Origin of the sequence: Sphingopyxis flava (assembly GCF_900168005.1) — a bacterium.
Taxonomy (GTDB): Bacteria; Pseudomonadota; Alphaproteobacteria; order Sphingomonadales; family Sphingomonadaceae; genus Sphingopyxis; species Sphingopyxis flava.
In genome coordinates this window covers 1-57035 of record NZ_FUYP01000009.1, presented here as the reverse complement: position 1 = coordinate 57035, position 57035 = coordinate 1, and the positions used below count along the sequence as shown (strand labels likewise).

Here is a 57035-nt window from a genome sequence, read left to right as displayed (position 1 = left end):
TGCGATTTTGAGGAGCCGTGCCTTTTTCGGTAGGGATTGCGGCCTCCAACGGCGGCGGCGCCGGCGACCGCACGACCATGCACATGCTGGTTGCACCATGTCCTCGAGGACGGGCTGCTGATCGCTAGCCGATCCGGTAAGGCACGACATCGCGGCGGTCGGGGTCGACCAGTATCGGCCGATCGCTTGGCGGAAAGGCGCGCTGGTCGCAGTCATCGCGCGGACAGATGCGGCACGAAGGGCCGATGCGCGCCGCGGCGTGCGGGGCATCGACATCGACACCGTCGGCGTAGACGAACTCGGCAGCATATTGGGCCTCGCACCCCAGTGCGACCGCGTAGCGGCGAGGACTGCGGGCGTAGCTGCCCGAGGGCTTCACAAGCCCCTTTGCCATCGACACATAGCGTAGTCCGTCGGGGGTTTCGGCAAGCTGAAACAGGATGCGGTCGGGGATCGCGGCGGCCTCGTGAACGATCCACAAGGGGCAGGCGCCGCCAAAGCGCGCAAACTGGAGGCGCGTTGCGCTGTGCCGCTTGGTGATATTGCCCGCCATGTCGACGCGGCAGAAGAACATGGGAATGCCGCGCGCACCCGGCCGCTGGAGCGTCGAGAGCCGGTGGCACGCCTGCTCGAAGCTGACCCCATATTCGAGCCGCAGCCGATCGATGTCGTGGCGCACGGCGCGCGCGCTCGAGCGGAAAGGGGTGTAGGGCATGAGCACCGCGCCCGCCGCATAATTTGCAAGGCCGACGTGAAGAAGCTGACGCGCCGCAGCCGTGCGCAGCGGGGAGGCCTCGACGACGGCGGCAATTTCGCCGGCGAGGGCAAGGGCGGCGAGCTGGTGCGCGAGCTGGAAGCGGCGGCTTTCGGCTGGCTGCGAAGGATCGATCACCAGGTGGCGCATCGTCGCGTCGAAATCGCGCAGGCTTTGTGTCTGCTGGTAGACGATCGAGATGCCGAGCGCATCGCGCAGTTGCCGTTCGATGGCCTCGATCGGGGGAGAGGGGGCGCCGCGCAGCCCCGTTGCCAACGTCTCGGCCGCGCGGTCGATGGAATCGACATAATTGCCCGCGTCGTGAAACCAGTCGCGAACCTCCTCCCACGGCAGGCGGCTGCCCTCTGCCGTACCGCCGGTCAGCGCCTCGTCGATGATCTGGAGCCTCTGCCCGGCGCGGCGATACGCCGCATGGAGCGCGACAAACTGGTCGGCGAGTTGCGGCTGCTGGAGCGCGGCACGCTCGAGTTGCTCGGGTGCCATCGGAGCGGCAGCAAAGAGCGGGTCGGCGGCGGCTTCGCGAAGGGCCGCGGCGCGGCGGTCGCCAGCCTCGGCGGCAATTTCCTCCCATTCAAGCGGGAAAAGTCGTTGCAGGCGATCGAGCAGGCCAGGCGTGAGCGGACGGTCGTCGTGCTCGATCTGGCTGAGATAGGAGGCCGAGATACCTAGCTGGGCGGCAAAGTCGGCCTGGCGAATGGCGCGGGCCGCACGCAGATCGCGAAGCTGGCGTCCAGCGTAAAGGCGGGTTGGATGCATCGGTGCAAATTAGTTTGCAAAGTTCGACTTTGCAACTTTGCTAATTCGCATTTGCCCTCGAACGCCGAAGCAGGCATGGGCGGGGCTTCATTTTCGTGGAGAGCCTCATGTCCGCCAATATCGCCGAAATGGAACGTCGCCGCGCGGCAGCTGCGCTGGGGGGCGGACAGAAGCGCATCGACGCCCAGCACGCCAAGGGCAAGCTCACCGCACGCGAGCGGCTGGACGTTCTGCTCGACGAGGGGTCGTTCGAGGAGCTCGACACCTATGTCGAGCATGACTGCATCGATTTCGGGATGCAGGAACAGAAAATACCTGGCGACGGCGTCGTCACCGGATCGGGCACGATCAACGGCCGGCTTGTCTATGTCTTCAGCCAGGATTTCACGGTCTTTGGCGGCTCCTTGTCGAAACGGCACGCGGAGAAGATCTGCAAGGTGATGGAAAAGGCGATGCTCGTCGGTGCGCCGGTCATCGGGCTCAATGACAGCGGCGGCGCGCGCATTCAGGAGGGCGTGGCCTCGCTCGGCGGTTATGCCGACGTCTTTCAGAAGAATGTTCTCGCCTCAGGTGTGGTCCCGCAGATCAGCCTTATCATGGGACCGTGCGCCGGCGGCGCGGTTTACAGCCCCGCAATGACCGACTTCATCTTCATGGTGAAGGACTCAAGCTATATGTTCGTGACCGGCCCCGATGTCGTGAAAACGGTGACGAACGAAGTCGTCACGCAGGAAGAGCTCGGCGGCGCGATCACCCATACGACAAAGAGCTCGGTTGCCGATCTTGCATTCGAGAATGATATCGAGGCGTTGCTCAGCGTCCGGGACTTCTTCGACTATCTGCCTGAAAATAATCGCAGCGGCGTACCCGTGCGCCCGACGAGCGATCCTTATGACCGCGCCGAGGAAAGCCTCGACACGCTGATCCCGCCCAATGCGAACCAGCCCTATGATATGCACGAGCTGATCCGCAAAACGGTCGACGAGGGTGATTTTTTCGAGGTTCAGCCAGCGCATGCGGCGAACATCATCTGCGGTTTCGGGCGCATCGAGGGGCGCACGATCGGCATCGTCGCGAATCAGCCGATGGTGCTTGCCGGCGTGCTCGACATCAATTCGTCGAAAAAGGCTGCGCGCTTCGTGCGTTTCTGCGACGCCTTCGAGATTCCGATCATCACCTTCGTCGACGTCCCGGGCTTCCTGCCCGGCACCGCGCAGGAATATAACGGCATCATCAAGCATGGCGCGAAGCTCCTCTTTGCCTATGCCGAGGCGACCGTCCCCAAGATTACGGTCATCACGCGCAAAGCCTATGGCGGCGCTTATGACGTCATGGCGTCCAAGCATCTTCGCGGCGATCTGAACTATGCCTGGCCCACCGCCGAGATCGCGGTGATGGGCGCGAAGGGGGCGGTCGAGATCATCTTTCGCGCCGATATCGGCGATCCTGAAAAGATCGCGCAGCGCACGAAGGAATATGAGGACCGCTTCGCCAATCCCTTCGTGGCAGCCTCGCGCGGCTATATCGACGAGGTTATTCACCCGCACAATACGCGCAAGCGGATCGCGCTGGGGCTGCGCAAATTGCGCAACAAGCAGCTCGAGAACCCGTGGAAGAAGCATGACAATATTCCGCTTTGAGCGCTCGGCGTCCGCGCGAAGCTTTCGGGCTTCGCCAATGGAATCTTCACCGTGTCGGCCGGGCCGCCGGCCCAGCATTGTGACGATGGCGGCCGACACGCAGCATCAATGGGATTTTGAGACATGAAACTAGGCCGCCTCAATCATATCGGCGTTGCAACGCCGTCCATCGCCGACAGCATAGTCTTCTACCGCGACGTGATGGGTGCGACGAAGATCCATGAGCCCTTCGACCTCCCCGACCAGGGGGTGAAGGTGTGCTTCGTCGATACACCGAGCGCCGATGGGGCGCTGAGCGGTACGCAGATCGAACTGATCGAACCGCTGCCGGGAAACACCTCGATTGCCGGCTTTCTTGAAAAGAACCCCGCGGGCGGGCAGCATCATATGTGCTACGAAGTCCCGGACATTCATGCCGCGAAATCATGGTTTGAGCGGCTCGGCAAGCGCGTGCTTGGCGAGCCCCGGATCGGGGCGCACGGGACGCTGATTTTCTTTGTCCACCCGCGCGACATGGGCGGGGTGCTGACCGAGATTATGGAGACGCCGAAGGGCGATCATTGATCTTCCTGTCATCGTCACCCGGGCCTCAGTCGGGGCCACCGCTATGCCTCGAGGGAAAGCGACGTGCAGGATCAAGTCCGCCGACGACGAAAAAAGAGTAGAGATGCGCAATATGACCGACAAACCCACACTCGACCAATGGGCCGAAGCTGCCGCCAAGGAAGTGAAGGGCAAGGACCTCACCTGGCATACCCCGGAGGGGATTGCGGTCAAGCCGCTCTATACCGCCGAAGATGTGAAGACCGACCCCGGGCTTCCGGGTTTTGCGCCGTTCACCCGCGGCGTGCGCGCGTCGATGTATACGGGGCGGCCGTGGACGATCCGGCAATATGCCGGCTTTTCGACCGCGGAGGAATCGAATGCCTTCTATCGCCGGAACCTTGCGGCGGGGCAGAAGGGGCTGAGCGTCGCTTTCGACCTTGCGACCCATCGCGGTTACGACAGCGACCATCCGCGCGTCGTCGGTGATGTCGGCAAGGCGGGCGTCGCGATCGACACGGTCGAGGACATGAAGATCCTCTTCGACGGCATTCCGCTCGACCAGATGTCCGTCAGCATGACGATGAACGGCGCGGTGATCCCGGTTCTCGCCTTCTTCATCGTCGCAGGCGAGGAGCAGGGGGTCGAGCGCAAGCTGCTCGACGGGACCATTCAGAACGATATTCTGAAGGAGTTCATGGTCCGCAACACCTACATCTATCCCCCCGAACCCTCGATGCGGATCATTTCGGACATCTTCGGTTACACCAGCCGCGAGATGCCGAAGTTCAACAGCATCTCGATTTCCGGCTACCATATGCAGGAGGCCGGCGCGACGCAGGTGCAGGAGCTCGCCTTCACCATTGCCGACGGTATCGAATATGTAAAATATGGGGTCGCAAGCGGCCTCGACATCGACAAGTTTGCGGGCCGACTGTCCTTCTTTTTCGCGATCGGCATGAATTTCTTCATGGAGGCAGCAAAGCTGCGGGCAGCGCGGGTTCTGTGGCACCGCGCGATGACCAAGCTCGGCGCGCAGTCTGAACGCTCGAAGATGCTGCGCACCCATTGCCAGACCAGCGGCGTGTCGCTGACCGAGCAGGATCCCTACAACAATGTCGTGCGCACGACGATCGAGGCCATGGCAGCGATGCTCGGCGGGACGCAGAGCCTTCACACCAACGCGCTCGACGAGGCCATCGCGCTTCCCACCGATTTCTCGGCGCGCATCGCGCGCAACACGCAGATCATCATCCAGGAGGAGACCGGCATGTGCAATGTCGTCGATCCGCTGGGTGGATCCTATTATGTCGAGGCGCTGACGCAGGAACTGGTCGATGCAGCGCAGGCGATCATCGACCGGGTCGAGGCCGAGGGCGGCATGGCAAAGGCGGTTGCGGCGGGCTGGCCCAAGGCGATGATCGAGGAAGCGGCCGCCGCGCGCCAGGCGCGCGTCGATCGCGGCGACGATGTGATCGTCGGCGTCAACAAATATCGGCTGAAAGACGAGGATCTGCTCGAAACGCTGGAGGTCGACAACACGAAGGTCCGTGAGGCGCAGGTGGCGCGGATCAACCAGGTCAAGGCGAGCCGCGACGAGGCAGCGTGCCAGGCGGCGCTCGATGCGCTTCGAAAAGCGGCGGCTGCGCCGCAATCGATCGAGACCAACTTGCTGGCGCACGCGGTCGAGGCAGCGCGCGCGCGCGCGACGCTCGGCGAGATTTCCTCGGCAATGGAAGAGGCTTTCGATCGCTACGCGACGGTGCCGACGCCGGTAAAGGGCGTCTATTCCGCGCCATATAAGGAAGACAGCCGCTGGAAGCAGGTCGTCGACGGGGTGAAAGCGGTCGAGCGCCGGCTGGGCCGCGCGCCCAAGCTCTTGATTGCCAAGATGGGGCAGGATGGGCACGACCGCGGCGCCAATGTCATCGCGTCTGCCTTTGGTGACATGGGATTCGACGTGATTTCGGGCCCGCTCTTTCAAACGCCCGAGGAAACGGTGGTGCTCGCGCTCGAGAGCGGGGTCGATGCGGTCGGCGCCTCGAGCCTTGCCGCAGGACACAAGACGCTGATCCCCGAGCTCATCAAGGGGCTGAAAGAGGCGGGGCGCGCTGATATCAAGGTGATCGCCGGCGGCGTCATTCCGCCGCAGGATTACGACTATCTTCGCGACGCCGGCGTACAGGGGATATATGGTCCTGGATCAAATGTGGTCGAATGCGCTGCTGACGTGCTGCGCCTGCTCGGCCATAATATGCCGCCGCTGGAGGATGCCGCATGACCGGACACAAGCCCGAAACGTTGACCGTTCACGCCGGGACCCAAGCCGATCCGACGACCAAGGCGCGGATCACGCCGATCTATCAGACATCCTCCTATGTCTTTGACAGTCCCGAGCATGCCGCGCGCCTTTTCAACCTCGAAGAATTCGGGAACATCTACTCACGGATCATGAACCCGACCAACGGGGCGCTCGAGGGCAAGATCGCAGCGCTCGAAGGCGGGCCAGCGGCGCTCGCCGTCGCATCGGGTCACGCAGCGCAGTTCCTGGCGTTCCATACGCTGATGGAGCCAGGCTGCGAAATCGTCGCGGCGCGCAAGCTCTATGGGGGCTCGCAGAATCAGCTCGGTCAGAGCTTTCGAAAAATGGCGTGGACGACGCAGTTTGTTGACGCCGACGATGCAGGACAAGTGGCCGCCGCGATCAACGAGAACACGCGCGCCGTGTTCATCGAGAGCCTCGCAAACCCCGGGGGCGTCGTGCAGGATATCGAGGCGATCGCCAAGGTCGCGCATGATGCCGGCGTGCCGTTGATCGTCGACAATACGATGGCGACCCCGGTCTTGTGCCGTCCGATCGATTATGGCGCCGACATCGTCGTTCATTCCACCACCAAGTTTCTGAACGGCCATGGCAATGCGATCGGCGGCGTGATCGTCGATGCGGGGTCGTTCGACTGGGCAAAGGACGGGAAATATCCGGCGCTCAGTGAGCCCAACGCCTCCTATCACGGCCTCCGGTTCACCGAGGCATTCGGCAATCTGGCGTTCATCCTTGCCGCGCGCACGCTCGGGCTTCGGGATCTTGGCCCGGCGCTCGCGCCTATGAACGCCTTTCTCGCGCTCACTGGCATGGAGACGCTCGCGCTCCGCATGGAGCGGCACTGCAGCAACGCGCTCGCGCTCGCCAAATGGCTTGAGGCGCATCCGGCGGTGAGCTGGGTCTCCTATGCAGGGCTCGGCGACAGCCCGTACCACGAGCTGGCGAACAAATATCTGGGCGGCAGGGGCGGCGCTGTCTTCACCTTCGGTCTCAAGGGCGGCTATGATGCCGGCGTCAAACTCGTCTCGTCGGTCAAGCTGTTCAGCCATCTGGCGAACCTTGGCGACACGCGATCGCTGATCATCCACCCCGCTTCGACAACGCACAGCCAATTGTCGGCCGAAGAACTGGTGCAGTCGGGCGCGGGGCCCGAGGTCGTGCGCGTCTCGGTGGGGATCGAACATATCGACGACATCATCGCCGATCTCTCCCAGGCGCTCGGGGCCCTCGCATGATCCGCGTTTTCGGCAGTCTTTCTCTTGCCGCGCTGGCCGCTTCCCATCCTGCGAGTGCAGCGCACGAGAAAGGCCGCGAAAGCGCGTTTCGCCCGGGCGTTTCGGTCGAGCTTCTTCATCGCCAGCCGATCGGGGACGTCTATTTCACCGATTGGTTTGCGCGCCTTGAAAGCGCGCAAGGGGCGTGGCGCGACGTCTATTTCGAGACGAGCGACAAGTTCGTGAACAAGGGCATCATCCGCCTGAACTGCGAGGAAGCGGAAGCCGACATCGACATCGCCCTCTACGGCAGCGGCGACTATGGTGCCGCCGCCGACCTGCGCGAGGTGAGGGTTCCCTATGCCGATCGCCGCGCCTGGGCCGATGGCGGCTATGTGGCGCTCGCTGGCGAGACTCCGCCGTTCAAATTCTATCGCGCTGCGCTCGCGCGCTATTGCGCCTCTTGAAAAGGGTCGAAATCCATGAACCTTTCCCGAACCGGCCAAACGGACGATCTGCCGCGGACTGACTGGACGCGCGAGGAAATCGCCGAACTTTTCGATCTGCCCTTCGATGAGCTGATGTGGGAGGCGCAAAGCGTGCACCGCCGGCACCATGCGCGCGGGCAGGTGCAGCTTTGCACCCTGCTTTCGATCAAGACGGGCGGCTGCGCAGAGGATTGCGGCTATTGCTCGCAGTCGGCGCACGCCGAAACGGGGCTGAAGGCCACCAAGCTGATGGACGTGCGCCAGGTTCTGCAGGCGGCTGCCGAGGCGAAGGATGCAGGTTCGCAGCGCTTCTGCATGGGGGCCGCGTGGCGCAACCCCAAGGACCGCGACATGCCCGCGATCGTCGAAATGATCGAAGGCGTGCGTGCGATGGGTATGGAAACCTGCATGACGCTCGGGATGCTCACGAAGGAGCAGGCGCAGACGCTTGGCATGGCGGGTCTTGATTATTACAATCACAATGTCGACACGAGCCCTGAAAACTACAGCAACATCATCACGACGCGGACCTTTCAGGACCGGCTCGATACGCTCGAAGAGGTCCGTGCGGCAGGAATCAATGTCTGCTCGGGCGGTATTGTCGGGATGGGGGAGAGCAGGGCGGACCGCGTGGGTTTCATCCACGCGCTGGCGACCTTGCCGCGCCACCCCGAAAGCGTGCCGGTAAACGCGCTCGTGCCCGTGAAAGGCACGGTACTGGGGGACATGCTGGCCGATACGCCGCTCGCCGAGATTGACGACATTGAGTTTGTCCGCACCGTCGCGGTCGCGCGCATTACCATGCCCAGGTCGATGGTTCGCCTGTCGGCCGGGCGCGAGAGCATGTCGGAGGCGACGCAGGCGCTCTGCTTCATGGCAGGAGCGAACAGCATCTTTACTGGCGACAAGCTGCTCACCACGGGCAACCGCGGCGACAGCGCCGATGCGGCGCTCTTCGCAAAGCTCGGGATCGTGCCGATGGAGGCCGATGAGCCGATGCGGATGGAGGCGGCCGAGTGATCCTTTCGACCCTGTTGGCCCTCGCCCCGGCGGTGCAGGAGCCCGCGATCGACTGCGACAATGCCGGGACGCAGTTCGAGCTCAATGCCTGTGCCTACAAGGATTATGAGCGCGCCGATGCGGCGATGAACGCCCAGTGGAAGATCACCGCGGCGCGGATGAAAGGTCTCGATGCCAAGTTCGATCCCGCGCAGGACGATCGCCCCGGCTATTTCGACACATTGCTCGCCGCGCAGCGCGCGTGGCTCGATTATCGTGACAAGCATTGCACGAGCGCGGGCTATTCGATGCGCGGCGGGTCGGCCGAACCGATGGTGGTCGGCGGCTGCCAGGCCGAGCTCACCGACGCCCGAACCCAACAGCTCAAAGCCCTGATCGAGGAATATTGAGGTCCATGTTCAAGAAAATACTGATCGCCAATCGCGGCGAAATCGCCTGCCGTGTCATCAAGACCGCGCGCCGCATGGGCATTCAAACCGTTGCGGTCTATTCGGATGCCGATGCGCGTGCACCCTTCGTGCGCATGGCGGACGAGGCGGTGCATATCGGACCCTCGCCCGCGTCCGAATCCTATCTGATCGCGGACAAGATCATCGAAGCGTGCAAGGCGACAGGGGCCGAAGCCGTCCATCCAGGCTATGGCTTCCTGTCCGAGCGGACAAGCTTCGCCGAGGCGCTTGCGAAGGAAAATATCGCCTTCATTGGCCCGCCGGTGAACGCGATTGCGGCCATGGGCGACAAGATCGAATCGAAGAAGCTTGCGAAAGAAGCCGGCGTCAATGTCGTCCCCGGCTTCGTCGGCGAGATCCGTGATACCGAGCATGCCGTCGAGATTTCGAACGAGATCGGCTATCCGGTGATGATGAAGGCGTCGGCGGGCGGTGGCGGCAAGGGCATGCGCCTTGCCTATGACGAGAAGGACGTCCGCGAGGGCTTCGAGAGCGTCAAGCGCGAGGGGCTCAACAGCTTTGGCGATGACCGGGTCTTCATCGAGAAGTTTATTCTGAATCCGCGTCACATCGAGATCCAGATCCTCGGCGACCAGCACGGTAACATCCTTTACCTCAACGAGCGCGAATGCTCGATCCAGCGCCGGCATCAGAAGGTCGTCGAAGAGGCGCCGTCGCCCTTCGTTACCGAAAAAATGCGCAAAGCCATGGGCGAGCAGTGCGTGGCGCTTGCAAGGGCGGTCGGCTATTACAGCGCAGGCACCGTTGAACTCATCGTGTCGGGCGCGGACCCCACGGGTGAGAGCTTCTACTTCCTCGAAATGAACACGCGCCTGCAGGTCGAACATCCGGTGACCGAAGCGATCACCGGCATCGACCTTGTCGAGCAGATGATCCGCGTTGCCGCGGGCGAGAAGCTCGCCATGACGCAGGATGACATCAAGATTGACGGCTGGTCGATCGAGAACCGTGTCTATGCCGAAGACCCCTATCGCGGTTTCCTGCCATCGACGGGACGGCTTACACGCTATCGTCCGCCCGTTCCGGGCTGGAGCGACGATGGCACCGCGAACGGCCGCCGCGGGATCGATGGCGTGCGCGTCGACGACGGCGTCTACGACGGCGGCGAGGTATCGATATTCTATGACCCGATGATCGCCAAGCTGATCACCTGGGGCAAGACGCGCGACGAGGCGGCGGACCTCCAGGTCGCAGCGCTCGACCGCTTCGAACTTGAAGGGCTCGGCCACAATATCGATTTCGTATCGGCCATCATGCAGCATCCGCGCTTCCGCTCGGGCGAGCTGACGACGGGCTTTATCGCCGAGGAATATCCCGAGGGGTTCACCGGTGCGCCGACCGACGAGAGGGTGACGCGCGCGCTCGCGGCGATTGCGGGTTTCATGGCAAGTGCCGAGGCCGACCGGGCGCGGCGGACCGACGGTCAGCTCGGTGAGCGGCTCGATCCGCCTGCGAAGTGGCATGTGACGATTGCGGGCGCGAGCCACAAGGTCAAGATCGGCCGAAAGCACATCAAGGTCGATGGTGACAAGATTGATATCGCTCTTGAATATACGCCAGGCGATAGGCTTGTCGTGGCCGAGATCGACGCGAACGAACTCGCGGTGAAGGTCGCCAGGACGCGCAGCGGCTGGCGCATGACCACGCGCGGGCACATTCACGATGTGCGCGTGCTTCCCTGGCATGTCGCGCCGCTTGCCTCGCACATGATCGAGAAGATCCCCCCTGACCTTTCGAAGTTCCTCATCTGCCCGATGCCCGGCTTGCTCGTCGCGCTGCACGTGGGCGAGGGCGACGCCGTTGAGGCGGGTCAGCCGCTCGCGACGGTCGAGGCAATGAAGATGGAGAATATCCTTCGCGCAGAGAAGGCGGGCACGGTGAAGAGCGTCAATGCGGAGCAGGGCGACAGCCTCGCGGTGGACGCCGTCATCCTGGAAATGGAGTAGCCCCGAGGAATAGCGGACGCTCGGTCAACTCCCGAGCGTCCGTGCGAGCGCAACCCACTCGGCGACGCTCACCGTCTCGGCGCGCCGTGTCGGATCGATGCCGATCGTCTCCAAGGCCTCGACCGCGCCTGGCACGCCCTTGAGGCTCTGTCGCAGCATCTTGCGGCGCTGACCGAAGCCCTTTTCGGTGAGGCGCGACAGGAGCGCGGGGTCCACGCTCGGCGGCTGCTCGGCGGGCACGACATGGACGATCGCCGACATGACCTTGGGGGGTGGGGTGAAAGCCGAGCGGTGGACCCTCATCGCGATGCGGGCCGACGAGCGCCACTGGGCAAGAACGCTGAGTCGCCCGTAGGCGGACGTGCCCACCGCGGCAACAATTCGCTCGGCAACCTCCTGCTGGAACATCAGCGTGAGCGAGCGCCACTGCGGCGGCCACGCCCGAGGTTCAAGCCAGCGGGTGAAGAGCGCGGTCCCCACATTATAGGGAAGATTGGCAACGATATGATAGGGCCGGCCCGCCAGCGCCTCGGGGTCGTGCGCCATCGCATCGCCCGCGATCACGCGCAGCCGGCCCTCGAACGCGTCGCTGAGCTCGCCCAGCAGCGGCAGGCAGCGATCATCGCGCTCGACCGCGATCACCTCGGCCCCCGCGCGGAGGAGCGCGCGGGTCAGTCCGCCGGGCCCGGGCCCGACCTCGAACACGAGCTCCCCGTCCAGATTGCCGGGAAGAGCCGCGATGCGATCGAGCAATTGCTCGTCGAACAGGAAATTCTGCCCAAGCGCCTTGCTCGCGGAGAGGCCGTGCGCGCGCACCGCTTCGCGCAGCGGCGGGAGCGGGCGCGCCGGAGCTACCGTCACTTGGCAGGCGCGCCGCTGCGTTCGCGCGCTTCGGCCATCCGCGACGCCATCGCAATCGCCGCGATCGTCGGGCCGGGGTCTGCCGTAGCCGTTCCCGCGATGTTGAACGCGGTCCCGTGATCAGGAGAGGTGCGGACAATCGGCAGGCCGAGGGTCAGATTAACCCCGTCGTGGAAATGCAGCGCCTTGAAGGGGGCCAGCGCCTGGTCGTGATAGGCGCAAAGCAGCGCATCATATTGCGTCCGGATCGTGGGTGCGAACAGCGCGTCGGCGGCAAGCGGGCCTTCGACGCTCAGGCCTTCCTCAGCGAGCTGCGCGACGGCAGGTGCGATGATCCGCAATTCTTCGTCGCCGAGTTGCCCGCACTCGCCGGCATGCGGATTGAGCCCCGCGACACCGATGCGTGGGCGCTCGATTCCAAAATCGCGGTGCAACCCGCGTGCGACGATGCGCGCCTTGGCGATGATCAGATCGCTTGTCAGTCTCTCGGGGACCTGCTCGAGCGGAATGTGCACGGTGAGCGGTACGACCCGAAGCGCGGGTCCCGCCAGCATCATCACCGCGTTGGTCGCGGTAACGCCGCAGCGTTCGGCAATGAATTCGGTCTGGCCGGGGTGCGTATAGCCGATGCCGTGGAGGGCATGTTTGGATACCGGTCCCGTGACGAGCGCTGCGCAGGCGCCGTTGCGGGTCAGGCCGATGCCCGTTTCAAGCGCGTGAAGCGCGCAGGCTGCACCCGCTGGCGTGGGCACGCCCGGCGTCAGCGCGCCGCTGTCCTCAAGGTGCCAGACCGGCAGCGCGTCAGCAAAGATGCGCGCTGCTTCGTCGATGCCGCCCACACGCGCGATCGGACCGTCCCACACGGCCTCGATCGCGGCAGCATCGCCGATTGTAACGAACGGGGGCAGCTTATGCTCGCGGCGGGCGCGCCAGGCGCGCGCCGTGACTTCGGGTCCCACGCCGGCGGGGTCACCCATGGTGACCGCGATCGGGCGCGGGCTGGCATAGTCGCTCATCAGCTATATTCGATCACGGCATCCCGGCGCAGGTCGCGCAAATAGCGCTGCGCGCGCCTGTTGACCTTTTCATCGAGCAGGCGTTGCTCGATTTGCTCGGCGCTCGGTGCGCCTGCGGTTTGCGGCATGTCGCGTCCGCACAGAACCAGAACGCTGATTCCGTCGGACGCCGATCCGAACGGCTGGGTCGTTTGACCGATCTGGAGGTCCATCAGCGTCTGCTGCAACTGGGGCGGCAACTGACGCATCGACAGATTGTCGCGCGAGACGATTGACGCACCCAGGCTCTGCGCCACGGTGTCAGCCGCGCCGCAGCCCGAGATCGCGCTTGTCGCTTCGGTGAACTTGCTGGCCAGTGCGGTTGCCTGCGCTTCGCTGGTCCCGGGAGGGAAGTCGAGCGAGATTTGCTTGAGGCTGAGGAGCGCGTCGCGCGGATCGGCCGTCAAGACCTGACGCCGGTCGACGAGCAGCATGATCGACATACCCCCCGGTACCTCGATTGGCCCAACGAGCTGGCCTGGCTGCATCTGCGCCGCCGCCTCGGCCATCGAGTCAGGCAGCTGGCCTGCGCGCACCCAGCCAAGGTCGCCGCCAACCACCGCAGTCGAGGCATCGGAGAACTGGCGGGCGTAGGCTGCGAACGAGCCGCCTGCCTGAAGAGCCGCCATGATCTTGCGGGCATTTTCGGCAACTTCGGCGGCGTTTACCGAGGTCGCCTCGAGATAGATTTCGCCAAGATGGAACTCGTCTTGGCCCTTCGCAGCTTCAAGCCGCTTGAGCACGGCGTCGACCTCTTCGGTCGAAACATTGGTCGTCGATTGAATATTACGCGACAGCAGACGGTCCCAAGCGAATTCTCCGCGGATCTGCTGCTTGACAGCGGCGGCCGATGATCCCTTGGACTTGAGATATTCGGTGAACTGCTCGGGCGTTTGCTTGAAGCGCGCAGCAAGCGAGGCGAACTGCTGATTGATCAGATTCTCGTCGATCGTGATTTCGGCCTGACGCGCGGCTTGTATCTGCAATTTTTCGTCGATCAGATTGCTGAAGACCTGCTGGCGCAGCCGCTGCTCTTCCTCCGCACTCAGCGTCAGATTGGCGTTCGCGATGCGGATCAGCGCCATGCGCTCTTCGATGTCGGTCGACGTGATAATCTCGCCGTTCACGGTCGCCGAAGGACGATAGACATTGGCCTTCGCATCGCCATAGAGCTTTACATTACCCGGGATGTCGAGGCTGGTCGTCGGCACTTCGCTGTCGGCGACGGTCTGCGCAACGACCGGAGTGATCCCGGCGGCCGCCGCGGCAAGCAAGCCGATCATGGTCGAAATTTTGGTCATCTTCACCCTATTCGAGATTTGTTGGCACGCTCCGTATCAGCGGAGACGCCCGGTGGTCCAGCGCAATCGCTTTTACCGGCCGCTTTGCCGCGCGAATAGCGCCGAGACGCTGAACGCAGGCTGAGCGGAAGCGCGCTGCCGGCGGTGACTGCAAGACCACCTGTCAGAAGCCAAGGTTGCGAAAGGCGATGCGGAAGGAGAAGCTGTTTCCGCGCCGCGCGTCGCCCGTGTCGATATAGTCGCGCCGCCAGGTGAGCGCGATCGACAGGCAATCATCGTCATACGCAACCCCGAGGCGGTGGCGAATCGGCTCAAATCCGTCCGACGTGCTCGCCGGATCATCATTTCTGCCGGTAAGGTCGATAATCGCCGATCCGAAGACCGACCAGTTGCGCGCCACCGCGACGCGCCCCCCTGCACGCACTTCCTCGCGGTCCTGCAGGTCTTCGGCGAGGCTGGTGATGTCGCGGTTGAGCCGCGAATAGCCGAGGACAGCGTAGGTGGACCGGCCGCCGATCGTGGCATCGAATTCGTTGCGGCGCACCGCGAGATCGTCCTTGTCGAGGCGGAAACGGTGGGTGAGGCGCAGGAAATCCTTGTAGGCGATCGTGGTGCGTCCGACGATATCGGAGGTGCGGTCCGTAAGACCGGTGCCGTCGGGGAACAAGGTCGGCTTGTTCGTCAGGCGGTAGCTCTGCCCGACGACCGAATTGATGTTGAAGCCCGGGCGGCTGTAGTTCCATTCCACGCCATAGGTGACGCGTGCGCCATCCTCGAAGCGGTCGTAGCCGTTGAAGCGGTTGATCGCGAAGAGATTGCTGTCCTCAAGGTCGAAGGCGCGCGAATCCTCGTTGGGGATCTCGATATTGTCGATCGGCGGCGTCGCGACGAACTGGACGCGCGGAGTCAGCGTCTGGGTTCCGCCGAGAAATTCGCCGATGAAGGGCCAGCGCATGTCGGCGGCGAGAGCGGCGATGCCGCGCGCCTGCCAACCCGACCGCCCGCGATAGCCAGGGATGGCGGTAAGAAGATTCTCGTCGCTATGATAGACGTCCCCGCGAACGAGGGCGGTCAGCGTGACCTCCTGGCCGAGCGGCGTCAGCCGCCGCAGGTCCCAGCGCGCGCCTGCAAAGGCGCGCTGCGTATCCTGGCCGGCGGTGCGCCCGATCGCGACGGTGTTGAGCTGGAGCTCGAATTGCCCTCCCAGCCACGGATCATCGAGCCGCTGGCGAAAATCGATGATCGGCAGCGCGATCGGTTGCTGCCCCTGCTCGTCGTTGAAGCGCAGCGTCTGCGTTGCCCATCCGGCGATCGACAAATAGCTTTGACCGCCGATCCTTTCGACCTCGAAGGTCGATCGCAGCCGATCGTCGCGGCTGATATCATAGCGGCGCATGAAGGTGCGGTCGGTTGCGATCCGCCCCGAGTAGCTGACGCTCCACCGCGGATCGATCTGGAATTTGCCCGCGCTTTCCAGATAGCCGCGAAACTCGTTGGTCGAGGTCGTCGGCGTGCCCACGAGCGGTACGACCGAGCTGTATGTTGCGAAGCCGTTGATCCTGAAGGAGCCGAAATCGGTAAGGGCGCGAAATTCGCCCTCAAGCATCGGGGCTGCGTCGGTGTAAAGATGCGGGGTCAGCGTCAGGTCGCGGTTCGGCGCGAGGCGGAGATAATAAGGCACCGCGATTTCGAAGCCGTTGGTTCGATCGAGGCGTACATTGGGGACGAGGATGCCGCTTCCAGCCTCGCTGTTTGCAGGATGGCTAAGACCCGGTAACGGAATCAGCGGCAGCCCGAAGATCTCAACCCGCGCGCCCTTGTATTTTACCTTGTTCTTCGCGCGGTCATACAGGACGCGCACCGCGCGGATCTGCCAGCTTGGCTTCTTGGGACAGCCATTTTCATCTTCGACGGGGCAGGGGGTGTAGGCGGCGTTTTCCAGCTCGATATTGCCATTGTCGAAGCGTGTGCCGCGGATCGCGGCAAGGCGCGCCCCATTATCGAGGACGACGAGCAGATTCTCGACCACCCCGTCGCGCAGCGTATCGGTCAGCTCGATCCGGTCACCATAGGCCGTATCGCCCTCAGGATTGCGGATCGCAACATCGCCCTCCGCGACAACCTCGCCAGTCTTGCGGTTCCACGTGACCTTGTCCGCGCGCATCGAAATGGCCTCGCGGTTCATCTCGACATTGCCCTCGGCAACGACGATCTCGGTTTCGCTGTCGTAATTCAGATTGTCGGCAGCAAAGCCAATCTGATTCTCACCCTCGACCTTCGGAGCGTCCACGGGGACCGGCGAGATGTCGGGGGTTTGAAGATCAGGCTCGGCAGAGCGCGGGATCTCGGGGAGCGTCGGGACGGCGGGCGGCGCGATCAAATCCGGGGCCGCCGCCTCAGAACCCTGCTGCGCGAGCGCCGGATTCGCGATCAGGGCCACGCCGCTGGCGGTGGTCAGCCACAGATATCGTGCGCCCGTCGCCTGCCGGAACAAAGCCCATGTCATTAGAATTGGTTGTCCCTCTTCGCGTCCGTCCCCGGGTGAACCGGCAGCTTTGTTTTTGCAACTCGCAAGCGAAACCCCTATCGGTCCGGCACGTTGCAATCAATCATCGCATAAGAGAGTTAAGGCATGGACATTCAGTTTGTCGCGCAAATCGACGCATCCGCCGACACGGTCGCCATTCCGGTACGCAAGGGAGGCGTTGACGCGCTTGCCGGAGAGAATGCGGCGCTGCTCGGCGCAGCGGCGGCGCAGGCGCGTTTCGAGGGCGCGGCAGGGACAGTGGCCGAAACGGCATTCATCGACAATGGTCGGCCCCGGCGGCTGCTGCTAGTCGGCATTGGGGAAGGCAGCCTTCATGATCTCGAACGCGGCGGCGCGGCGCTGGTCGCACGCCTCCAGACGAGTGGTGCGAGCCAGGTTGCGGTTGATTTTGCCGGTGCCGGCGCCGATGACGATGATGTGCTTGCCTTTGCGATGGGTGCACGCCTTCGCAACTGGCGTCTCGATACCTATCGCACGCGGCTTGCCGACACGGCGAAGCCCAGCCTCAAATCGTTAGTTATCGCGTCGGCGTCGGGCGATGTTTCGAACCGCTGGGCCGCCTTTGAAGCTGTTGCCGACGGCGTCGCGTTGACCCAGACGCTTGTCGCCGAGCCGCCGAACCTTCTCTATCCCGAAACCTTCGTCGAGCGCTGCCAACATCTTGCTGACCTTGGCGTCGAACTTGAAATTCTCGACGAGCGCCAGATGAAGGCGCTCGGCATGGGGGCGCTGCTCGGCGTTGCTCAGGGGTCTGTGCGCCCGCCGCGGCTGCTCGCGATGCGCTGGAATGGCGGCATGGAGGGCGAGGCCCCCGTGGTCTTCATCGGCAAGGGCGTCACCTTCGACACCGGCGGTATCAGCCTGAAGCCTGGGCCGGGCATGGACATGATGAAGTGGGACATGGGCGGTGCGGGCGCCGTCGCGGGCGCGATCAAGGCGCTTGCGGGGCGCAAGGCAAAGGCAAATGTCATCGGCGTCGTTGGCCTCGTTGAAAATATGCCGGACGGTAATGCGATGCGCCCAGGCGACATCGTCTCGACAATGTCCGGCCAGACGGTCGAGGTTCTCAACACCGACGCCGAGGGCCGACTGGTGCTTTGCGATTGTATCGCCTGGGCGCAGAAGACGTACTCGCCAAAGGTCATCGTCGACCTTGCAACGCTGACGGGCGCGATGGTGATCTCGCTCGGCCACGAATATGCAGGCATGTTCGCGAATGATGACGATCTGGCGGCCAAGCTGCTCAGCGCGGGCGAGGCGAGCGCGAACAGGCTGTGGCGCTTTCCGCTATCTCCCGCTTATGACAAGCTGATCGACAGCAACATCGCGGACATGAAGAATATTGGACCGCGCGAAGGCGGATCGATCACCGCCGCGCAGTTCCTGAAGCGCTTCGTCGACGATGGCGTTCTGTGGGCCCACCTCGATATCGCGGGCATGGCGTGGCATGACAAGGACGGGCCGACCTATGCCAAGGGCGCGACCGGCTATGGTGTGCGCCTCCTCGATCGTTTCATCGCCGACAATTACGAGGGCTGAGGCACGGAAAATGGGGCAGGGGATGGCGCGCGTTGACTTCTACCGGCTGACCCGCGATCCTGCCGAACGGGTGCTCCCGGCAGTCGCCGCACGCATTCTCGCGGAGGAGGCGCGACTTCTCGTCGTCGCCGAGTCGGCGATGCAGAGACAGGCGATCGACGAGGCGCTCTGGTCGCTGCAACCGGCAAGCTTCCTGCCGCATGGCGCTGCGGGCACCCCGGACGAGGCGATCGAGCCGATCCTGATCGCGGGAACGCTCTTGTCGCCGGCTCCAAACGGGGCTCGCCACGTCGCGCTGGCCGACGGCACCTGGCGCGAGGAGGCTCTGGCGTTTGACCGCGCCTTCCTCTTCTTCGATAACAGCCGCCTTGATAACGCGCGTGCAACCTGGCGGACGCTGAGCGCGGCCAAGTTGGCGGAGATCCATTTCTGGAAACAAGACGACCGCGGCCGCTGGTCAGAAGGACCCTGAGATCATCATTGTGACCGCGGTCACCGACAAGCGGACATGACATCGCGCAAAAGCCAGTCATTCCCAAAAAGCAGGAGTTTGACCATGACGACCCGCCCAACCTCGGCCTTCCTCAACACCTTTGTCGCAGCAGCTGCACTGCTCGTTGCTGGTTGCGGCTCCAAGTCGGAAAAAGAGGTTGCGAGCGGCACCTATACCGACCCGGAAACCGGGGAGACGGCAGAGTATAAGGTGACGAGCGACGATGGCGAGGCGGGCAACGTCACAATCAAGACGGCCGATGGTGAGGTGAGTTTCGGGGGCGGCGCTGCGCATGCCAAGCTTCCCGCCGGTATCGCGCCATATCCTGGCGCCAGGATGACCGGGGGGTTATCCTCGTCCGGCAAAGATGGGAACGCCGGAATGGCCAGTTTCGAGGTAAAGGGCAAAGCAGCGGACGTGATCGCTCATTTTCGCAAGCAGGTCGAGGCGCAGGGAATGAAAGTCACCTCGGAGATCACCGCCGACCAGACGATGATGTTTGCAGCGCAAAAGGCCGACGACGACAAGTCGGGCATGCAGTTCACCGCGACGCAGGAGGGGGACCAGGTGAGAGGCAGCGTCACCTATGGACACCGCCGCTGATCGCTGCATCCAGCCTTCGCTCCCCGCTTGCGGTGCGGCCAAAGCGCGGCTAGAGGGCCGCGCATCATAAAATATACCTACGCAGGAGCTTTCCCATGGCGGTCACCCGCACCTTTTCGATCATCAAGCCCGACGCGACGCGCCGCAACCTGACGGGCGCAGTTACCAAGATGCTGGAGGACGCGGGCTTGCGCGTGGTCGCCTCCAAGCGCATCCGCATGACCCGCGAGCAGGCCGAGGGTTTCTACGCGGTTCACAAGGATCGCCCCTTTTTCGGCGAGCTGGTCGAATTCATGACGTCAGGTCCGGTCGTGGTTCAGGTCCTTGAGGGCGAAAATGCCATGCAGCGCAACCGCGACGTCATGGGCGCCACCAACCCCAAAGATGCGGCACCGGGCACGATCCGCAAGGAGCTTGCAGAGAGCATCGAGGCGAACAGCGTCCACGGCAGCGACAGCGAAGAGAATGCCGCGATCGAGATCGCCTATTTCTTCAAGCCCGAAGAAATCGTCGGCTGAACGCGATCGTCGCCGCGGGTTGCGGCGGAATCAAAAGCGCAAGGGCCGCTGGAATGATCCGGCGGCCTTTTCGCTGGGCATCACAGCACGGGACTCAGCATCGCGCGGGAGATTCTGCAACGGACGGGCGGCAATCCCCATTCCGGCGATCCGATCGCCGGAATGGGCTCGCAGTCGGCCAGATCGGCGGTCTGCCGCGCCCGAATTTCGCCCGTGAAGTCTGCGCGGGCGAACATCATATTATTTTCGAAATTGAGCTCGAAGCTGGGTCGGTCGAGGCTCGCTGATCCAATCAGCGCAACCGCGCCATCGACGGCGATCGTCTTTGCATGAACCGGCCGGTACGGCAAACCGCCGCGTAGCTAAAACTCCTCTGCAGCCCCCATCAGGCCTGCAAGCTTCCTTGGCGCGACCGCGAGCCAGCTCTTGCGCAGCCAGTCCGCGAGCGCGTCCCAATCATTGTCACCGCCGTCGAGGCGGATGCCTACCCAGCCGTCGCCGAAATAGGCGGGCCGGAAATAACGGTTGGCGTCGATTTCGATGAGCTGCGCCTGCTCATCGGCGCCGCTGATCTTGACGAGGAGCGCGGTGCGGCCATCGCCGTGGTGATCATGCGTGAAGTAAGCGAATTTCTTGCCCTTGACGATGCCGAAGCAGGGCATGCCGTGCGAGGTCACCTCGTCGGCCTCGGGGAGCGCCAGAGCGAGGTCGCGCACGCGTTCCAATAGATGGACAGGATCGCGCTCGCGCATCACGAAGGCCGCGAGTGTCGGCGGATAGAGCTGGTGCTCCGCGATCAGCACGCGCGCGGCGAGGCTCTCGGCCGTGTCGTCAGGCAGGATCGCGACGCGCGTCTGCGCGAGCACCGGCCCGTCGTCGAGCGTCGGGGTCACGATGTGGACGCTGCAGCCGGCGAATTTGTCACCAGCGTCGATCGCCTTCTGGTGGGTGTCGAGCCCCTTGTAGAGAGGCAGGAGACTGGGATGAATATTGAGCATCCGCCCCTGCCACGCCGCGACGAAGCTTTCGGACAGAATACGCATATAACCCGCGAGCGCGACATATTCGGCCCCCGCTTCGCGCAGCCGCGCGTCGACCAGCGCGTCGAAGGCGCCGCGCTTCATCCCCTTGTGCGGCAGGCTCCAGGTCGCGATGCCCTCCGCGGCTGCGAGCCGCAGCCCGGGCGCATCGGGATTGTTGCTCGCGACCAGCACGATCTCGTAAGGGCACGCCTTAGACTTTGCGGCGTAGAGCAGGGCCGCCATATTCGTGCCCGTGCCCGAGATCAGGACGGCGACCTTGGCCTTTATCACAGCGCGGTCCTGTCCTTGAGATCGTGCCAAGCTTGTCGACGCACTATTCTCTCTCCATCTTCAATGGAAGGGCGACCCTTCAACACCCGCCGCGAATGGAAAAGGGGATCAGCCGGTATGCGCCGCGCTCCATGCGCCCATCGCGCTCCAGGTCCCTGCGGCGCCCGACACCGTGCAGCCCTTTTCGCCTTCTGCGATATGCCCGATCCGATGAACCGTCTCGCCAGCGTCCTCAAGATAGGTCGCGACGGCCTCGGCATCGGCTTCGGAAACCACCACCGCCATGCCGATCCCGCAGTTGAAAGTGCGGGCCATTTCTTCGGGCTCGATATTTCCCTGCGCCTGCAGGAACGCCATCAGCCGGGGCTGCTCCCAGGCGCTGGCGTCGATATGCGCGTGCAGCGTCTTTGGGAGCACCCGCGGGATATTCTCCAGCAGTCCACCGCCGGTAATGTGTGCAAGCGCGTGAATCTGACCTTGCTTCACCAGCGGCAGCAGGCTCTTCACGTAAATGCGCGTCGGCGCCATCAAGGCGTCGATCAGAAGGATATTCTGGTCGAAGAGGGCGGGGCGATCGAGCTTCCACCCCTTGTCGGCCGCGAGCCGGCGAACGAGCGAGAAACCGTTGGAATGAACGCCGGATGAGGCGAGGCCGAGAATGACGTCGCCCTCGGCCACCTTGTGTGCGGTCAGCACTTCATGGCGCTCGACCGCGCCGACGCAGAAGCCTGCAAGGTCATAATCGCCTTCGCCATACATACCCGGCATCTCGGCGGTTTCGCCGCCGATCAGCGCGCAACCGGCCTGCTGGCAGCCCTCCGCGATGCTCGCAACCACCGCGATCGCGACATCGTTCTCGAGCTTGCCGGTGGCATAATAGTCGAGAAAGAACAAAGGCTCTGCACCCTGAACGACGAGGTCGTTCACGCACATGGCGACGAGGTCGATGCCGACGCCATCATGACGCCCCGAATCGATCGCAAGCTTGAGCTTCGTACCGACGCCGTCATTGGCCGCGACGAGCAAAGGATCGGTGAAGCCGGCCGCTCTCAGGTCGAAGAACCCGCCGAACCCGCCAAGGTCGGCATCGGCGCCCGGACGGCGCGTGGCTCGGGCCAGCGGCGCGATCGCACGGACCAGCGCATTGCCGGTCTCGATTGATACCCCGGCTTTCGCATATGTGTAGGAGGCGGGCTCGCCGTCGCGTTCGTTGTGCTTGGAATCCATGGCACGCGCGACTAACGGTTCCGGCGGATAAATGCCATGATTTCCTTGTCGGGGCCCACGCTTTTGGGCAGAGCATGAAAGACGTGATGATTTCGGCCCTTTCCCTTCGGTTCGCTCGTCCCATCGATCCAGCGGCGCCTTCCCGCGATTGGCGCTGGCTCGCCTTTTTCGGCCTTCTCCTTGCGATTCTGGCCGCGGGTGTCGTTGAAGGTCAGATTGCGCGCGGCGACCGCGGCATCACCCCGATCAACAGCAGCGGTGACTTTCTGACCAGCGGAATCAAGGTCGATGTGACGGGGACCGATGCCGATGACGCTCGCGAAAAGGGATGGCGTGAGGCGCAGCGCAAGGGCTGGGCGCAGCTTTATCGCAAGACGAACGGAAGCGACGGCCCTCAGCTCAGCGATTCGGTGCTCGACGGCATTGTCACCGCAATTGTGGTCGAAAGCGAGCAAATTGGTCCCCGGCGTTACGTCGCCACGCTGGGCGTCCAGTTCGACCGCGTGCGCGCGGGGCAAATCCTGGGCGTCAGCGGCCGCACCTTGCGCTCGCCCCCGCTGCTCGTGATTCCCGTCTATTCGATCGACGGCATTCCGCAGGTGTTCGAACAGCGCAGCGAGTGGCAGCGCGCCTGGGCGGAATATAACACCGGTCAAAGCGCGGTCGATTATGTGCGCACCGCAGGTACGGGTGCCGATACGCTTCTTCTCAATGCGGGACAGACGGGCCGCCGCGGTCGCGTCTGGTGGCGCGTAATCCTTGACCAATATGGCGCCGCCGACGTGCTGATGCCAACCGCGCGGATCGAGTACAGCTATCCAGGCGGGCCGATTACCGGACATTTTGCTGCGCGCTTCGGTCCCAACAACCGACTGATCGAGACCTTCGCCATGACCGGGCCGAGCGTGAAGGCGCTGCCCGACATGATGGAAAAGGCTGTCGCGCGCATGGACCGTATCTACACCGAGGCGCTCGCCGCAGGTATTCTCCAGACCGACCGCTATCTCGTCCTTGAAAAGCCGGTCGAGAAGGAGGACTTGCCCGCCGAAGCATTGCCCACGGAGGATTCAGCGCTTCCCGGCGAGATCGACGCGAGCGTGCCGACGACAGTGCCCGTCGGCGCTGCGAGCTTCAACGTCCAATATGCATCCCCCGACGTCGAATCGGTGTCGGCGACCGAGCGTAATGTCGCTGCCATCGCAGGGGTTCAGTCGGCGTCGACAATCAGTCTCGCGCTCGGCGGAACATCTGTCATGCGGGTGGCCTTCCGGGGCGATATCGCGGCCCTCAAGGCGGCGCTCGAAGCGCGCGGCTACACGGTGCAGCAAGGCGGCAATACGCTGCGGATCAGCCGCTGATGGCGCGGGCATCGGGGCAATTTGCGCTGCCGCTCGACTGGAGCGCAGGCGGGGCGAACGACGGCCCGCTGATCGTCGGCACCAGCAACGCCGATGCGATACGCTATCTGCATCACGTCTCGACCTGGCCCGTGCGAACCGCGGTGCTCACCGGGCCGCGCGGGTCCGGACGCAGCCTGATCGGACGGATTTTCGCGCGCGAAACCGGCGGGCGCGTGATCGATGGGCCGACAAGCGTCTCGGAAGAAGCAATGTTCCATGCCTGGAACGCTGCCCAGGCAAGCGGGGTGCCGCTCCTCATCATCGCCGATGCGCCGCCGACCGAATGGGAGATCGCGCTCCCCGACCTTGCCTCGCGACTACGGGCGGTGCCGGTGCTGACGATCGGCGAGCCCGACGACTGTCTTGCCCGTGACCTGATCGAGGCACTTTTCGCGCAGCGGGGCATGGCGATTGCGCCCGAGGTTTCGTCCTATATCGTACCGCGCATGGAGCGCAGCTATGCGATGATCCACCGCATCGTCGCGGCGCTCGATGCCGCCTCACTCGAACAGGGGCGGCGCGTGGGCGTTCGTCTTGCACGTGAAACATTGCTGTCCCAGGGGCTGATCGAACCCGATCTTCTCGAGCGGCAGGATAAGATTCAATGCCCGTAGCCGGGAGCCCTCTACGGGCCGACAATGACGCCGACGCGTCGCCGCCCGACTTTGGCCCCGACCGCTTCTTCAACCGCGAGCTCTCTTGGCTCGCTTTCAACCGGCGGGTTATGGAGGAGGCGCGCAATCCCGCGCACCCGCTGCTCGAGCGCCTTCGCTTCCTGTCGATCTCGGGGAGCAATCTCGACGAATTCTTCATGGTGCGCGTCGCAGGGCTAAAGGGGCAGCAACTTCAGGGAATCGACGATCCGTCTGCCGACGGCCGTTCGCCGGTGCAGCAGCTTGCCGAGATCGAGGCCGAGGTGAACCGGCTTGTCGATCAGCAGCAGTCCGAATGGCAGCGCCTCGATCGCCTGCTCGCCGAGCAGGGCGTGACCGTCCACGGCGCCGGGTCGGACTCCGCTGCGCTACGCGAAGCGCTTCACCAGTTTTTCGTCGACCAGATTTTTCCCATCCTGACGCCGCAGGTGCTCGATCCTGCGCACCCCTTTCCCTTCATCCCCAATCGCGGGCTCGGACTGATTTTCGATCTTGAGCGCAAGGCAACTGGCGACACCGTGCGCGAGCTCGTCATGATCCCCGCCTCGCTGCCGCGCTTTGTTCCTGTGCCGGGCGGTGGGACGGCGTTCGTGCCGATCGAATATCTCATTGAGATTTTCGCCGACCTTCTCTTTCCTGGTTTTTCCGTCCGTTCGCGCGGGGTGTTTCGCGTCATCCGCGACAGCGATATCGAGATCGAGGAAGAGGCTGAGGATCTCGTGCGCCTGTTCCGCACCGCGATCCGTCGGCGGCGCCGGGGCCGGGTGATCCTGCTGGAGCTTGGCGCCGACATTTCCGACGAGCTTGCCGCAGTGCTCGGCGAGGATATCCAGGGGCATGAAGCGATTGTTGCCAGGATCGCAGGCTTCGTAGGATTGGCGGCGCTGTCGGCGATTGTCGACATCGACCGCCCCGACCTCAAATTTCCCGCCTATTCGCCGCGTTTTCCGGAGCGTATTCGCGAGCATGGCGGCGATTGCTTCGCGGCAATCCGTTCGAAGGACATCGTCGTCCACCACCCTTATGAGAGTTTCGACGTCGTTCTCTCCTTTCTCCGGCAGGCAGCCGCCGATCCCGACGTCGTTGCCATCAAGCAGACCCTATACCGCGCAGGTAATCAGTCGCCGGTGATCCGCGCGCTGATCGAGGCGGCGGAAGCGGGCAAGTCGGTGACCGCGGTAGTCGAACTCAAGGCGCGCTTCGATGAGGAGCAGAACCTGCTCTGGGCCAATCAGCTCGAACGCGCCGGAGTGCAGGTCGTATATGGCTTCATCGAGTGGAAAACGCACGCCAAGATCTCGATGGTCGTGCGCCGGGAAGGGCAGGGCTATCGGACCTATTGCCACTTCGGTACGGGCAATTACCACCCCGTGACCGCGCGCATCTATACCGATCTCAGCTTTTTCACCGCCGACCCACGCGCCGGCCGCGATGCGGCGCAGCTCTTCAACTATATCACCGGCTATGTCGAGCCGGACCAGCTCGAGATGATTACCATGTCGCCGCTCAACATGCGGTATAATCTATCTAATCTGATTGACGATGAGATTCGTGCGGCTCGTTCTGGCCGACCGTCGGGACTATGGGCGAAGATGAACAGCCTGGTGGATCCCGACATCATCGACAAACTCTATGAGGCAAGCGCAGCGGGTGTTCCCATCGAACTTGTTGTTCGCGGTATCTGCTGCCTGCGCCCTGGCGTGCCCGGCCTTTCGGAGACCATCCGCGTCAAGTCGGTCGTCGGGCGCTTTCTCGAGCATAGCCGCATCTGGGCTTTTGCGAATGGGGCGGCCTTGCCCCATAGCGGCGCGAAACTCTATATCTCGAGCGCCGACTGGATGCCGCGCAACTTCGACCGCCGCGTTGAATATATGATCCCGATCGAAAATCCGACCGTTCATGACCAGATTCTCGACCAGGTGCTCGTCGCCAATCTGATCGACAATGAACAAAGCTGGATACTGGATCCGGACGGCAGCTATCAGCGCATCAGTCCTGGCGATATGCCATTCAATCTACATCATTATTTTATGACCAATCCATCCTTGTCGGGTCGCGGGACCGCGCTTCACAAGCGTCATGACGTCCCGACGCTTGCCTTTCATGTCCCTGAAGATTGACCCCTTGCGGCACCGCGCTCCCGACCTTGCCATCCACCGCTCGGCTGTCATCGATATCGGCTCGAACTCGCTTCGCCTCGTCGTCTATGAGGGTCCCCCTCGCGCGCCCGCGGTGATCTTCAACGAAAAGGTGCCGGCTGGACTTGGCCGCGGTCTGCCGGTCGACGGACGGATCGCGCCTGAAGACGCGGAGCGCGGCCTCACGGCGCTACGCCGTTATGCCCTGCTCGCGCAGCATATGGGCGTTGAGGAGGTTCAGTGCGTCGCGACCGCGGCAGTGCGCGACGCGACGAACGGCTCCGACTTCGTTGCGGGCGCCGCAGAGGCAGGGCTGACGATCCGGTTGCTGTCGGGGGAAGAGGAGGCATTTGCGGCAGGCTCGGGCGTCCTCTCGGCTATCCCCGACGCGCACGGTATTGCGGTCGATCTGGGCGGCGGGAGCCTCGAACTTGCCGAAGTGGGGGAGGGGCGTGTCGGGCGCCGTGCTTCCTTTCCGCTCGGCGTGCTGCGGCTGCCAGCGCTTCGCGAGCACGGGCAGCAGTCCTTCGAGCGCGCAGTCCGCAAGATGCTTCGGGGCGCGGGCTGGCCGGGCGATCTTGCCGGACGGCCGCTCTACCTCGTCGGCGGATCCTGGCGCGCCCTGGCGCGCCTCGATCTCGAACTCACCAAGGCGCCGCTTGCAGTCCTCGACCAGCACACACTGCCACGCGCGGCGCTCCGCCGGCTCGTGCGCGCGACCAAACGGCTCGGTATCGATGAACTGAAGGCGATTCCGGGCATGGCGGCGAACCGCGCCGAGACGCTCGCCGATGCGGCAGCGATGCTCGCGGCGCTCGTCGCCATCATCGATGTGCCCGAAATGACAATCTCCTCGTCGGGTCTGCGCGAAGGGCTCCTCTATCAGGCGCTTGACGTCAAGACGCAGGCGCAGGACCCTCTCATCGTCGCGGCCGAGTTCGAAGGTCGCCGTCTCGCGCGCTTTGCGCCGCACGGGCGAGCCATCGCCGACTGGATCGCGCCCTTATTTGCTCACGAGGCCGAGGAGGACCGCCGCATCCGGCTTGCCGCAAGCCTGCTCAGCGATGTTGCATGGTCGGCGAACCCCGACTTTCGCGCCGAACGCGGGAGCGAAATCGGCCTCCACGGCAACTGGCGCGGCATCGACATTCCGGGACGCATCCTCCTCGCGCGCGCTCTCCATTCGGGGTTCGGCGGCAATGACGCCGATTTCCCGGCGATGGGCGCGCTCGTCGGCGAAGACCGCAGCGCGCGGGCGCGCCAATGGGGTCTTGCGATCCGGCTGGCGCAGCGTCTGACGGGGGGGCTCGAAGCGCCGCTCAAGGGGAGCGCGATCGCGCGCGAGAGCGACCGGGTGGTGCTGCAGCTCCACCCGGGGTGGCATCATCTAGCCGGCGAATCGGTTGAGCGGCGCCTGCGTTCGCTCGCGCAGGCGCTGGGAGCAAAGCCGAAACTGATGCTGCTCTAGTGCTTGCCGGGTCAGGCGGCGGCGTCCGCAGCTTCGGCCACCTCGATCTTGGTCATCACCAGCTTGCCATTCCGGACCGCAAAGCCCATTCGCCCTTCGACAAGGTCGAGCGCGGCGTGGCCGAAGACCTCCTCGCGCCAGCCCTCGAGCATCGCTATGCCCTCGCGGCGCCCCGCCGCCAGCGCCTCAAGATCGTCGCTACGGGCAATCAGCCGGGCCGCGACGTTGAGTTCGCGCGCGCGGATCTTGAGAAGAAGCTTTAGAAGATCGGCGACGAGCGCGCCCTCCTTGCCAAGCCCTGGCCCGCGCGGCGCGCGGTCGGGCATCTCGTCCTTGGAAAGCGGCTTTGCGCTGGTAAGCGCGTCCATCAGCCGGCCGCCGATATCGTTGCTCCGCCAGGTCGCCGAGAGTCCCCGGACGCGCCCGAGACCTTCCTGGTCCTTGGGCGGATGCGCCGCAAGATCGGCAAGCGTCTCATCCTTGGCGATGCGGCCGCGCGGCAGATTCTTCGACCGAGCCTCGCGCTCGCGCCACGCCGCGAGCGCCTGCAGGCGGCCGAGGACCTCGGGCTTGCGCGAGGGCACCTTGATCCGCAACCACGCCCTTTCGGGATCGAGGCTGTAATTGGCAGGGTCGGCAAGCTTTTCCATTTCTTCATCGAGCCAGTGGCCGCGACCGGTCTTGATGAGCTTTTGCAGCATCATCGGAAAGATTTTGGCGAGATGGGTGACGTCCCCGATCGCATAATCGATCTGCCGCTTGTCGAGGGGGCGCCGGCTCCAGTCGGTAAAGCGCGCGCCCTTGTCGAGCATGATACCAAGCCAGGCTTCGACAAGGTTCGAGTAGCCGACCTGTTCGGCCTGGCCGAGCGCCATCTGTCCAATCTGCGTGTCGAAGATGGGGTGCGGCGTCTTGCCGGTGAGGTTGAAGATGATTTCGATATCCTGCCCGCCGGCGTGGAAGACCTTCAATATCTCCTGATTGTCGACGAGCAGCTCGAGAAGGGGCTGAAGGTCGATCCCGGGAGCCATCGGGTCGATCGCGGCGGCATGTTCGCTGTTCGCGACCTGAATCAGGCAAAGTTCGGGCCAGAAAGTATTCTCGCGCATGAACTCGGTATCGACCGCGATGAAATCGCTGTTCTTGATGAGGTCACAGAATGTGAGGAGTGCGGCGCTGGACTCGATTAAGGGATGGATTTGCATGTTGGGCCTATACAGCGAGTTGCGAACGACGGGCAGGAAAATTTGCCGTTGTACACCAGGAGGTGAAGCCTCAAAGGCGCTCGAAGCGGCGCAGAGCTTGACAAATGACGCGGCGACCTGCCTTAGGCGCGGCCATAAATCACGCGAAACCTGTTCCTCCCAATCCATCGAAAGACGAGACAATGCACGCCTATCGGACCCACCATTGCGGTCAGCTTCGCAGCCAGGACGTCGGTCAGACCGTCCGCCTGTCGGGTTGGGTGCACCGGAAGCGCGATCATGGCGGATTGCTCTTCGTCGATCTGCGCGACCATTATGGTCTTACCCAGATTGTCGCGGACTCGAGCGACACCGCTTTTGCGACCCTCGACGGCCTTCGCGCCGAGAGCGTTGTCACGATCACCGGCGAGGTCGTTGCGCGCGCGTCGGAAACGATCAATGCAAATCTTCCGACCGGCGAGATCGAGGTGCGGGCCCGCGAAGTTTCGGTGCAGTCCGCGGCGGCTGAACTTCCGCTTCCGGTCGCTGGCGAGCAGGAATATCCCGAGGATATTCGCCTGAAATACCGCTTCCTCGACCTGCGCCGCGAGCGCCTCCACAAGAATATACTGCTGCGCTCGAACGTGATCGCAAGCCTGCGCCGCCGGATGGTGGAGCAGGGCTTTACCGAATATCAGACTCCGATTCTGACCGCCTCGTCGCCCGAAGGTGCGCGCGACTATCTCGTGCCCAGCCGCGTTCATCCCGGAAAATTCTACGCGCTGCCGCAGGCACCTCAAATGTTCAAGCAACTGCTGATGGTTGCGGGCTTTGACCGTTATTTCCAGATCGCGCCGTGCTTTCGCGACGAGGATGCGCGCGCGGACCGGAGCCCGGGCGAATTCTATCAGCTCGATTTCGAGATGAGCTTCGTTACGCAGGACGACGTCTTCAACGCGATCGAGCCCGTGCTCGCTGGGGTGTTCGAGGAGTTTGCAAACGGCAAGTCGGTGACGCCCGCGGGCTCCTTCCCCCGCATTCCCTACCGCGAGTCGATGCTGAAATATGGCAACGACAAGCCCGACCTTCGCAACCCGTTGATCATCAGCGACGTGTCGGCGCATTTTGAAGGATCAGGCTTTGGCCGCTTTGCCGATATCGTGGCAGCAGGCGACGTGGTGCGCGCAATTCCGGCGCCGGGTACGGCCGAGAAGAGCCGCAAATTCTTCGACGACATGAACAGCTGGGCGCAGGGCGAAGGCTTTGCAGGCCTTGGCTATGCGACGCGCAAGGGCGGCGAATGGGGCGGGCCGATCGCCAAGAATCACGGTACGGACAAGATGGACGCGCTCGCTGCCGAGCTCGGCCTTGGCCCCGACGATGGACTGTTCTTTGCGGCGGGAAAGGACGCGGTCGCGGCAAAGCTTGCGGGGCTGGCGCGCACGCGCGTCGCCGAACAGCTCGAGCTTATCGACACGAACCAGTATGCCATGTGCTGGATCGTCGACTTTCCGATGTTCGAGGCCGATGAGGAAACGGGCAAGATCGACTTCAGCCACAACCCCTTCAGCATGCCGCAGGGCGAGCTCGAGGCGCTCGAGACCAAGGACCCACTCGATATCCTTGCCTGGCAATATGACATTGTCTGCAATGGTGTTGAACTGTCATCGGGCGCGATCCGGAACCACCGTCCAGACATCATGTACAAAGCCTTCGAGATTGCGGGCTATAGCCAGGCCGAGGTCGATGCCAATTTCAGCGGCATGATCAACGCGTTCAAGTTCGGCGCTCCGCCGCACGGCGGCTCGGCACCGGGGGTCGATCGCATCGTGATGCTGCTCGCCGACGAGCCCAATATCCGCGAGGTCGTCGTCTTTCCGATGAACCAGAAGGCCGAGGATCTGATGATGGGGGCTCCGGCGCCGGTCAACGAAAAGCAGCTGAAGGAACTCAGCATTCGGCTGGTTGACGGCCCGAAGAACTGAACGTGGCCGCCGCGCCCCGGGAACACCGGCTGGCAACACCGGACGGCGACATCTGCTGGTTCGAATGGGGATCGGCGGGCAAGACGCCTTCGCTGCTGCTGCTCCATGCCACGGGCTTTCACGCGCGGCTCTGGGATCAGGTCGTCGCCGCCCTGCCGCCGGGCACGCATGTCGTCGCTCCCGACCAGCGCGGACATGGGCGCAGTTACCGGCCCGAGACCCTTGCGCACTGGCCTGCCAATGCTGATGCACTGCTGCCGCTGCTCGACCGCTTCAAGGGGCGCGCGTTCATCGGCTGCGGGCACAGCATGGGCGGTTATGTCCTGACCCGGCTCGCGGCCGAGCGGCCTGGCGCCTTCGGGCACCTCGTCCTGATCGACCCTGTCATCGTGGACCCGGCCTATTATGTCGGAGGAGGCGAGGCACCCTTGCCCGACCCTGCCGAGCATCCCGTCTCGCGCCGCCGCAACCAGTGGACGAGCGCGGAGGAAATGCGCGCCCGCTTCGCCGATCGCCCGCCCTACAGCCGCTGGGTAGCCGAGGTGCTCGGCGATTATTGCAACTATGGTCTCGTACCTGCCGCGCACGGGAAGGGATATGAACTTGCCTGTCCGCCCGTCCTTGAGGCCTCGATGTACCAGAGCGCGCTACGCAGCGATCCCTACTGCTGGCTCGGGAGCCTCGCTGCACCCGTCACGCTGATCCGCGCGCCGGCGGGAATGCGCAGCGATGCGCTGGATTTTTCGCAAAGCCCAACCTGGCCAGGCCTCGGCGAATGGATCGGTGCCGCAACGGACGAGCTTTGGAGCGATCACAGTCACTTCATCCCGATGGAATGTCCCGAGCGCGTCGCATCGCTGCTCGCTGGATTGATCGAAAATCAGGGTTAATCGCATCGCATCCCGAAGGCCGCTGTGTTAGCTGCGGCCGCAAGGAAATGAGGGATGCAGCGATGACGATCGACCTCGCCGACTATGAAGACGGCGCCCGATATGACGGCCAATATGGCAGGGATCTGGCGGCACTGCAGGATCGGCTGGAGCGGATCCAGGCCGCTCACATCACCCACGGCCAGCGTAGCGTCATCATGTTCGAGGGGTGGGATGCGGCAGGAAAGGGCGGCATCATCCAGCGCCTGACCGCACAGCTCGACCCGCGCTATTTCGAGGTCTGGCCTATCGGCGCTCCGAGCGAGGAGGAAAAGGCGCGCCATTTTCTCTGGCGCTTCTGGCGGCGTCTGCCGGGACACCGCGAAATTTCGATCTTCGATCGCAGCTGGTATGGCCGCGTCCTCGTCGAGCGAGTGGAAGGATATGCGACCGAAGCCGAATGGCGCAAAGGCTATGACGAGATCAACGAATTCGAGGCGCAGCTCACCGGGTCACGCACCAACCTCGTCAAACTGTTCATCCACGTCGCGCAGGAGGAACAGGACCGGCGCTTTGCCGACCGGCTCGACGATCCCTGGAAGCGCTGGAAGACCGGAGTTGACGATTATCGCAACCGTGCAAAACGCAGCGAATATCTCGCCGCGATGCACGAAATGTTCGAGCAGACCGACACCCGCTGGGCGCCCTGGAAGGTGATCGACGGGAACAACAAGAAGTCGGCGCGCATTGCAGCGCTTTCTCATATCGCCGAGACGCTGGAAGCCGCGGTCCCGATGACGGCGCCAGAGCGTGATCCCGCGGTGGTCAAGCTGGCGCAAAAGGCATTTGGTTACAAGCCGAGGGACGCGGCCAAGGCAGTCAATGGCGGCGAGGACGCGCGCGAGAGTGCGCAATAACCCGGCTTGGGTGATTATTTCGATCAGCGGCGAAAGGGCTCATCTAGCCATTGCCGACCTCAATCGCTACATGGACCCGATGAGCCGCGCCAAGAGATCCGACGACTGGGGTTTTCCCCGCTGGCGCGCCTACGGGCAGGGCCGCGAGGCGCAGCAGGTACGGCTGTGCGACCGTCATGGGTGCACTGAACCGGGCCATTGCCCTGCGCCCAAGGCGCCGAACAGCCGCGAGCGGTGGTTTTTCTGCGAAGCGCATGCTGCCGAATATAATCGCGGCTGGGACTATTTTGCGGGCCTCAGCGCCGAGGAAGCGGCCGATCGCGCTGCCGAAGAAGCCCGCGGTACGCGCAGCTATGCCCGCGCGCAGCATTATGGCTGGGGCGGATCGGGCGACGGAAGCCGTAGCGCTGACGAGATGCGCGCGCTTGAAGTGCTCGACCTTGAGCCTGATGCCGACTTCGAGGCCGCGAAGAAGGCGTGGCGCGGTCTCGCCAAGGAATGCCACCCCGACGTAAAGCCGGGCGACGCGGAGGCTGCGAAGCGCTTTGCCGCGGGCCAGGCGGCGTTTGAGGTGCTAAAACAGGCCGAAGAGCGGAAAAGCTGGAAACCCGCCTGAGGGGCTAAAGCGCGTCACGGGGCGGGTAGCTCGATATCCTCGGACGGCCGCAGACTATCCTTCTCGGGCAGGAGCAGGTCGAGCGCAAAGAGTGTGGCGGCATGGCGGATCGCGGCGCGGTCGGTCGACTGGAATTGAACGCGCTGCGTGAAATAGTCATCGGGGTCCTGTCCGCGCAGCGCACGGGCAAAGACGACCTGGCCGACGGGCTTTTTTTCCGAGCCGCCGCCCGGCCCTGCAATGCCGGTGATTGCGACCGCAACCTCGGCATCACTCTTCGCCAGCGCTCCGGCAGCCATCGCCCAGGCGGTCGCGAGCGAGACCTCGCCAAAGGTTTCGAGGATATCGCCGCTCACTTCGAGCTGGGTCTTCTTGGCATCGCCGGAATAGGTGATGAACCCTGCAGTAAACACATCGCTGCTTCCGGCAATGTCGGTCAACGCGGCACAGACCATGCCGCCGGTGCAGCTTTCAGCCACGGCGACACGGCGTTCAGCGGCGCGATTTGCGGCAAGGACAGCCGTAGCGGCAGCTTCGCGCGCGGCCAGACGCGATTCGACGTTGGATGGCAAACTCATGTCTCCGGAAGCTGCAAGGTAACCACGGCCTGCGCTGCAATCCCTTCCCGGCGACCGGTGAAGCCCAGCCGCTCTGTCGTGGTCGCTTTCACACTAATGCGCGCGGGCGGAATCGCAAGAATTTCAGCGATGCGCGCCTGTATCAGTCCGCGATTCGGGCCGATCTTCGGGGCCTCAGCGATAATGGTGAGGTCGGCATGGTCGATCCGTCCCCCGACAGCCTCGACCCGGCGTGCGGCAAAATCGAGGAAGCGCCATGACGCCGCGCCGCGCCACTCAGGATCGGAAGGCGGAAAATGAGTGCCAATGTCGCCATCGCCGAGCGCACCGAGAATCGCGTCGGTCAGGGCATGAAGCGCGACATCGGCATCACTATGCCCTTCAAGCCCATGACTATGCTCAATTTCTATGCCGCCTAGCCAGAGAGGCTTGTCCGCAACAAGACGGTGGACATCGTAGCCCATGCCAACCGCGGTTCGCGTCATCGCGCGGGCCTCGAGCAGTCCTTCTAGGATCGCCCGGTCCGCGGCATAGGTCAGCTTGTGGAGCCGTGCGTCGCCCTCAACCGCCACGACGGGTATCCCGAGCCGCCGAACGAGCTGCGCATCATCGGTTGCGGTCTCACCTGCAGCCGCCGCGTGGGCGCGGCGCAGCGTGCCAAGGCGAAAGGCTTGCGGGGTCTGAACGCGCGCCAGGGCGCTCCGGTCGACCACATTGCCTGCTTCTTCCCCTGCCTGGTGAACGAGCGTGTCGGGGACGGGAAGGGTGGGGATCGCGGCCTCAGCGGTCGCGAGCGCGGCGAGGAGCCGGTCGATGACGGCCGCCTCGATCCCGGGCCGGGCCGCATCATGGACGAGCACGAGCGCATCGTCCTCCCAATCGGCAAGCGCCAGGAGGCCATTTTCCACCGACCGCTGGCGTTCGGCACCGGCCGCCGCAAAAGTCCATCCCTCCGGAAGCTCAGCTGTGGCCGCCATGACGTCATCGCTGGCAACAAGGACGCCGCCCGATACGCGCGGATGCGCCGCAAATGCGTCAAGACTCCACCGGAGGAGCGGCTTGCCGCCAAGGGACTGAAGCTGCTTGGGCTGCGCAAAAGCTGCGCGGGTGCCCCGGCCGCCCGCGAGCAGAATTGCGGTGACGCGCAGGGGTGGGACAGGAGCGGAATCGGACATAAGCCGCGCGGGTTAGCGCAGCATCGGCTTGCGGGGAAGCACCTTAACGTGTAGGGGCGTGCTTAAATTTTAGGCAAATTCGACGAAAGCTCCTCCCATGGCGCCGCTGCCGCCCATCCAGATCGGCCCGATCAGCATTGCGGATCCCGTGATCCTTGCGCCAATGACGGGCGTCACCGACCTCCCGTTCCGCAAGATGGTGCGCCGCTTCGGCTCGGGGCTCAATGTGACTGAAATGATTGCGAGTCAGGCGGCAATCCGCGAAACGCGCCAATCGATCCAGAAGGCCGCGTGGGACCCGGTCGAGGAGCCGGTGTCGATGCAACTCGTCGGCTGCACGCCTTATGAAATGGGCGAAGCGGCGAAGCTCAACGAAGATCGCGGCGCGGCCATCATCGACATCAACATGGGCTGCCCGGTGCGCAAGGTGACCAATGGTGACGCGGGATCGGCGCTGATGCGTGACCTCACCCTCGCGGCCGCTCTGATCGATGCGTGCGTGAAAGCGGTGTCGGTGCCGGTGACGGTGAAGATGCGCATGGGGTGGGACCACGACAGTCTGAATGCTCCGGAACTTGCCCATATCGCAGAAGATCTCGGGGCAAAGCTCGTCACCGTGCACGGGCGGACGCGAAACCAGATGTATCGCGGCATCGCCGACTGGGGTTTCGTGCGCCGCGTTAAGGAGGCGGTCTCCATTCCGGTAATCGTCAACGGCGACATCTGTTCGATCGGCGATGCGCGCGCCGCGCTGGCGCAGAGCGGCGCTGACGGCGTGATGATCGGCCGCGGCGCCTATGGCCGGCCCTGGCTGCTTGGGCAGGTCATGGCTGCGCTGCGCGGCGAGGGTGAGCGTCCGGACCCAGGAATCGACGAGCAATATACAATCATTACAACGCATTATAGGGCGATGATCGATCATTATGGCGAGATGACCGGCGTGAATATGGCGCGCAAGCATCTTGGTTGGTACGTCAAGGGGCTGCCGGGATCGGCCGAGTTTCGCAACAAGGTCAATCAGATTCCCAGCAGCAGGGAGGTGCTCGACGCGCTTGAACGTTTCTACACCCCTTTCCTCAGCAAGGTTGCGGCGTGAACGCGCCATCGTCGAGCATTCCGATTTTCGACCATCACGAGCTCATCCAGTCGCATCCCGTGGCGACGCTTTTGGTCGACCGCGGCGGCATCATCCTGTTTGTGAACGCGGCTGCCGAGCAGCTTTGCAACATGAGCCGCTCGGCGATGGTCGGGAGGGTGGTCTATGACGTCATCGGCATGGATCGCAGCTATCGCCAGCGGATGAGCGACCCTGCAACCTCCGCGCTATTTGCGCACCGCGCCGAAATTTCCGTGGGCGATCGCAAGTCGGTCTTCGCTGACTTGCAGATGGTGCCTTATGGCACGAGCGGCCACCGCATCCTCGCGCTCGTGCCTGCACAAAGCGAGGCCGAGCTGATGGGCGGAGCGATCGGTCGTTCGGGCCGCGCTGCCGGGGCCGCCGCCTCGATGCTCGCCCATGAGATCAAGAATCCGCTGGCAGGGATCAAGGGCGCGGCGCAATTGCTCGCACGCAAAGCCGATGCCGACGGCGAGCGCTTCACGAACCTCATCTGCGCCGAAGTCGATCGGATCACGACGCTGATCGACCAGATGGAGCATTTCTCGCGCGGTCAGCCGATCGCCTGTGAAGCGATCAATCTCTATCAGCCCATTCACCAAGCCAGCGAGGCAGTGCGCGCGCGGCAGCACCGCGGCGTCAGCTTTTCCGAGGATTTCGATCCCTCGCTGCCGCTTGTCCATGGCAATCATGACGCCATGGTTCAGATCCTGCTGAACCTTCTCACCAACGCCTGCGAAGCATTGGGCGGGCGCGACGACGGCGTGGTCCGCATCGCGACCGCCTATCGTCACGGCCTCTCGATCGACAAGGGTGACGGCCGCGGGCGGATTGCGCTGCCGATCGAGGTCAGCGTCAGCGACAATGGTCCGGGCGTCCCCTCCGACATCCGCGGTGATCTGTTCGCCCCCTTCGTGACCACCAAGCGCGACGGACGCGGGCTCGGCCTGGCGCTTGTTGCCAAGCTGGTCCGCGATATGGGCGGGACCGTCCAGCATGTCCGCGACGGCGACTGGACCCGGTTCCGGGTCCATCTCCCTGCCGCGCCTTCACCGAAAGGGGTGCGCCATGGCTGACGGCAAGACCGTTCTGCTCGTCGAGGATGATCCCGCTATCGCGCTGATCATTCGCGAAACCCTGGCTCCTGAATGCAGCCGCCTAGCGGCGGTCACGAGCGTCGGGGAGCGCAACGCCTGGCTTGCCGAAAATCGGGCCGATCTCATCATCACCGATGTTGTCCTTCCCGACGGCGACGGCATCGACTCGCTGCCAGGCGCCGGCGTCGACCCCGCCACCCCGGTCATCGTGCTGTCGGCGCAGAACACGCTCGACACCGCGGTCCGGGCGACGGGGATCGGCAGCTACGATTATCTTCCCAAACCCTTTGACCTCGACGAACTCATCGCCAGTGTGCGCGCCGCGCTCGAACGGCGCGCGGAGCCTGCCGCGGCAGCTGACCCCGTTCAGGCTGACAGCCACGGACTCGTTGGCCGGGCGCCGGCGATGCAGGCGGTTTATCGCACCATTGCCCGCCTCGCGTCGAACGACCTGGCGGTGCTGATCCTCGGGGAGTCAGGGACGGGCAAGGAAGTCGTCGCGCGCGCGATCCATGCGACAGGCTTGCGGCGGGCAGGACCGTTTGTGGCGATCAATATGGCGGCCATTCCGCGCGAGCTGATCGAGGCGGAGCTGTTTGGGCACGAGAAGGGCGCCTTCACCGGTGCGCACAGCCGCAGCGCGGGGCGGTTCGAGCAGGCAGCTGGAGGTACATTGTTTCTCGACGAGATCGGCGATATGCCGATCGAGGCACAAACGCGGCTGCTGCGCGTGCTTCAAGTGGGCGAATATTCGACCGTAGGCGGTAGCCAGTCGCTGAAGGCCGATGTCCGCGTCATTGCTGCCACGCACCGCGATATGCGCACGCTTGTTGCCGATGGGCGTTTTCGCGAGGACCTCTTCTACCGTCTCAACGTCATCCCGGTTACCCTGCCGCCGCTTCGCGACCGGCGCAGCGACATCCCGGCGCTCGTGCGGCATTTCATCGAAGAAGGCCGGCATTCGGGCCTGCCGGTCCGCGAGTTCGCACCCGCCGCCATGCAGATGCTCGAACGCCACGACTGGCCGGGTAACGTCCGCGAGCTCGGCAATGTCGTGCAGCGGCTCGCCGTGCTGTCGCGCGATGCTGTCGTCACCGTCCGTGACGTCGAGGGTGTTCTTTACGAGAGCGGCGAGCGCGGCCCTGCCGAGCCCGCCGATCTCATCGCCCGCGCAGTCGATGACTGGGCCCGCGAACAGCTTGGCGGCGCCGGCGCCGACGGCGATATCCACGCGCGGCTCGAAGCAATCGTCGAAGCCGCCCTGCTGCGCCGAACCCTTCGTGAGGTTCGGGGTAACCAGCTCGAAGCTGCCCGGCGGCTTGGCATCAACCGCAACACGCTTCGCAAGCGCCTCGTACAGCTCGCAATCGACCCTGCTCACCCCTGAGGGGGCCGGGCCGCGCACAATGCGAGAGAAAATGCAGCGAAATGTGGCGAGGCACGATATTGTGTGTTCTCTATGCAACAGGTTTGTCGTATCGACGCAACAATGGCGAAGTCGGCTCCCCTGGCTCTCGATATTGACTCCGACGGCAAGACGGCACGCTCGGGCGTGTGGCGCTTTGCCGCGCCTGAATATTATACCCTTGCACTGATCGTCAGCATTGGCGTTGCAACCTATATCTTTGTCACGGGGGATGCGCAAAGCGAGCGGCTGCTGACGCCGGCCCTCGTGGCCGCGATCATGGTCGCCAATCTCGTGCCCGCGATGGCGTTGATCGTCCTCATCGGTAGCCGCGTTGCGCGCGCACGCGCGGTCAATTCGATGGCGGGAGGCAGCGGGCGGCTTCATGTGCGCCTCGTCGCGCTCTTCTCGCTGATCGCAGCGGCGCCGACCCTGCTTGTCGTGATCTTTGCCTCGCTGCTTTTCCAGTTCGGGGTCGATTTCTGGTATTCCGACCGCTCGCGCGGCATGTTCGAGAACGCCGCCGGCATCGCCAAGGCCTTCTACGAGGACAGCCAGAAATCGCTCGGCGCCAACACGGTCGTGATGGCGAAGGATATCAGCGGCTATCTCGACCGATTTTCGATCGACAGCGAAGCGTTCAACGACCGCTATCTTCAGCAGGTCGTGCTGCGCGAGATGAGCGAGTCTGCCATCATCGAAGTCGGTACCGACGGGATTGCCCGCACGCCGACGATGATCGACCCTGACAATCGCGCTGCGGAAGGGCGCATTACGCCAGCAGTTGTCGATCGGCTTAATCGCGGAGAAGATGTCGTCATTACGCGCCAGGCTGACCGGATCGAAGCTGCAACGCGAATTCCAGGCCGCAGCAACGCTTATCTTTATGCTGCGCGGAACGCCAATACCATAGGTCTGCAGCAGTTCGATCGCGCGAGCACCGTGCTTGCCGACTACAACGCGCTTTTCGACCGTTCGCAGCTATTGCAACTGCAATTCCACGGTGCGCTCTATCTCGGTTCCCTGCTGCTTCTTGCACTCGCTGTGATCGGCGCAATCGTGGTCGCCGACCGGATTGTCCGCCCCCTGGGAACGCTCGTGGGCGCAGCGCGCACGGCCGCGGGCGGCGACCTTTCGGTGCGTGTTACCCCCACGGCGCGCAATGACGAGATTGCCGTCCTCACGCGCGCCTTCAACCGGATGACCGAGCAATTGCAGGGGCAGACGAGCGCGCTCGTCAATGTCAACGAGCAGCTCGAGGCCCGGCGCGTCTTCATCGAGGCGGTTCTCAGCGGCGTGACCTCGGCGGTCGTGTCGGTCGACCGCAAGCACCGCATCCTCCTCGCCAACGCGGCGGCCGAGCGGTTGGTCGGCACAGCAGGGGAAAGCCTTACGGGCAAATCGCTTGCGGAGGTCGCGCCCGAGCTCGAGCAATTGCTCGCGAGCAATGAGCGCGAAGCGATCGTCCAGCTCGCCCGCAAGGATGCCGAGCCTGCAACCTTTGCTGCCAAGGCGGTCGCGCAGGGTGATGGCTTCGTACTCAGCTTCGAGGACATCACGCAGCAACTTGCCGACCAGCGCCGCGCCGCCTGGTCCGACGTCGCGCGGCGGATCGCCCATGAGATCAAGAATCCGCTTACTCCCATCCAGCTCGCCGCGGAGCGGCTGCAGCGCCGGTTCGGCGACAAGGTGGAAGGGGACGCGGCCACATTTCGCCGGCTGACCGATACGGTGATCCGCCAGGTCCACGACATGCGCCGCATGGTCGATGAATTCTCGAGCTTCGCGCGCATGCCAAAGCCAACCTTCGGGGTCGAGGACGTGCGCGACATCTTGAAGCAGGCGGTGTTCCTCTTCGAAGTCGCAAAGCCAGACATCGCCTTTGCCGTGGCCATGCCGGATGAGGTCGAACCGCTCGTTTGCGATCGCCGCCTCTTGTCGCAAGCACTCACGAATATTGTAAAAAATGCTGTAGAAGCAATTGAAGAAAAGGCAAAAACGACCGAAAGCTCGCCAGTCGGTCACATCATGGCGTCGCTCGACATCGATGATGAGAATGCTATCCGCATCCGCATTGCGGACGACGGGATCGGTCTTCCCGAAGCCCGCGATGCGATCGCGGAGCCCTATATGACGACGCGTCAGGGCGGGACCGGCCTTGGCCTCGCGATCGTCAAGAAGATCGTCGAGCAACATTTTGGCGAGCTTGAGTTTTCGGACAATCCGGCAGGGCAGGGAACATGCGTGACGCTGGTCCTTCACCCCGACCGGCTGCGACACCTCGCAGGGAAGGGGGGAGAGGCGAGCGCGGGACGGGGAGAATCGGTCCCGGGCCGGATCAGGAATCGACAGGACAGGGAAGACCATGGCGCTTGATATTTTGATCGTCGACGACGAACGCGACATTTGCGAACTGGTGGCCGGCGTCATGGAGGATGAAGGCTATGAGGCGCGCACTGCCTCCGACAGTGATGCAGCGCTTGAGGCCATCCGTCAGCGACGCCCATCGCTCGCTCTGATCGACGTCTGGCTGCAAGGGTCGCGCCTCGACGGTCTGGGGCTTGTCGAGGCCATCAAGGCTTTCGATCCGACGCTTCCGATTATCGTGATTTCGGGCCACGGCGGGCTCGACACGGCGGTCGCTGCAATCCGCCGCGGCGCGTTCGATTTCATCGAAAAGCCCTTCGAAGCGGAGCGATTGCTTCACCTTGTCGCGCGGGCGACCGAGAGCGAGCGGCTCAAATTCGAGTATGAGCGGCTACGCGAGCGCGCCGGCCCTGCCGACGAGCTCACGGGTACGAGCGCTGCAATCAACAATGTCCGCGCGACGCTGAAGCGCGTTGCAGGCACTGGGAGCCGGGTGCTCATCACGGGGGCGCCGGGCGTCGGCAAGGAGGTCGCCGCGCGTGTGCTCCACGGCTGGAGCGGACGACAGAATGCGCCGTTCCGCGTCATTTCGTCGGCGCGCATGGACCCTGTAACGGTCGAGGCAGAATTGTTCGGAACCGAGTCCGACGACGGCGCGATCCGCGTCGGCCTGCTGGAGCAGGCGCATGGCGGAACGCTGTTCCTCGACGAGGTCGCCGACATGCCGATCACGACGCAGGGCAAGATACTGCGCGTCCTCACCGATCAGAGTTTCACCCGGGTTGGCGGGCGTACGATGATCCGTGTCGATGTGCGCATCATTTCGGGCTCAGCGCGTGACCTGATGAGCGAGATTGCGGAAAGCCGCTTTCGCGAGGATCTCTATTACCGCCTCAACGTCGTCCCGGTTCACATCCCGCCGCTGCGCGAGCGGCGCGATGATATCGCGAGCCTGTGCGACCATTTCGTACGCCGCTACGCGGCCGACCGCCGGGTACCGCCGCCCGAGATCAGTGCCGAGGCGATGGCCGCGTTCCAGGCGCACGACTGGCCCGGCAATGTGCGCGAGCTGCGCAACATAATCGAGCGGGTGATGATCCTCGCGCCGAGCGACCGGCTCGGCCGTATCGATGTCGACATGTTGCCTGCCGAGCTGGTTCGAGGCGGCACAGACATTCTGCCCGGCACCGAGTCGATCACCGCCATTCCGCTCAAGGAAGCGCGCGAGAATTTCGAGCGCGAGTATCTGCGCATCCAGATCAACCGATTTTCGGGCAATATCTCGCGCACCGCGACCTTCATCGGCATGGAACGTTCGGCCTTGCACCGCAAGCTGAAGCTTTTGGGATTGACCGATAATCCTGAAAGCGAGGGGTGACGGCTTTGCGCTAGACCTGCCGGGCGCTTTGCCGCATATTGCGGATCGCCAAAAGGAACAGGACGGGGCGCGAAGCCCCGCCTTGCGGTATCCCCCGCCAAGAACAGGAGGCCAATGTGTCCGATAAAAACCAGAATCTTCAGGATCTCTTCCTCAACGCCCTGCGCCGCAGCAAGACGCCTGTGACGATGTTCCTCGTCAAGGGTGTGAAATTGCAGGGAATCATCACCTGGTTCGACAATTTCTCGCTTCTCCTGCGCCGCGATGGCCAGTCGCAGCTCGTGTACAAGCATGCAATTTCGACGATCATGCCCTCGCACGATTTCGACCTCGGCGCGCTCGGCGATGATGTGCGCGATGCGCCGCCGAGCAAGGGCAAGGCGCTGCAGGATGTCTTCCTGAATGCGGTGCGCCGGTCGGACGAGTCGGTGACGATGTTTCTCGTCAACGGCGTGATGCTCCAGGGTGATATCGTCGCCTTTGACCTCTTTTGCATGCTGCTCGAGCGCGAGCGGCAGGTGCAGCTTGTCTACAAACATGCAATTTCGACGGTGCAGCCGAATGGGCCGGTCAATCTGACCGACAATGGCGACGGGGACGGCGCCGACGCCTGACCGACCAAATGAACCCCGATGATGTGGAAGTGACGCGCGGCGCGCGCGCCGTGCTGGTCGTGCCCGAGTGGCGCGGGCAGGGGCTGTCGCGCGACCTCGAGGCCCGCGTCGCCGAGGCGACCGGGCTCGCGGTGGCGATCGGGATCGAGGTCATGGCCGTCCATCCGCTGAGGTTGCGGCAAACGCGCGCGGCGACGTTGATCGGGCTTGGGCAGATCGAGGCGATCCGTCCTGATATCAGCGAAAATGGGGCGCAGCTCGTCATTGTCGATGCAGCCCTTACGGCGATACAGCAGCGGAACCTCGAAACCGAGCTCGGGGCCAAAGTCATTGATCGAACCGGGTTGATCCTCGAGATCTTTGGTGAGCGGGCCGCGACCGCCGAGGGGCGGCTCCAGGTCGAGCTTGCGCATCTCGACTACCAGGCAGGGCGGCTGGTGCGCAGCTGGACCCATCTTGAGCGCCAGCGCGGCGGCTTCGGCTTTCTCGGCGGACCGGGCGAAACGCAGATCGAGGCCGACCGCCGGATGATCCGCAGCCGCATGGCGCGGATCCGGCGGAGCCTCGAGGATGCCCGCCGCACCCGCCAGTTGCAGCGTGCAAAGCGCCAGCGCGCACCGTGGCCCGTGATCGCGCTTGTGGGCTATACAAACGCTGGAAAGTCCACATTTTTCAACCGCCTGACGGGAAGTGACGTCATGGCGGAAGATATGCTGTTCGCAACGCTCGACCCGACGATGCGCGAAATTCGCCTGCCCGGGATCGACAAGGCCATTCTGTCGGACACTGTGGGCTTCGTGTCTGATCTACCCACCGAACTCGTCGCAGCGTTTCGCGCGACGCTGGAGGAAGTGACCACGGCGGACCTCATCGTCCATGTCCGCGATATCACTCATCCCGACAGTGAGGCGCAATATGCCGATGTTGTCGCCATCCTCGATTCCTTGGGCGTGAACGGGCCGCAGGATGGGGAAGGGGACGCGCAAGACGCCATCGCGCAGATCGAAATCTGGAACAAGATCGATGCTGCAAGCCCCGAACGCCGTGGCCAGATCCTGGAAATGGCGGCGCGGCGGCGTGACGTCGCGGTGATCTCGGCCGAGACCGGAGAAGGGATCGAAGCGGCGCGCGCGCTCATGGCAGCAGACCTTACGGCGCGGCACGAAGTGACCTGCGTGTTCCTGCGCTTTGATCAGGGCGAGGCGATGGCATGGCTTCACGCGCGCGGCGACATTTTGTCCGAGGAGGTCGTCGAGGGCGGACACCGGCTGACTGTGCGCCTCGACCCCGCCGATCGGGCGCGCTTCGAGCGGCTTTGGCCTTCGAACGAGGGCTGATCTAGGCTCGCTCGCTTTTCTTGACGGCCACCCAATGCGCTTCCTGCGCATCGAGCGTGAGACCTTGCAGACTTCCGCCGGCGCGGTCCTCCATGGCGGCGAAACGCCGTGCGAACTTCACATTGGCGTCGCGCAGGGCGCCTTCGGCGTCGACCCCGAGCTTGCGGGCATAATTGACGACTGCAAAGAGAAGGTCTCCGACTTCTTCATGCCGGGCGGCATTGCTGTCGGCGGCAGCAACCTCGGCCAGTTCCTCCGCGATCTTGTCACGCGGCCCCTTGGTGTCGGGCCAGTCGAACCCGACGCGCGCCGCGCGGCCCTGGAGCTTTTGCGCGCGAAGGAGCGCAGGCAGGGACATGGCGACGCCGGCAAGCGCGCCCCTGGGGCCATCCGCCGCGCGCTCGGCCGCCTTGATGACTTCCCATTGGTCGCGCACATCTGCCGCCGTGACGCCACCGAAGATGTGCGGATGACGGCGCTCCATCTTGGCGGAAATCGCGCGCGCAACATCGTCGAAGGTGAACAGGCCCTTGTCTGCGGCGATCTGAGCGTGAAAGACGACCTGGAGCAAAAGGTCGCCAAGTTCGTCGCAGATGGCATCAGGGTCGCCGCCAGCGATTGCATCGGCAACCTCATAGGCTTCCTCGATCGTATAAGGCGCGATCGTGTCAAAGTCCTGCGCAAGATCCCACTCGCAGCCGCCATCAGGATTGCGCAATTGCCGCATGATCGCGAGCAACCGGTCGACAGGGGAGCTGGGGGGACCAGGTACATCGCTCGACATGACTTTATCCGATAATATATATTATGTTAAATTATCTTGGCTCCGGACCAGAAAGCCCCTCGCGGCGCCCTCTCATCCCGCGGCCAGCTGATAGGTCCGGATCGCGATGAACACGAGCGCGAAGATCGCCGCCCAGGCGAGCCCCATCTTGAGCCAGTCGGCAAGCTTTAGCTGGCGCGCGACGAGCGCGCTGACCACCAGCGTGAACGCCATTGCGAACCACAGCATGTCGGCGCCCGTTTCCATTGTCATAGCTGCACCTCCAGCCCGTCATAACCCGGCTCGACACCCGGCGGCAATTCGCTTGCAAGGTCGTCATAGTCCATCGTGTTGTCCATATGCGTAATGATGGCGCGCGGACTGCCGACCTTTTTGAGTCCCTCAAGGGTCATGGCGAGATGCGGATGGGTCGGATGCGGATAGCGGCGCAGCGCGTCGATCACGAAAAGATCGACGCCTTGGAAGAAACCCACCATCTCGTCGGTAAACCGTGAAAAATCAGTTGCATATGCGATCTTGTGCGCGCCATCGCTGAAGATCAGTCCGGTCGCCTTGATGGGGCCATGCGGCATTTCGAGCGCGGACACTTCGATCGGGCCGATCGATTGATGATCGTGAAGCTCGATCGGGTCGACCGACGCGGGATAGCCGGCGTTTCCGGCAAAGGCATAGGTGAAACGCCATTTCAGTATGTCGAGCACATGGTCGCGCGCGTAGGCGGGCACCGCCGAGCCGCGCAGATGCATGACCTGGCGCAGATCATCGAGGCCGTGGGTGTGGTCGGCGTGCTCATGCGTCCAGATGACCGCATCGACCTCTCCCACGCCCGCGTCGAGCAGCTGCATTCGCATGTCGGGGCTCGTGTCGACGAGGAGGCGAAAGCCGCCCAGTGATACAAGGATCGAGGCACGGCTCCGCAGGTTGCGGGGATTATCGGGTTCGCATTGGCCCCAGTCGTTACCGATCCGCGGCACACCCGAGGAGGTTCCGCAACCGAGAACACGCAGCTTCATGATTCACGCGCCTCGACGAAACCGCTTTTCCTGAGCTTGCCGGCGGCCGAACCCTGGTCTTCATTTCCGAACGCGCGCCCCATGGCTGCAACAAGCATCAGGCGGGCCAGAGGAAAATGTGCCTGGACTTCTGAAGTCACGCTGCCGCCTTGCTGAAAAGACGGTAGAAATTCCGGCTTGTGGCTTCGGCCAGTTCGCCAGGGTCATCGCCGCGCAGGTCCGCAAGATAGGCCAGAGTGTCCGCCACAAAGGCCGGTTCCCCTGGTTTGCCGCGGTGCGGCACAGGCGCAAGGAAAGGAGAGTCGGTTTCGACGAGCAGCCGGTCTATCGGTAGCCACCGCGCGGTCGCCTGGAGGTCAGCGGCGTTCTTGAACGTCACAATTCCCGAAATCGATATGTAGAGGCCAAGATCGAGCGCCTTGCGCGCGAAATCGTCGCTCGCGGTGAAGCAGTGGATGACGCCGGTATAGGGCGTGCGTGCCATCTCCTCACTAAGCAGCGCCAGCGTATCGGCCTCTGCCTCGCGGGTGTGGACGATGATCGGGAGCCCGGTCTCTTGCGACGCATGGATATGGCCGCGAAAGCTGTCCTGCTGCCGAGCCCGGTCGCTCTTGTCGTAATAATAGTCAAGCCCGGTCTCGCCGATGCCGATCACCCGCGGATGCGCGGCCCGCGCCGCGAGTTTTGCCGTGTCGACGTGGGGATGCTGGTCGGCGTCGTGCGGATGGATACCGACGCTGGCCCAGACATCGTCGTTCGTCTCGGCGGCGGCGAGCACCTCATCCCACTCATTCTCACGCGTCGCAATGTTGAGCATCGCGGTAACGCCGCGCGCACGCGCGCGTGCGAGCACCTCGCCTTGCTGCTCGGCGAGCCCTTTATAATTAAGGTGGCAGTGCGAATCGACGAGCATCAGGCGGCCGCCTCCTCCCCTTCCCCTTCGGCGAGCTCGAGGCGCGGGAAGATCGGGACCGGCTGGGCGACAGTGAAGCCGCTGCGCGCAAGCTTTGCGAACCACTCGGTATCGGCGAGCGCTTCAAAATCGCGCGCGTCGGCATCGATCCCCATCTGGTCAAGCAACTTGTCGGCCGCCTCGGGCACGACAGGCCGGATCGCGATCGCGAGGGTCCGCACGGCCTGGAACAAGGTCATCAGGACGGCGCGCATCCGCTCGGGATCGCTCTTGCGGAGCGCCCAGGGGGCGGTTGCATCCACATATTGATTGCAGGCAAACACGGCCCGGATCCAGTCCTCGATCCCGACCGAGAAAGCGAGCTGCTCGAACTCGCGCGGAAGGCGCGTCTGCGCCATGTCCCTGATCTCCGCCAGCAGCGCTTCATCTTCCGCCGCAGCCTGATAGGCTGCCGAAAGATCTCCACCCAAATTCTTGAAAATCATCGAAAGACTTCGCTGCGCGAGATTGCCGAAGCTGTTTGCAAGATCGGCGTTCGCGGTGCGCACGATGGCCTCGGCCGAATAGCTGCCGTCATGGCCGAAGCTGACTTCGCGGAGCAGATAATAGCGCAGCGCGTCGACCCCGAACCGCTCGGCCAGCTCCATCGGATCAACGACATTGCCGAGCGACTTCGACATCTTCTCGCCGCGGTTCAGCAGGAAGCCATGGCCAAACACCTGCTTGGGCAGCGGCAGTCCTGCGCTCATCAGGAAGGCCGGCCAGTAAACCGTATGAAAACGCACGATATCCTTGCCGATCATATGGATGTCGGCGGGCCAGAAGCGCGCAAAATCGCTCCCAGCATCGGGGTAGCCGATCCCCGACAAATAGGTCGTGAGGGCGTCGACCCACACATACATGACATGCCCCGGCGAATCCGGGACAGGAACGCCCCAGTCGAAGCTGGTGCGCGAGACGCTGAGATCCTTGAGCCCGCCCTCGACGAAGCGCAGCACCTCGTTGCGGCGGCTTTCCGGGCGGATGAAGTCGGGGTTGTCGCGATAGAGGGCGAGAAGCCGATCCTCATAGGCCGACAGGCGGAAGAACCAGCTTTCCTCGACGGTCCATTCGACCGGTGTTCGCTGCGGCGAGAGCTTTACGCCCCCTTCCCCTTCGAGAAGCTCGCTTTCGTCATAAAAGGCCTCGTCGCGAACCGAGTACCAGCCCTCGTAGCGATCGAGATAGAGGTCGCCGTTCGCCGCCATCGCGCGCCAGATTGCCTGCGATGCCGCATGATGCGCGGGATCCGAGGTGCGCATGAAATGGTCATAACTTATATTCAGTTTGGCATACATCGCACGAAAATACCCCGACATTTCATTGGCGAGGTCGATCGTCGCCCGCCCCTGATCGCGCGCGGTCTGATACATTTTCAGACCATGCTCGTCGGTTCCGGTGACCATGCGCACGTCGCGCCCGCGCGCGCGCTGAAACCGCGCCATGACGTCGGTTGCGATCGCTTCATAGGCATGGCCGATGTGCGGACGACCATTGGGGTAGCTGATCGCGGTGGTGATATAGAAGGGTTGCTTGGCTTCGGACATGCCCGCGCCTTAGCCGGTGGCGGGTAGAAGGGAAAGGGCGGGCGTGTCCTAAACCCTCTCCTTTCCAGGAAGACGTTAGCGGGTCCCTTCGCGCGGCGCCAATTCCGCGAGGCAATTGCCGATCTCAAAGCCGACCATCGCACCATCATAGGAACCGCGGATCGCGTCGCGGACGGTTCGCTGGACGCGGTCCCACTGCGCAAGAACGGGCGCGATCTCGGTGATAGGGCGCTCGCGCGCGATCCGGGTGAGGAGACCAGGCACGATGTCGATGACGAGTTCGAGCCGCTCGCGGTTGCTCGTCCCCCCCACCTCGCGCGCGAGCGCCTCGCGCAGGCGGTTGCCCGGATCCCCCGAGGTGGCGATGGCCAGAAGCTTCTTTTCCATCGCCGCGACGTCGCTGTCGATCAGCGCGAGCGCTTTTCCTGGTACGCCGCCTGCCGCTCCCGCAATTGCGCGCACCTCCGCGGCGTCGAGCATCGGGCGCTTCGCGTGGAGCCATGATTGCATGACGTCACGCTCAACGGGCTGAAAACGCAATGTTCTGCATCGCGAGCGGATCGTCGGCAGGAGGCGGCCCGGCGAATGGCTGACAAGAAGGAAGAGCGTCTGCGCCGGGGGTTCCTCGAGCGTTTTGAGGAGGGCGTTGGCGCCGTCGGTTTCCAGATCATCGACAGCATCGACAATGATCACCCGCCACTCCCCAAGCGACAGCGAGAGGTGAAGGCGGCGGATCATCTGGCGCACCTGGTCGATGGTTATGTTGCGCGCGAGTTCCTTGCTCTTTTCCTTGGGCGCACGCGCGAGGGTGAGGATCTCGGGATGGTTGCCCGCGTCAACGAGGCGGCCCGCGGCCGCATCGCCAGGATCTGCAAAGGTCAGCGGCGCACCCCCGTTATTCTCCTTCCCATGAGTGACGAGAAAACGCGCAGCGCGCCCCGCAAAGGCTGCCTTGCCCATGCCTTGCGGTCCCGCGAGCAGCCAGGCGTGATGGAGGCGTCCTGCAGCCCAGGCCTCGAGAAAGGCGCTTTCGGCTTCCTTCTGGCCGATCATGGCAGGAAGTCCGCGAGCGCGGCGAGGATCGCGGCGGTTACAGTCTCTTTGGCGCCATCGGCGTCGATCACGCGCCAGCGTGCGGGCTCCGCCGCTGCCATCTCGGCGAAGCGTGCGGCAAGGCGGGCCTGATAGTCGGCGGGCTTGCTCCCCATACGATCCGCGCCCCCGGCGTCGCGGACCGACAGACGGTGCGCGGCCTCGCCGGCACTGACCGTGAGAAGGAATGTGCGGTCAGGAAGCAGTCCTTCCGACCCCACACGGTGGAGCGCAAGAATATCGGCGTCGGTAAGGCCGCCGCCGCCGCCCTGATAAGCGCGGCTCGAATCGACGAAGCGATCGCAAAGCACCCATGCGCCCCGAGCGATCGCGGGACGGATCGTTCGCGCGACATGGTCGGCGCGCGCGGCGGCGAACAAAAGCGCCTCGGCCCGCGCATTCCAGCGATCGTCGGCGCCCTCCATCAGAAGTGTACGGATAGCCTCGGCGCCCGTGCTGCCGCCGGGCTCGCGTGTCGTGACAACGTCCACCCCGCGCGCTTCGAGCGCCGCGGCGAGGGCCCGAATCTGGGTCGATTTGCCGCTCCCCTCCCCGCCCTCGAGCGTTATGAAGCGCCCGCTCACCAGCCGGTCAGCCGATAGAAGCCGGTTCGCGCGCGGTCGTACCAGCCGCCCTTTGCAACATCGTTCGCGGCAAGCAGCGGTGTCACCTGCGGCGGCAGACCGTCGGGCGCTACAACGAGCTCCGCGATGCGGCTGCCGCGCGCAACGGGCGCCTTGAGCGGTGCCCGTGCGCGCATCGTCGCACGAAAACCACCGGCGAAGCCCTTGGGAACCGTGACGCGCACGGGGATAGCGGCCTCAGCGGCGACGACGGGCTTGTCCCCTTGCCCGACCTCGAGCCGCCCGACCTTCGCGCCGGCGGTGACGATCTCGCGCCCCTCCCATGCCTCGAAACCCCAGGTCATCAGCCGCTCCGCCTCATCGCGCCGCGCCTTTTCGCTCTTCATTCCTGCGACCACCATGATCAGCCGCCTGCCGCCGCGCTTGGCCGAGCCGAGGAAGCAATAGCCTGCCTCGGCCGTGTGACCCGTCTTGAGCCCGTCGGCGCCTTCAAAGCGCCCCAGTATCGGGTTGCGGTTCGGCTGCACGATCGGCGTGCCGTCGGGCGCCTTGCCGTGCTGGAGCTTGGGAATCGAGAAATAGCGCGCATAGCCCGCCGGATGATCGCGGATGAGCCGGTCGGCAAGCGTGATGAGATCGGCGGCACTGACCTTGGTGACGCCGCCGTCGGGCCAACCACTCGGCGTCCCGAAACGGCTCGAGGTCATTCCAATTCTGGCCGCCATCTCATTCATCCGGCGAACAAATGCCTCTTCGCTTCCATCGATCTCAACGGCCAGGACTGCGGCGGCGTCATTCCCCGAAACGGTGATCAATCCCTTGAGCAGTTCATCAACGGATATTTTCTCGCCCGCACGCAGAAACATGGTCGAGCCGCCATTGCTGCCGTTCCACTTCTTCCACGTCGCCTCGCTGACCGTAAAGAGCTTGTCCCGCGGCAGTTGGCCGCTGGCGATGAGATCAAGCACGACATAGGCAGTCATCACCTTTGCCATCGACGCAGGGGCGAAGCGCTTGTCGGCGCCGCGTTCAAAGAGGATTGCGCCCGAATCGAGATCCTTGAGCATCACGATCGGTGCCTCGGTTGTGTAGAGCGGCCGACTGACGGGCGCTTCACCCACCGCGGCATCCGCGGGCGTGCCGGACGGCGCCATCGCGAGCGCCATCGCGGCGAGACCGAGCGCCGCGGCGCTCCGTTTGAGGGTGGTCCGCCGCCGCATCAGCGGTCGCGCACGACGACAGCGTCGCGGAACCCCTTTGCATGGGCTTTGCCAAGCGCGGCTTTGGCTTCGGCCTCGCCCGCGAAGGGGCCCATGCGGACCCGCCACAGATTGCCCGCCTTGCTGACGCTACCGCCGACCGATTTTGCGGTCGCATTGGCGCGAGCTTCGGTGCTGAAGGCTGCGACCTGGACTGCGTAGGGGCCCGTTACCCCGGCAGGGAGCGGTTTTGGAGGAGCCGAAGCCGTTGGTGCGGCCTCGCCTCCTGGGCCCTCAACGATAAAACGGTCATCGCCCGGCTTGGTGCGCGGCGGTGCGGCGGAGGGCGCGGGCTGCGCGACGCCGGCGGCAATCGCAGCAGGCGATGGTTTGCCCGTCAGCTTGCTGCGCAGGATCGCGAGAAGCGCGCCCGGCGTAGGTAGGCGCTCGGGAACCGCCTTGCCCGCGCGAAGCTGTGCGCGCTCGGCCGCAGGCGGGCTGGTGCGGCGCACGCGCACGCCGGCGACTCCAGGCTCAAGACCGAGCTGCTTGGCAGCGCCGCGCGAGAGATCGATCAACCGGTCGTTCGCCATCGGCCCGCGGTCGTTGACGCGAACAAGGATTGTACGCCCGGTATCGAGCGCCGTGACCTCGACATAGCTGGGCAGCGGCAGCGTCTTGTGCGCAGCGCTGATCGCGTCGGGGTTGAAAAGCTCTCCGTTTGCAGTCGGCTTGCCCGCGAGTTCGTCGCCGTACCAGCCAGCGTAACCCACCTCGTCATAATCGGCGATGTCGGCGGGGGTGTGGGTCACGCCATCGACAACATAAGGCGCGCCGATCTTCACGGGGGTGTCGGGCGCGAGCGTATCTGCCGCGAGGGGTGCCGGGCCTGCCACCCGGCCGCCCTCGCGCTTGCCATCAAAACTTCCGCACCCCGCGAGCATCGCCGCGGCTCCGACCAGCACCCCGCCCCTAACGATCGATCTCATCCGCCAGCAACCCCACAGAAAGCGCGTAAAAGTTGGAACAATTATAGTCGAGTATCGCACGATAATTGCCCGTCAGCAAATAGGCGGTGTTTCCGGGTCCGTCGGGTTCGAGCAGAGTTGCCTGGATCTGTCCATCGGGCCAGCTCCCGCCGACTGGCTGAAATCCGTCGGCGCGCCACTCGGCCATGCTGCGCCAGCGGCTGTAGCGCGCAAAGACACGCGGGCAGCGCGTCGGTTGGAGACGGGTCGCGTTGCGCGTCCGGTCGTATCCGGCGGGGACGCGGACAGCGATGCCCCAGGGCTGGCCGGCGCGCCAGCCGGCGCGGCGAAGATAGGCGCCAATCGATTCAATGGCGTCGGCCTCGCTCGACCATATGCGCGCGACCCCATCGCCATCCCCATCCTCGGCCACTTGCAGGTACACCGAAGGAAGGAACTGCGGGTAGCCGAAGGCCCCTGCCCAGCTTCCTTTCAGCACCTCGCGCGGCACGCCCCTTTCCACCATCTCGAGCGTCGCGAGGAATTCGGGTTCGAAGAGACTGCGGCGGCGCCCCTCGTAGGCCAGCGTCGCGAGCGCCTCGGGCAGATCGAAATTTCCGGTCACTGCGCCGTACGCGGTCTCATGGCCGAAGATAGCGATCATGATGCTCGTCGGCACGCCGGTGCGCTGCTCGATCCGCGACAAGAGCGGCAAAAGCCGGTCGTGTACACGGCGACCCCCGTTAATCCGCGCAGCGTCGACATGTTTCGCCTTATATGGAGCGAACGCCGGGATCGGCGTGTTGGGGGTTGGCGGTGCGCCCAGATTGTCGCGATCGAGCGCGACGACCCGCGCATTGTAACGCAGCCCTCTGGTCACCCTGTCGAAGGTCGCCCGCGACACCCCCCGGGCCTCGGCCTTTGGCCAGAGCGACTGGATATAGGCATCAAAGCCCGTATCACCGCTGCCCTGGGCCTGCAGCGGCGCCGAGGCGGTGAGCATCCATGCGGAGAGCAGAACCCCCACCATATGGACAAGCCGCCCGATTCTGAAACTGGTGCTGTGCGTCATATCCCACCCCCTTAAAGCCACATGTCGCAAGGCTCCAAGCAAAGAGTGACACAGCTGACCGCAGCTTGGCTATCCCGGCCGACGATAGGCCGACTCAATTGCGCGCCCGATGGAAAGAGATCCGCTTTGGACTTGCCGCGACGCGGGCGAACGCTATTGGGGGCACCGTAGGACAGGTGGCCGAGTGGTTTAAGGCAGCGGTCTTGAAAACCGCCGTGGGTGCAAGCTCACCGTGGGTTCGAATCCCACCCTGTCCGCCAACATGTCATCGCGAACCAATGAGATGGGCCTCACGGGGCCAGAAAATCCCCAGCTTCCGCGCGGTTTTGCCAATGGCGACCGAACCTCAGAGACTGCCGGGGCGGCCAAACTCGGTCTCTGACCGGCTTTTGTCTCTTTTCACCCGAACCTCGTCGGAAAAGGTTCGGTCAAAAAAAGCAATACTTTCCATACGCTTGACCATTGACGCGGACCGAACCTTTTACGTCCTTAGCCGGTAGGCATTTGTGATCAGAACCTTAAGTTCGGTTGAGTGACATGCAAGTCATGCACTCTCCCACCACCGGAACCATGCGTCTGCCCTAATTCGCTTTGAAAGAATGTCACCCCAGCCTACACCGTCTTCTTGAACCGCATGAAGGGGAGAGGAGATTTTTTATGTCTGATGACATTCTCAATAAGGGCAAGTGCCCGGTTACCCACCTGACGACTGCGTTCGGTGCACCGGTTGTCGACAACCAGAACTCGCTGACCGCCGGCAAGCGCGGTCCGGTGCTGGTGCAGGACGTCTGGCTCAATGAGAAGCTCGCCAATTTCGTGCGCGAAGTTATTCCTGAACGGCGAATGCATGCCAAGGGCTCCGGAGCGTTCGGCACGTTCACCGTGACGAACGACATCACGCGCTATACTCGCGCGAAGATTTTCAGCGCCGTAGGCAAGAAGACCGAAATGTTTGCTCGTTTCAGCACTGTAGCGGGCGAACGCGGCGCAGCCGATGCTGAACGTGACATTCGCGGTTTTGCGCTCAAGTTCTATACCGAGGAGGGAAACTGGGACATGGTGGGCAACAACACCCCCGTGTTCTTCCTGCGCGATGCCAAGAAATTCCCCGACCTCAACAAGGCGGTCAAACGCGATCCGCGAACCAACATGCGCTCACCGACGAACAACTGGGATTTCTGGACGCTTCTGCCCGAGGCGCTGCATCAGGTCACCGTCGTGATGTCGGATCGCGGTATTCCCAAAAGCTATCGCCACATGCGCGGTTTCAGCAGCCACACCTACAGTTTCTGGAATGAAGCTGGCGAGCGTTTCTGGATCAAGCTTCATTTCCAGACCCAGCAGGGAATTGAGAACCTGACCGATGCAGAAGCGGCGGCGGTCGTAGCGAATGACCGCGAAAGCCATCAGCGCGATTTGTTTGAAGCGATTGAACGCGGCGACTTCCCCCGTTGGAAAATGTATGTGCAGATCATGCCCGAAGCGGAGGCGGAAACATACGGCGTTCATCCATTTGATCTGACCAAGGTCTGGTACAAGAAGGATTATCCGCTGATCGAGGTTGGCGAGTTCGAACTGAACCGCAATCCCGAAAACTACCACATGGACGTCGAGCAAGCCGCGTTCTCACCGTCGAACCTAGTGCCTGGGATCAGCGTTTCGCCTGACAAAATGCTCCAGACGCGCCTGATCAATTACCCGGATTCACAGCGGTACCGTCTGGGCGTCAACTATCACCAGGTTCCGGTCAATGCGGCCAAGTGCCCTGTCATGAGCAATCACCGTGACGGTGCGGGGCGGATGGACGGCAATTTTGGCGGACTGCCGCATTACCAACCGAACAGCTTCGGCCAGTGGGTCGATCAGCCAGACTTCGCCGAGCCGCCGCTGCGGATCGATGGCAATGCCGAGATGTTCGATTTCCGTGAGGACGACGACGACTATTATAGCCAACCGCGCAAGCTGTTCCACTTAATGACGCCAGCGCAGCAACAGGTGCTTTTCGAAAACACGGCTCGAAACTTTGGCGACGCCCCTGACTTCGTCAAGCAGCGTCACATCGACAACTGCACCCGCTGCGACCGGGCTTATGGCGAAGGTGTGGCTAAGGCTGCGGGAATGTCAGTCAAATCGCCGCAGGAGTTGTCGCCAAAGCCTGAACTGGCCGACTGATAATTGAAGACATCGACTTCGAGATTATGTCCCGATTGATCGGAACCGGCCAGTCCAATTGGTCGGTTAGCAGTAATCTCGAAGTCGGCTTAATTCCAGAAGATGGCTTCATCCTGCTCACCCCACGGCAGCTCTGCCGCCATCGTCAAATCCTTGATCGATACGGCAGGCGGAACGCGGTTGATCAGCAGATTCTCCAGCACGACGGGTGCCAGATAGGCCAGCCGCAGCATTCGGCCGACATAGCGGTCCGAGATGCCCTCAGCATCGGCAATATCCTGGATCGCCGCCGCCGCCCCGCTTTCCAGCTTGCGTCGCCAACTCCATGCCTTGGCGATCGCCTTCAGCACATGCGCATTCGCGCCGCCGGTGTCCGGCACGATGTCCGTCGGCGGCACGATCTTCGGCCGCCCATTGCGCTTGCGGATGGTGAGCGGGATGAACACCCGCATGGTGGTAGGTGCGCTCATGCTGCCAACTCCTGTTTCGGGGTGACCATTTCCCGGATGACCGATCCTGTCAACGGCGGAGTAAAAGCCGGCCACGGGGCGGAGCAAAAGTCGGCCACTATGGCGCCGGCCTGAGACCGCCGGGAGGGCGTAGCCCGAGCGGGGGTCTCAGGCCGGCGCGGCGATTTTTTGAGGGAGCGTTTCAGCCGGTCTTTCTGATGCGGCTCTGTGCGAGACGATAGCTGTCGCCATTCATCTCGAGGATGTTGACG

At 63.7% G+C, this 57035-nt stretch carries 51 protein-coding genes and 1 tRNA gene; 29 read left to right on the top strand and 23 right to left on the bottom strand.

Annotation, left to right across the window (positions count from 1 at the left end; translation table 11 throughout):
* Positions 1–124 precede the first annotated feature (124 nt).
* Entirely contained in the window at positions 125–1531 is a 1407-nt protein-coding gene (locus B5X69_RS08990; protein ID WP_079638375.1) for a helix-turn-helix domain-containing protein, read from the bottom strand.
* Between the two features lie 107 nt (positions 1532–1638).
* On the opposite strand from B5X69_RS08990, the gene B5X69_RS08985 reads away from it, so the two are divergent.
* The 8 genes from B5X69_RS08985 (at position 1639) to B5X69_RS08950 (ending at position 11175) form a co-directional block, all read left to right on the top strand.
* The gene (locus B5X69_RS08985) at positions 1639–3171 is read left to right on the top strand and encodes an acyl-CoA carboxylase subunit beta (protein WP_079638374.1); all 1533 of its coding nucleotides are present in this window, start codon (positions 1639–1641) and stop codon (positions 3169–3171) included.
* 123 nt (positions 3172–3294) lie between these two features.
* Entirely contained in the window at positions 3295–3735 is a 441-nt protein-coding gene (mce, locus tag B5X69_RS08980) for a methylmalonyl-CoA epimerase (RefSeq protein ID WP_079638373.1), read from the top strand.
* A gap of 112 nt (positions 3736–3847) precedes the next feature.
* Complete coding sequence (gene scpA / locus B5X69_RS08975) at positions 3848–5995, top strand: methylmalonyl-CoA mutase (protein WP_079638453.1); 2148 nt, start codon at positions 3848–3850, stop codon at positions 5993–5995.
* A complete protein-coding gene (locus B5X69_RS08970; protein WP_079638372.1) occupies positions 5992–7272 on the top strand; it encodes an O-acetylhomoserine aminocarboxypropyltransferase in 1281 nt (426 codons plus the stop codon). The genes scpA and B5X69_RS08970 overlap by 4 nt, the downstream gene beginning before the upstream one ends.
* Positions 7269–7718 (top strand): hypothetical protein, encoded by a 450-nt coding sequence (locus B5X69_RS08965; RefSeq protein WP_079638371.1) that lies wholly within the window; start codon positions 7269–7271, stop codon positions 7716–7718. Before B5X69_RS08970 ends, B5X69_RS08965 begins: the two co-directional genes overlap by 4 nt.
* Positions 7719–7733: 15 nt before the next feature.
* Complete coding sequence (bioB, locus tag B5X69_RS08960; RefSeq protein WP_079638370.1) at positions 7734–8759, top strand: biotin synthase BioB; 1026 nt, start codon at positions 7734–7736, stop codon at positions 8757–8759.
* The gene (locus B5X69_RS08955) at positions 8756–9148 is read left to right on the top strand and encodes a lysozyme inhibitor LprI family protein (protein ID WP_079638369.1); all 393 of its coding nucleotides are present in this window, start codon (positions 8756–8758) and stop codon (positions 9146–9148) included. Before bioB ends, B5X69_RS08955 begins: the two co-directional genes overlap by 4 nt.
* 5 nt (positions 9149–9153) lie before the next feature.
* Positions 9154–11175 carry an acetyl-CoA carboxylase biotin carboxylase subunit gene (locus B5X69_RS08950; protein WP_079638368.1) on the top strand — a complete coding sequence of 674 codons (2022 nt, stop codon included), beginning with the start codon at positions 9154–9156 and terminating at the stop codon, positions 11173–11175.
* A 24-nt stretch (positions 11176–11199) separates the two neighbouring features.
* Here the strand turns inward: B5X69_RS08950 and rsmA are convergent, their stop codons facing one another.
* From rsmA to B5X69_RS08930, 4 genes are all read right to left on the bottom strand, one after another.
* Complete coding sequence (gene rsmA / locus B5X69_RS08945) at positions 11200–12036, bottom strand: 16S rRNA (adenine(1518)-N(6)/adenine(1519)-N(6))-dimethyltransferase RsmA (RefSeq protein WP_079638367.1); 837 nt, start codon at positions 12034–12036, stop codon at positions 11200–11202.
* Positions 12033–13052 carry a 4-hydroxythreonine-4-phosphate dehydrogenase PdxA gene (gene pdxA, locus B5X69_RS08940; protein ID WP_079638366.1) on the bottom strand — a complete coding sequence of 340 codons (1020 nt, stop codon included), beginning with the start codon at positions 13050–13052 and terminating at the stop codon, positions 12033–12035. The genes rsmA and pdxA overlap by 4 nt, the downstream gene beginning before the upstream one ends.
* Complete coding sequence (locus B5X69_RS08935; protein ID WP_079638365.1) at positions 13052–14392, bottom strand: peptidylprolyl isomerase; 1341 nt, start codon at positions 14390–14392, stop codon at positions 13052–13054. Before B5X69_RS08935 ends, pdxA begins: the two co-directional genes overlap by 1 nt.
* A gap of 163 nt (positions 14393–14555) precedes the next feature.
* Positions 14556–16898, bottom strand: a complete 2343-nt coding sequence (locus B5X69_RS08930) for an LPS-assembly protein LptD (RefSeq protein WP_079638364.1) — start codon at positions 16896–16898, stop codon at positions 14556–14558.
* 126 nt (positions 16899–17024) lie between these two features.
* Here B5X69_RS08930 and B5X69_RS08925 point away from each other — a divergent pair, with 126 nt between their 5' ends.
* The 4 genes from B5X69_RS08925 to ndk all read left to right on the top strand — a co-directional run bounded on the left by B5X69_RS08925 (position 17025) and on the right by ndk (position 20093).
* A complete protein-coding gene (locus tag B5X69_RS08925; RefSeq protein ID WP_079638363.1) occupies positions 17025–18479 on the top strand; it encodes a leucyl aminopeptidase in 1455 nt (484 codons plus the stop codon).
* A 22-nt stretch (positions 18480–18501) separates the two neighbouring features.
* Positions 18502–18951, top strand: coding sequence for a DNA polymerase III subunit chi (locus B5X69_RS08920; RefSeq protein ID WP_079638362.1), 450 nt, complete (start codon positions 18502–18504; stop codon positions 18949–18951).
* Positions 18952–19035: 84 nt separating this feature from the next.
* Positions 19036–19575, top strand: a complete 540-nt coding sequence (locus B5X69_RS08915) for a hypothetical protein (protein ID WP_079638361.1) — start codon at positions 19036–19038, stop codon at positions 19573–19575.
* A 95-nt stretch (positions 19576–19670) separates the two neighbouring features.
* Complete coding sequence (gene ndk / locus B5X69_RS08910) at positions 19671–20093, top strand: nucleoside-diphosphate kinase (protein WP_079638360.1); 423 nt, start codon at positions 19671–19673, stop codon at positions 20091–20093.
* Between the two features lie 80 nt (positions 20094–20173).
* Here ndk and B5X69_RS22235 read toward each other — a convergent pair whose 3' ends face one another.
* The 3 genes from B5X69_RS22235 to purM form a co-directional block, all read right to left on the bottom strand.
* Positions 20174–20443, bottom strand: a complete 270-nt coding sequence (locus B5X69_RS22235) for a phospholipase D-like domain-containing protein (RefSeq protein ID WP_079638359.1) — start codon at positions 20441–20443, stop codon at positions 20174–20176.
* A gap of 12 nt (positions 20444–20455) precedes the next feature.
* The gene (gene purN, locus B5X69_RS08900; RefSeq protein ID WP_079638358.1) at positions 20456–21406 is read right to left on the bottom strand and encodes a phosphoribosylglycinamide formyltransferase; all 951 of its coding nucleotides are present in this window, start codon (positions 21404–21406) and stop codon (positions 20456–20458) included.
* 108 nt (positions 21407–21514) lie between these two features.
* Entirely contained in the window at positions 21515–22633 is a 1119-nt protein-coding gene (purM, locus tag B5X69_RS08895; RefSeq protein WP_079638357.1) for a phosphoribosylformylglycinamidine cyclo-ligase, read from the bottom strand.
* A gap of 74 nt (positions 22634–22707) precedes the next feature.
* Here purM and B5X69_RS08890 point away from each other — a divergent pair, with 74 nt between their 5' ends.
* The 4 genes from B5X69_RS08890 to B5X69_RS08875 are packed head-to-tail and all read left to right on the top strand — an operon-like array spanning position 22708 to position 28292.
* Complete coding sequence (locus B5X69_RS08890; RefSeq protein WP_245798679.1) at positions 22708–23991, top strand: heavy-metal-associated domain-containing protein; 1284 nt, start codon at positions 22708–22710, stop codon at positions 23989–23991.
* Complete coding sequence (locus B5X69_RS08885) at positions 23991–24647, top strand: HdaA/DnaA family protein (RefSeq protein WP_079638356.1); 657 nt, start codon at positions 23991–23993, stop codon at positions 24645–24647. The genes B5X69_RS08890 and B5X69_RS08885 overlap by 1 nt, the downstream gene beginning before the upstream one ends.
* Positions 24638–26806 carry an RNA degradosome polyphosphate kinase gene (locus B5X69_RS08880; protein ID WP_079638355.1) on the top strand — a complete coding sequence of 723 codons (2169 nt, stop codon included), beginning with the start codon at positions 24638–24640 and terminating at the stop codon, positions 26804–26806. Before B5X69_RS08885 ends, B5X69_RS08880 begins: the two co-directional genes overlap by 10 nt.
* Entirely contained in the window at positions 26790–28292 is a 1503-nt protein-coding gene (locus B5X69_RS08875; RefSeq protein WP_079638354.1) for a Ppx/GppA family phosphatase, read from the top strand. The genes B5X69_RS08880 and B5X69_RS08875 overlap by 17 nt, the downstream gene beginning before the upstream one ends.
* Positions 28293–28303: 11 nt before the next feature.
* On the opposite strand, the gene rnd is transcribed toward B5X69_RS08875, so the two are convergent.
* On the bottom strand, positions 28304–29497 hold the full coding sequence (gene rnd / locus B5X69_RS08870) for a ribonuclease D (protein WP_079638353.1): 1194 nt from the start codon (positions 29495–29497) through the stop codon (positions 28304–28306).
* A gap of 182 nt (positions 29498–29679) precedes the next feature.
* Here rnd and aspS point away from each other — a divergent pair, with 182 nt between their 5' ends.
* From aspS to B5X69_RS08850, 4 genes are all read left to right on the top strand, one after another.
* Entirely contained in the window at positions 29680–31461 is a 1782-nt protein-coding gene (gene aspS / locus B5X69_RS08865; RefSeq protein WP_079638352.1) for an aspartate--tRNA ligase, read from the top strand.
* A gap of 2 nt (positions 31462–31463) precedes the next feature.
* Positions 31464–32351 (top strand): alpha/beta fold hydrolase, encoded by an 888-nt coding sequence (locus B5X69_RS08860; protein WP_079638351.1) that lies wholly within the window; start codon positions 31464–31466, stop codon positions 32349–32351.
* A 62-nt stretch (positions 32352–32413) separates the two neighbouring features.
* Entirely contained in the window at positions 32414–33247 is an 834-nt protein-coding gene (locus B5X69_RS08855; protein ID WP_079638350.1) for a polyphosphate kinase 2 family protein, read from the top strand.
* Between the two features lie 79 nt (positions 33248–33326).
* On the top strand, positions 33327–33863 hold the full coding sequence (locus B5X69_RS08850) for a J domain-containing protein (RefSeq protein ID WP_079638451.1): 537 nt from the start codon (positions 33327–33329) through the stop codon (positions 33861–33863).
* Between the two features lie 14 nt (positions 33864–33877).
* On the opposite strand, the gene B5X69_RS08845 is transcribed toward B5X69_RS08850, so the two are convergent.
* Positions 33878–34441: a CinA family protein gene (locus tag B5X69_RS08845; protein ID WP_079638349.1), complete on the bottom strand. Its 564-nt coding sequence runs from the start codon at positions 34439–34441 to the stop codon at positions 33878–33880.
* Complete coding sequence (locus B5X69_RS08840) at positions 34438–35616, bottom strand: bifunctional 2-C-methyl-D-erythritol 4-phosphate cytidylyltransferase/2-C-methyl-D-erythritol 2,4-cyclodiphosphate synthase (RefSeq protein WP_079638348.1); 1179 nt, start codon at positions 35614–35616, stop codon at positions 34438–34440. Before B5X69_RS08840 ends, B5X69_RS08845 begins: the two co-directional genes overlap by 4 nt.
* Before the next feature lie 97 nt (positions 35617–35713).
* Between B5X69_RS08840 and dusB the strand changes: the two genes are divergently transcribed.
* The 7 genes from dusB (at position 35714) to hflX (ending at position 44931) form a co-directional block, all read left to right on the top strand.
* On the top strand, positions 35714–36712 hold the full coding sequence (gene dusB, locus B5X69_RS08835; protein WP_079638347.1) for a tRNA dihydrouridine synthase DusB: 999 nt from the start codon (positions 35714–35716) through the stop codon (positions 36710–36712).
* Positions 36709–37809 carry a two-component system sensor histidine kinase NtrB gene (locus tag B5X69_RS08830; protein ID WP_079638346.1) on the top strand — a complete coding sequence of 367 codons (1101 nt, stop codon included), beginning with the start codon at positions 36709–36711 and terminating at the stop codon, positions 37807–37809. Before dusB ends, B5X69_RS08830 begins: the two co-directional genes overlap by 4 nt.
* The gene (gene ntrC, locus B5X69_RS08825) at positions 37802–39217 is read left to right on the top strand and encodes a nitrogen regulation protein NR(I) (protein ID WP_079638345.1); all 1416 of its coding nucleotides are present in this window, start codon (positions 37802–37804) and stop codon (positions 39215–39217) included. Before B5X69_RS08830 ends, ntrC begins: the two co-directional genes overlap by 8 nt.
* 102 nt (positions 39218–39319) lie before the next feature.
* Entirely contained in the window at positions 39320–41611 is a 2292-nt protein-coding gene (locus B5X69_RS08820) for a sensor histidine kinase (RefSeq protein ID WP_245798678.1), read from the top strand.
* The gene (gene ntrX, locus B5X69_RS08815; RefSeq protein WP_079638343.1) at positions 41601–42980 is read left to right on the top strand and encodes a nitrogen assimilation response regulator NtrX; all 1380 of its coding nucleotides are present in this window, start codon (positions 41601–41603) and stop codon (positions 42978–42980) included. The genes B5X69_RS08820 and ntrX overlap by 11 nt, the downstream gene beginning before the upstream one ends.
* Before the next feature lie 116 nt (positions 42981–43096).
* Positions 43097–43594 (top strand): RNA chaperone Hfq, encoded by a 498-nt coding sequence (gene hfq / locus B5X69_RS08810; RefSeq protein WP_245798677.1) that lies wholly within the window; start codon positions 43097–43099, stop codon positions 43592–43594.
* A gap of 8 nt (positions 43595–43602) precedes the next feature.
* Positions 43603–44931, top strand: coding sequence for a GTPase HflX (gene hflX / locus B5X69_RS08805; protein WP_079638342.1), 1329 nt, complete (start codon positions 43603–43605; stop codon positions 44929–44931).
* Between the two features lies 1 nt (position 44932).
* Here hflX and mazG read toward each other — a convergent pair whose 3' ends face one another.
* The 11 genes from mazG to B5X69_RS08760 all read right to left on the bottom strand — a co-directional run bounded on the left by mazG (position 44933) and on the right by B5X69_RS08760 (position 54073).
* Positions 44933–45715, bottom strand: a complete 783-nt coding sequence (gene mazG / locus B5X69_RS08800) for a nucleoside triphosphate pyrophosphohydrolase (protein WP_079638341.1) — start codon at positions 45713–45715, stop codon at positions 44933–44935.
* A 72-nt stretch (positions 45716–45787) separates the two neighbouring features.
* Complete coding sequence (locus tag B5X69_RS20940; protein WP_139375727.1) at positions 45788–45967, bottom strand: hypothetical protein; 180 nt, start codon at positions 45965–45967, stop codon at positions 45788–45790.
* Complete coding sequence (locus B5X69_RS08795) at positions 45964–46728, bottom strand: MBL fold metallo-hydrolase (protein ID WP_079638340.1); 765 nt, start codon at positions 46726–46728, stop codon at positions 45964–45966. Before B5X69_RS08795 ends, B5X69_RS20940 begins: the two co-directional genes overlap by 4 nt.
* Positions 46725–46868, bottom strand: coding sequence for a hypothetical protein (locus B5X69_RS21415; RefSeq protein WP_176141553.1), 144 nt, complete (start codon positions 46866–46868; stop codon positions 46725–46727). Before B5X69_RS21415 ends, B5X69_RS08795 begins: the two co-directional genes overlap by 4 nt.
* A complete protein-coding gene (locus tag B5X69_RS08790) occupies positions 46865–47641 on the bottom strand; it encodes a TatD family hydrolase (RefSeq protein WP_079638339.1) in 777 nt (258 codons plus the stop codon). Before B5X69_RS08790 ends, B5X69_RS21415 begins: the two co-directional genes overlap by 4 nt.
* Positions 47641–49227: a methionine--tRNA ligase gene (gene metG, locus B5X69_RS08785; RefSeq protein ID WP_079638338.1), complete on the bottom strand. Its 1587-nt coding sequence runs from the start codon at positions 49225–49227 to the stop codon at positions 47641–47643. The genes B5X69_RS08790 and metG overlap by 1 nt, the downstream gene beginning before the upstream one ends.
* Positions 49228–49302: 75 nt before the next feature.
* Positions 49303–50280 (bottom strand): DNA polymerase III subunit delta', encoded by a 978-nt coding sequence (locus tag B5X69_RS08780; RefSeq protein ID WP_079638337.1) that lies wholly within the window; start codon positions 50278–50280, stop codon positions 49303–49305.
* Positions 50277–50906, bottom strand: coding sequence for a dTMP kinase (tmk, locus tag B5X69_RS08775; protein ID WP_079638336.1), 630 nt, complete (start codon positions 50904–50906; stop codon positions 50277–50279). Before tmk ends, B5X69_RS08780 begins: the two co-directional genes overlap by 4 nt.
* A complete protein-coding gene (locus B5X69_RS08770; RefSeq protein ID WP_079638335.1) occupies positions 50900–52123 on the bottom strand; it encodes a D-alanyl-D-alanine carboxypeptidase family protein in 1224 nt (407 codons plus the stop codon). The genes tmk and B5X69_RS08770 overlap by 7 nt, the downstream gene beginning before the upstream one ends.
* Positions 52123–53091, bottom strand: a complete 969-nt coding sequence (locus tag B5X69_RS08765) for a septal ring lytic transglycosylase RlpA family protein (protein ID WP_079638334.1) — start codon at positions 53089–53091, stop codon at positions 52123–52125. The genes B5X69_RS08770 and B5X69_RS08765 overlap by 1 nt, the downstream gene beginning before the upstream one ends.
* Positions 53075–54073 carry a lytic murein transglycosylase gene (locus tag B5X69_RS08760; protein WP_235527202.1) on the bottom strand — a complete coding sequence of 333 codons (999 nt, stop codon included), beginning with the start codon at positions 54071–54073 and terminating at the stop codon, positions 53075–53077. Before B5X69_RS08760 ends, B5X69_RS08765 begins: the two co-directional genes overlap by 17 nt.
* A gap of 239 nt (positions 54074–54312) precedes the next feature.
* Between B5X69_RS08760 and B5X69_RS08755 the strand changes: the two genes are divergently transcribed.
* Together B5X69_RS08755 and B5X69_RS08750 are read left to right on the top strand one after the other, a co-directional pair.
* Positions 54313–54402, top strand: a tRNA-Ser gene (locus tag B5X69_RS08755).
* Between the two features lie 397 nt (positions 54403–54799).
* Positions 54800–56314, top strand: a complete 1515-nt coding sequence (locus B5X69_RS08750; RefSeq protein ID WP_079638332.1) for a catalase — start codon at positions 54800–54802, stop codon at positions 56312–56314.
* Between the two features lie 89 nt (positions 56315–56403).
* Here the strand turns inward: B5X69_RS08750 and B5X69_RS08745 are convergent, their stop codons facing one another.
* Entirely contained in the window at positions 56404–56784 is a 381-nt protein-coding gene (locus B5X69_RS08745) for a hypothetical protein (RefSeq protein WP_079638331.1), read from the bottom strand.
* Positions 56785–57035: the final 251 nt, after the last annotated feature.

What these genes read in the sequence shown, in the direction of transcription:
- B5X69_RS08990 (WP_079638375.1), bottom strand. Translation starts at nt 1,531, where the DNA reads ATGCATCCAACCCGCCTTTACGCTGGACGCCAGCTTCGCGATCTGCGT.
- B5X69_RS08985 (WP_079638374.1), top strand. Translation starts at nt 1,639, where the DNA reads ATGTCCGCCAATATCGCCGAAATGGAACGTCGCCGCGCGGCAGCTGCG.
- mce (WP_079638373.1), top strand. Translation starts at nt 3,295, where the DNA reads ATGAAACTAGGCCGCCTCAATCATATCGGCGTTGCAACGCCGTCCATC.
- scpA (WP_079638453.1), top strand. Translation starts at nt 3,848, where the DNA reads ATGACCGACAAACCCACACTCGACCAATGGGCCGAAGCTGCCGCCAAG.
- B5X69_RS08970 (WP_079638372.1), top strand. Translation starts at nt 5,992, where the DNA reads ATGACCGGACACAAGCCCGAAACGTTGACCGTTCACGCCGGGACCCAA.
- B5X69_RS08965 (WP_079638371.1), top strand. Translation starts at nt 7,269, where the DNA reads ATGATCCGCGTTTTCGGCAGTCTTTCTCTTGCCGCGCTGGCCGCTTCC.
- bioB (WP_079638370.1), top strand. Translation starts at nt 7,734, where the DNA reads ATGAACCTTTCCCGAACCGGCCAAACGGACGATCTGCCGCGGACTGAC.
- B5X69_RS08950 (WP_079638368.1), top strand. Translation starts at nt 9,154, where the DNA reads ATGTTCAAGAAAATACTGATCGCCAATCGCGGCGAAATCGCCTGCCGT.
- pdxA (WP_079638366.1), bottom strand. Translation starts at nt 13,052, where the DNA reads ATGAGCGACTATGCCAGCCCGCGCCCGATCGCGGTCACCATGGGTGAC.
- B5X69_RS08935 (WP_079638365.1), bottom strand. Translation starts at nt 14,392, where the DNA reads ATGACCAAAATTTCGACCATGATCGGCTTGCTTGCCGCGGCGGCCGCC.
- B5X69_RS08930 (WP_079638364.1), bottom strand. Translation starts at nt 16,898, where the DNA reads ATGACATGGGCTTTGTTCCGGCAGGCGACGGGCGCACGATATCTGTGG.
- B5X69_RS08925 (WP_079638363.1), top strand. Translation starts at nt 17,025, where the DNA reads ATGGACATTCAGTTTGTCGCGCAAATCGACGCATCCGCCGACACGGTC.
- B5X69_RS08920 (WP_079638362.1), top strand. Translation starts at nt 18,502, where the DNA reads ATGGCGCGCGTTGACTTCTACCGGCTGACCCGCGATCCTGCCGAACGG.
- B5X69_RS08915 (WP_079638361.1), top strand. Translation starts at nt 19,036, where the DNA reads ATGACGACCCGCCCAACCTCGGCCTTCCTCAACACCTTTGTCGCAGCA.
- ndk (WP_079638360.1), top strand. Translation starts at nt 19,671, where the DNA reads ATGGCGGTCACCCGCACCTTTTCGATCATCAAGCCCGACGCGACGCGC.
- purM (WP_079638357.1), bottom strand. Translation starts at nt 22,633, where the DNA reads ATGGATTCCAAGCACAACGAACGCGACGGCGAGCCCGCCTCCTACACA.
- B5X69_RS08890 (WP_245798679.1), top strand. Translation starts at nt 22,708, where the DNA reads ATGAAAGACGTGATGATTTCGGCCCTTTCCCTTCGGTTCGCTCGTCCC.
- B5X69_RS08885 (WP_079638356.1), top strand. Translation starts at nt 23,991, where the DNA reads ATGGCGCGGGCATCGGGGCAATTTGCGCTGCCGCTCGACTGGAGCGCA.
- B5X69_RS08880 (WP_079638355.1), top strand. Translation starts at nt 24,638, where the DNA reads ATGCCCGTAGCCGGGAGCCCTCTACGGGCCGACAATGACGCCGACGCG.
- B5X69_RS08875 (WP_079638354.1), top strand. Translation starts at nt 26,790, where the DNA reads ATGTCCCTGAAGATTGACCCCTTGCGGCACCGCGCTCCCGACCTTGCC.
- rnd (WP_079638353.1), bottom strand. Translation starts at nt 29,497, where the DNA reads ATGCAAATCCATCCCTTAATCGAGTCCAGCGCCGCACTCCTCACATTC.
- aspS (WP_079638352.1), top strand. Translation starts at nt 29,680, where the DNA reads ATGCACGCCTATCGGACCCACCATTGCGGTCAGCTTCGCAGCCAGGAC.
- B5X69_RS08855 (WP_079638350.1), top strand. Translation starts at nt 32,414, where the DNA reads ATGACGATCGACCTCGCCGACTATGAAGACGGCGCCCGATATGACGGC.
- B5X69_RS08850 (WP_079638451.1), top strand. Translation starts at nt 33,327, where the DNA reads ATGAGCCGCGCCAAGAGATCCGACGACTGGGGTTTTCCCCGCTGGCGC.
- B5X69_RS08845 (WP_079638349.1), bottom strand. Translation starts at nt 34,441, where the DNA reads ATGAGTTTGCCATCCAACGTCGAATCGCGTCTGGCCGCGCGCGAAGCT.
- B5X69_RS08840 (WP_079638348.1), bottom strand. Translation starts at nt 35,616, where the DNA reads ATGTCCGATTCCGCTCCTGTCCCACCCCTGCGCGTCACCGCAATTCTG.
- dusB (WP_079638347.1), top strand. Translation starts at nt 35,714, where the DNA reads ATGGCGCCGCTGCCGCCCATCCAGATCGGCCCGATCAGCATTGCGGAT.
- ntrC (WP_079638345.1), top strand. Translation starts at nt 37,802, where the DNA reads ATGGCTGACGGCAAGACCGTTCTGCTCGTCGAGGATGATCCCGCTATC.
- B5X69_RS08820 (WP_245798678.1), top strand. Translation starts at nt 39,320, where the DNA reads ATGGCGAAGTCGGCTCCCCTGGCTCTCGATATTGACTCCGACGGCAAG.
- ntrX (WP_079638343.1), top strand. Translation starts at nt 41,601, where the DNA reads ATGGCGCTTGATATTTTGATCGTCGACGACGAACGCGACATTTGCGAA.
- hflX (WP_079638342.1), top strand. Translation starts at nt 43,603, where the DNA reads ATGAACCCCGATGATGTGGAAGTGACGCGCGGCGCGCGCGCCGTGCTG.
- mazG (WP_079638341.1), bottom strand. Translation starts at nt 45,715, where the DNA reads ATGTCGAGCGATGTACCTGGTCCCCCCAGCTCCCCTGTCGACCGGTTG.
- B5X69_RS20940 (WP_139375727.1), bottom strand. Translation starts at nt 45,967, where the DNA reads ATGACAATGGAAACGGGCGCCGACATGCTGTGGTTCGCAATGGCGTTC.
- B5X69_RS08795 (WP_079638340.1), bottom strand. Translation starts at nt 46,728, where the DNA reads ATGAAGCTGCGTGTTCTCGGTTGCGGAACCTCCTCGGGTGTGCCGCGG.
- B5X69_RS08790 (WP_079638339.1), bottom strand. Translation starts at nt 47,641, where the DNA reads ATGCTCGTCGATTCGCACTGCCACCTTAATTATAAAGGGCTCGCCGAG.
- metG (WP_079638338.1), bottom strand. Translation starts at nt 49,227, where the DNA reads ATGTCCGAAGCCAAGCAACCCTTCTATATCACCACCGCGATCAGCTAC.
- B5X69_RS08780 (WP_079638337.1), bottom strand. Translation starts at nt 50,280, where the DNA reads ATGATCGGCCAGAAGGAAGCCGAAAGCGCCTTTCTCGAGGCCTGGGCT.
- B5X69_RS08770 (WP_079638335.1), bottom strand. Translation starts at nt 52,123, where the DNA reads ATGCGGCGGCGGACCACCCTCAAACGGAGCGCCGCGGCGCTCGGTCTC.
- B5X69_RS08765 (WP_079638334.1), bottom strand. Translation starts at nt 53,091, where the DNA reads ATGAGATCGATCGTTAGGGGCGGGGTGCTGGTCGGAGCCGCGGCGATG.
- B5X69_RS08760 (WP_235527202.1), bottom strand. Translation starts at nt 54,073, where the DNA reads ATGCTCACCGCCTCGGCGCCGCTGCAGGCCCAGGGCAGCGGTGATACG.
- B5X69_RS08750 (WP_079638332.1), top strand. Translation starts at nt 54,800, where the DNA reads ATGTCTGATGACATTCTCAATAAGGGCAAGTGCCCGGTTACCCACCTG.
- B5X69_RS08745 (WP_079638331.1), bottom strand. Translation starts at nt 56,784, where the DNA reads ATGAGCGCACCTACCACCATGCGGGTGTTCATCCCGCTCACCATCCGC.